The organism is Parasphingorhabdus sp. (assembly GCF_036963805.1).
GTDB lineage: Bacteria > Pseudomonadota > Alphaproteobacteria > Sphingomonadales > Sphingomonadaceae > Parasphingorhabdus.
In genome coordinates this window covers 57,672-115,342 of the sequence record NZ_JBALUN010000002.1, presented here as the reverse complement: position 1 = coordinate 115,342, position 57,671 = coordinate 57,672, and the positions used below count along the sequence as shown (strand labels likewise).

The following is a 57,671-nucleotide window of genomic DNA, read 5'->3' as shown; positions in this document are numbered from 1 at the left end:
TCCCGGTTTCTGATGCCGCCGCCCAGTTGCACATAGCCCGGGAAGCTCGCGACAATCGCCTCTACCGCCTCGGCATTGCGCGGCGATCCGGCAAAAGCACCATCCAGATCGACGACATGGATATGCTCTGCGCCAGCCTTAGCAAACAGGCCTGCTTGTTCCGCAGGATTATCGCCATAGACGGTGGCGCGGTCCATATCGCCTTCGGCCAAACGAACAACTTCGCCTGATTTCAGGTCAATGGCAGGAAATACGATCATGGTTTCCACTCCAAAAAGCGTTTCAGGAAAGCAAGCCCATAGGACTGGCTTTTCTCAGGATGAAATTGCACGCCGACAATATTGTCGCGGCCAATGGCAGAGACGAGCTTCATACCGTGATGGGTTGTTGCGAAAATATCATCCGCATTCACCGCATCGAAATGATAGCCATGAAGATAATAAGCCTCTCCGGCCTCCAGCAGGTCATGGCCCACGGTCGGTGTCACATCATTCCAGCCCATATGCGGAATTTTAATATCCGCTGATGACGGCTCGATTGCATGGACAGTACCGCTAATCCAGCCCAGCCCCTGATGCTCGCCAAATTCTATGCCTTTGTCGGCGAGCAATTGCATGCCGACACAGATACCAAGAAATGGCACGGCGTCCTGCCGCACCCGTTGCTCCATCGCGGCGATCATCCCGTCAATGCCCACCAAGGCATCGCGGCATGCGCCAAAGGCGCCTACGCCCGGCAGCACAATGCGGTCGGCAGTCGCGACAAAATCCGGGTCGGCGGTCACCACGACGCCCGTTGCTCCGGCAGCGATCAGGGCATTATGCACACTGTGCAAATTGCCTGCGCCATAGTCGATCAGCGCGATAGTTTCAGCCACCAAGCTGCCCTTTGGTCGAAGGAATCGCATCACCCTTGCGCGGGTCGCGCTCAACTGCCAGCCGCATCGCACGGGCAAAGCCTTTAAATATGCTCTCCGCAATATGGTGGTTATTCTCGCCATATAGCAGTTCGATATGCAGCGTTATTCCCGCAGCATCGGCAACGCTGTGGAACCAGTGCTTGAACAGCTCCGTGTCCATCTCGCCCAGTCGTTCCTGTGTAAACTCTGCCTTCCACACCAACCACGGGCGACCGGAAATATCCAGCGCCGTGCGGGTCAGCGTCTCGTCCATTGGTGAATACGTGCTGCCATAGCGCACGATCCCCGCCTTTTCGCCCAGCGCCTGACTGATCGCCTGCCCAAGAGCAATGGCGCTGTCTTCGGTCGTGTGATGCTGATCGACGTGGAGATCGCCTTTAATTTTGAGCGTCAGATCAATCAGCGAATGGCGCGAAAACTGCTCGATCATATGGTCCAGGAAACCAATGCCCGTCGATATGTCATATTGTCCGGTTCCGTCGAGGTTCAACTCGACAAAAATCTCGGTTTCATTGGTGTTTCGCTCTATGGTCGCTGTTCTCATAGGCCTGCCTATAATGGCTGGATTTTATCAGGCAAGAATTTCGCAACAAAACCCCCAAATATTGACAAGAATATCACGCTTGAGGAAAATTGTTCAAATCCACTTGACCCTGCCCCATGTTCGCGCCACCAAGTGGGAATGAACGATAGTGCCCCCGATAGTCTGATTCCTTACGATGAAATCGTACAAGAGGCCCTGCGTGCCGTTGTTGGCCGGGTGCTGGGTGAAGTGAAGGCCAATGGCCTTCCCGGAGAACATCATTTCTACATCACGTTTAAAACCCGCGCACCCGGCGTGGATATTCCTGATCACCTGATTGCAAAATTTCCTGACGAGATGACAATTGTGCTGCAAAACCGCTATTGGGACCTCTCGGTCAGCGAAGATCGGTTTGAAGTGGGACTTAGCTTTAACCAGATTAGCTCAATGCTCCATATTCCCTTTGCGGCGATCACCTCTTTCGTTGATCCATCGGTGGATTTCGCTCTGCAATTTCAGGTCGATGAAGTCGAAGGCGACCTCGACGCGCACGAACCGGCGCAAAATGACGGTGATCAGGAAGCGTCTGAAACCGTTGATGATGGCTCCAATGTGGTCACAGTGGACTTCGGCAAAAAGAAGTAGAGATAGACGTCATTCCCGCGAAAGCCGGAGTTTCCTAAAAATCATTCTTCATCATCCTGAACTTGCTTCGGGGTTTATCCCCTCTTGGTCGCACTCAAGATCCGGAATCAAGTTCAGGATGACGAGTTAAGCGGTTGGTGTTAAACCATTCCGATGACCAACACCCGCACAGAAACTGACAGCCTCGGCCCCATAGAAGTTCCCGCCGATGCTTATTGGGGGGCACAGACACAGCGCAGTATAGGAAATTTTCCATTCCCCCGCCATGAACGCATGCCGATCCGCCTGATTCATGCGTTGACAACGGTCAAACAGGCCGCCGCGCGAGTAAATGGTATCCACGGGCTTAACCCCGAAATTGCCGGTGCAATTATCAACGCCGCCGAAGAAGTGCGTTCAGGCGCATTTGATGCGCAATTCCCTCTGACCATCTGGCAGACCGGTTCAGGCACCCAGTCCAACATGAACGTCAACGAAGTGATCGCAGGCATCGCCAATGAAAGCCTGACCGGAACCCGGGGCGGCAAAGTACCTGTCCATCCCAATGACGATGTCAATCGCGGGCAATCATCCAATGATAGCTTCCCCACTGCGATGCACGTAGCATCTGCCTTAGCGTTAGAGGTCGAACTTTTCCCCGCGCTGGAACAATTACACGACGCACTCGCTGAAAAAGCACAGCAATGGAAAGCCATTGTTAAAATTGGCCGCACCCATCTGCAAGATGCTACTCCGTTGACTTTAGGGCAGGAATTTTCCGGCTATGCCGCGCAGTTACTTGCAGCACGTGACCGGATAGAGGCCGTATTGCCGCGCCTGTACCAATTGGCCCAAGGCGGGACGGCAGTGGGCACAGGCCTCAACGCTCCGGAGAATTTCGGAGAGCATATGGCGCGTGAGATAGCCAAGATTACTGGACTAAATTTCACCTCTGCACCCAATAAATTTGCCGAATTGGCCGCGCATGACACAATGGTCGAGCTATCCGGCGCACTCAGCACGCTTGCCGTTTCGCTGACCAAAATCGCAAATGACATTCGTCTACTTGGCTCCGGCCCGCGATCCGGCCTTGGTGAACTTGACCTGCCGGCGAACGAACCAGGCAGTTCCATCATGCCAGGGAAAGTGAACCCAACCCAATGCGAGATGCTAACTATGGTTGCGGCACAAATGATCGGAAATGCGCAGGCCGTGACAGTCGGCGGAATGCAGGGACATCTGGAACTCAATGTTTTCAAGCCGATGATCGCAGCGAATGTGCTTCGATCCATCGAGATCGCATCTATCGGAATGTCGAGCTTTGCCACTCGCTGTGTGGAGGGATTGGAGGCTAATGAAACGCGGATCGCGCAACTGGTAGAGAATTCCCTCATGCTCGTGACCGCGCTTGCCCCGGTGATCGGTTATGACAATGCAGCGAAAATCGCAAAATATGCCCATCAGAAGGGAACCACATTGCGCGCTGCGGCGTTAGAGCTAGGTCTGGTTGATGCAGAAGCCTATGATGCTCATGTTAAACCGGAAAAAATGGTATAAGTCGGCGTAATATTGTAACGTAATTACGGATGGCCCACAGCGGAGAATATATGGACGATCCAATTGATGAATCACTAAACGCTATAGATATTCTAACGCGCCAACTTTTGAACATGTGGGAACAGGCCGTTTCCTTGCTCCCTAGCTTGGTTATCGCCTTGGTTGTTCTGATCATTACATGGATCATGGCCCGTTTTGCGGCCCGGATTGCCGACAAACTGACCGACAAGACCAATATGCGCGCATCGCTTCAGGAATTGGTGGAAACTATCGTCCGACTGGCGATCTGGATTGTCGGCCTCATGGCCACTCTAACGATATTACTGCCGGGACTGACGCCGGCCAGCATGATCGCAGGCCTTGGCTTTGGCGCAGTGGCAATCGGCTTTGCGTTTCAGGATATTTTTGAAAATTTCATGGCCGGCATTCTCATCATGATCCGCGAGAAAATGCGGATTGGCGATTACATTGAATGTGAAGGCGTAGAGGGTGTGGTCGAAAGCATCGCACTGCGAGAAACGCATGTTCGCCGGAATAATATGGAACTGACTATCATTCCCAATTCGATATTGTTCAAAAATCCGGTTAAGATACTGACTGACCAAGAAAAACGTCGTCACGAAATCATTGCGGGCGTTTCCTATGATACAGATTTGGAAATCGCACGGGATGTTATCCTGAAAGCGGTGCAATCCTCTGATCTGGTCGATCCAGAGGAACGGATTGATGTCTTTGCCTGCGAATTTAATTCCAGCTCGGTCGATTTCAAAGTCCGCTGGTGGTCGGGATCAAAACCACGGGACATGCATGAAAGCCGCGATAGCGTTATTCGCGCAATCAAACGTGCGCTAGACGAAGCCGGTATCGAAATCCCATTCCCTTATGTTACGCATACATTTAAAGAGCCCATTCAGCTCGCTGGAAAGGAATAAACCTGTGTCACTCATTCGCAATGTCTTTACCGCTTTTGTTGGTAATTCCGCCCGAAAGCACGGCAAAGGCAACGGCCTGATGGGATTTGGTGTCGGCGTATTGGCAGCCCGTGTAGCCACTAGATCGGTACCCGGCGCGCTGCTTGTTGGCGGAGCGATGGTCGCTAAAGCTCTTTATAACCGGTCAAAGGAGAAGGAAGAACTGCTTCCAACGTCCGACCGTGTGATCGATATTGAAGCCAAGCCGGTTTCGGACGACAAGAAACAGGGTTAGCGCGCTGCGTATCCGACATCCTAAACCCGCCCGTCGCTCGACAAAAGCGCCGCAATCGGTTTCGTGCCCTTGCGGCCGGCCAGAACGATCATCAAAATCGTCGTAAATGGTACGGCCAATATAGCGCCTGGGATGCCCCATAATGTGCTCCAGACCGATAACGACACCAGCACAACCATCGGGCTGAGATTAACCGATTTGCTGAGCATGCGGGGCTCGACAACATTGCCAATAATGACCTGCGCTGCCGTCATGAGCCCGGTCGCGATTAACGGCACGGTCAAAGTGCCAAACTGTGCCACCGCGAACAGGGCAGGAAAAGCCACTCCAACAATCGAACCGATATAGGGTATATAATTTAGCAGACCGATAATAATGGCCCACAACGCTGCATATTCAACGCCTAGAGACACCATGATAATCCAGCAAATTACCCCCAAAATAATGTTGATCAACGTCTTGGTCGCCAGATAACTGCCAATATCGTGGTTGATCCGCGTAATCATGTTCAGCGTATTTTTTGCCTCTGTATCACCGCCGAATGCCCGCCGCACCTTGTCGGGAAAGCCGGTAATCTCGCTCAACATAAACGAAGCATAGAGGATAGTGATGAAAAGGAACCCGCCAAAGCTGGTCAAAGAGGATAATATAGCTTGTGCCAAAGCCGCGATGTCCACTTCTGTCAGCAGCCTATTCGCAAATTGGCTCACTCCATTGGCAATGGCTTCACTACCGCGGTCGAACATCATTGCGGGTGATGACATCATATCGCTCAGATTTGGTTTCAACGCATCTGCATTGGACGACACTGCAAACCATGTGCTAAAAAGATTCTCCAAATTACTCTGATAACGCGGCAAAGAAGGCACCAGAGTCTGTAGGCTGGCAACCAGCATCCGGATCATAGCAAATAGCATGAGGATAACGGCAATTAGCGCCAACGTAGCACGTAACCATAAGGGCGAACGGCCAAGGCCGGGAATCCGCGCGACGGTAGCACTCGCCGCATAGAGTATCTGAAGCAGGATGATCGCTGTCACAATCGGTAGTATAATCGCCTTACCGACATAGAATAGCCAGCCGACCATGATCGTGATGCTTACTGAGAAGAAAATTGTACTGACGCGGCCTTGTAACATTATCTGTAATCATCACCCTGTTTAGTGGCGCGTAGCACCAGAACCGCGTGATAAACGTAAAATATAGCCCTGTCATCTCATCAATGCCGTGCGTTGTGCGGAAAGATGGACGTCCTAACGACTAGCATCTTGACGGCACGCCCTCTTCTCGGCCAATAGCCGCTATGGCCGACAATATCTCCTCGCTTCCTCATGATGAACTCAGCCGCCGCGGGCTCCTGTTTGTCCTTTCCTCACCCTCCGGCGCAGGTAAATCGACCTTGGCGCGTATGCTGCTGGAAGCAGATGGTCAGATCGCGATGTCAGTATCGGTCACGACCCGTCAGCAACGACCGGGCGAAGAGCATGGCAAAGACTATTATTTCGTCAGCGGTGATGAATTTGAAGAAATGGTCGCGGATCATGCGTTTCTTGAATATGCCACCGTCTTCGGCAATCGTTATGCTACCCCTGCTGCTCCGGTGCAAAAAAACCTTGAAAATGGTCAAGATATTTTATTCGACATCGACTGGCAGGGCACGCAGCAACTCTATCAACGTGGCGGCGAAGATGTTGTCCGTATCTTCATCCTGCCACCATCACTCGCTGAATTGCGCGATCGCCTTGAGGCAAGAGCGACCGACAGCAACGAAATTATTGACAGCCGTATGCAACGTGCTGCAAGCGAGATCAGCCATTGGGATGGCTATGACTATGTCCTGATCAATGATGATCTCGACGCTTGTTTTGCCAAGGTAAAAAATATCCTCGCGACGGAACGCATGCGCCGGTCGCGACAAACAGGCCTAATCGGTTTCGTACGCGATTTGGTAGCGCAAGGGCGGCAATAGAATAAAAATATTGAAGCTGATGTAATAAGGGATCGCCAACAAAGTCCAAATGAGAGGGTGTAACGCAACCTATACCATAGCGCATTAAGACCTATGGCCTTAGCGATTTAACCTCCGCTCCGTCCTTTGTTGCGCCCTGCTTTGCACAGGGGTTCAAAAACCTCTTGCAAAAAGAACATAACTAGAACATAGTGCCGCACTATGACCCGCTGGACTCTCCTCTTCATCTTCGGCAAAGCACGCATATGAGCCTTACCCATATTAAAGTGAAAGGCGCCCGGGAGCATAATCTCAAGGGCGTCGATATCGACCTTCCCCGCGACAAGTTGATCGTCATTACCGGCCTTTCCGGCAGCGGGAAGTCGAGCCTTGCGTTTGACACCATCTATGCGGAGGGTCAGCGGCGCTATGTGGAATCGCTGTCCGCTTATGCGCGCCAGTTTCTGGAGATGATGCAAAAGCCGGATGTCGAGCATATTGAAGGCCTGTCCCCTGCTATCTCGATCGAGCAGAAGACGACCTCGCGCAATCCCCGTTCGACTGTTGCGACCGTCACCGAGATTTACGATTATATGCGGCTATTATGGGCGCGCGCCGGTGTGCCTTATTCCCCCGCGACCGGAGAGCCAATTACCGCGCAAACGGTGAGCCAGATGGTTGACCGGGTGATGGCACTGCCAGAGAAAACCCGCTTTTATCTGCTCGCGCCGGTCGTGCGCGGGCGCAAGGGTGAATATCGCAAAGAGTTGCTGGAGTGGCAGAAAGCGGGCTTTACCCGCGTGCGTGTAGATGGCGAATTTTACGATATTGAGGAAACGCCAAAGCTCGACAAAAAGCTGAAACATGACATCGAGGTCGTCGTCGACCGGCTGGTTGTGCGCGGTCAGACCGATAATAAAGAGGGCATGGAAACACGGCTGGCGGATAGTTTTGAAACCGCCTTGCGGCTGTCTGACGGGCTTGCCTTTGTCGATCTGGCGGAGGGTGTTGTGCCGGGCCGTGAGGAAGCGGCAACTGGCACCAAGATGAAGGGCACCGGCCTGCCCGATAACCGGATTGTTTTTTCCGAACGCTTTGCCTGTCCGGTCAGCGGCTTTACGATTGAAGAAATCGCACCGCGGCTCTTTTCGTTTAACGCGCCGCAAGGGGCCTGCCCCGCCTGTGATGGTTTGGGCGAAAAGCTGCATTTCGATACGCAATTGGTCGTACCCAATCCGGCGCTGTCGATAAAAAAAGGTGCGGTCGTGCCTTGGGCCAAATCCAATCCGCCAAGCCCCTATTATATGCAGGTGCTCGGCAGTCTCGCGAAGCATTTTGAATTTTCGTTGGATACCCCGTGGCAGGATTTGAGCGAACATCACCGCGATGTCGTCCTCAACGGCACGCAGGGATTGCCGGTAACCTTGCGCTTTCAGGACGGGCGTAAAAGCTATGAGGTCAAAAAGCCATTTGAAGGCGTGGTCGGCAATCTCAGCCGCCGCATGCTACAAACCGAAAGCGCATGGATGCGCGAGGAACTGGCCAAGTTTCAGGCCGCAGCACCCTGCGAAGTCTGTAACGGCGCGCGGCTCAAGCCCGAGGCGCTGGCGGTGAAAATTGCGGGCGAAGATATCAGCATCTCGACCCGGCGCAGTGTCGGTGACGCGCTGGCCTTTTTCAACGGCCTCGCGGATCATCTCGACAAGACACAAAAGCAGATTGCCGAACCCATCCTGAAAGAAATTATCGAACGGCTTGGGTTTTTGAACAATGTCGGGCTCGATTATCTCAATCTCGACCGGACCAGCGGCACTTTATCTGGCGGAGAGAGCCAGCGCATCCGTCTTGCGAGCCAAATAGGTTCAGGATTAAGCGGCGTTTTATACGTATTGGATGAACCGAGCATCGGCCTCCACCAACGCGATAATGACCGGCTGCTAACCACGCTCAAGCGTCTGCGTGACTTGGGCAACACCGTGATTGTCGTCGAACATGATGAAGATGCTATACGTACGGCGGATTATATCGTTGATATGGGTCCGGGTGCCGGTGTGCATGGCGGGGAAGTTGTCGCCGAGGGCACGCTCAAGCAGATTTTGAAATCCAAGAAATCCCTCACCGCAGCGTACCTAAACGGTTCACGAGAAATTGAAGTTCCGGCCAAGCGCCGCAAGGGTAATGGCAAGAAGCTGACCGTGCACGGCGCGACGGCGAATAACCTGCAAAATGTCACGGCGTCGATCCCGCTGGGCACATTTACTTGCATTACCGGCCTGTCGGGCTCCGGCAAGTCGTCACTGGTCATCGACACGCTTTATGCTGCTGCGGCACGAACATTAAACGGCGCGCGGGTGATTGCGGGTAAGCATGACAAGATTACCGGGCTGCAATATTGCGATAAGGTGATCGACATCGACCAGTCGCCCATTGGCCGCACACCACGGTCCAATCCGGCGACCTATACCGGCGCTTTCACCAATATCCGCGACTGGTTTGCCGGCCTGCCCGAAGCGGCGGCGCGCGGCTATAAGCCGGGGCGGTTCAGTTTCAACGTCAAGGGCGGGCGCTGCGAAGTGTGCCGCGGCGACGGCCTGATCAAGATCGAGATGCACTTCCTGCCCGATGTTTACGTCACCTGCGAGGAATGCGGCGGCAAACGCTATAATCGCGAAACGCTGGAAGTGAAGTTCAAGGGCAAATCCATTGCCGACATACTCGACATGACGGTTGAGGACGCAGTGAGCTTCTTCAAGGCCGTGCCGCCGATCCGCGATAAGATGGCGATGCTCTATGAAGTGGGCCTCGGCTATGTCAAAGTTGGTCAGCAGGCGACGACCTTGTCAGGCGGTGAGGCACAGCGGGTGAAGCTCGCAAAGGAACTCTCCAAACGCTCCACCGGACAGACACTCTATATTCTCGACGAGCCGACGACGGGCCTCCATTTTGAGGATGTCCGCAAGCTCCTGCAAGTGCTCCACCAGCTGGTCGAGCAAGGCAATAGCATCGTGGTGATCGAACATAATCTCGATGTCATCAAGACCGCCGACTATATACTCGACCTCGGCCCCGAAGGCGGGGTACGCGGCGGCGAGATTGTTGCACAGGGTACACCGGAAGAAGTGGCCAAGGTGAAGGGCAGCTTTACCGGTAGCTATCTGAAGGACATGTTCGCGAAATAGGCGCCCTGCCCCCTAGCCCTTCGTCATCCTGAACTTGCTTCAGGATCTCCTCATGGCTCGGCGGCTCCCGAGATCCTGAAGCAAGTTCAGGATGACGAGTATCGCGAGAACCCCACTTGACACATCCCCCTGCCCACCCGCACATTCGGCCCCATGAAACTCAGCGCCCATTTCTACCTCAGCGAATTCACCCAGTCACAGACGGCCACGCGGCTGATGCTTGATAACACACCCGGACGCGCCGAGATCGCGGCGCTGAAATTGCTCTGCGAAAAAGTGCTGGAACCGGTGCGGGAAAATTATGGACGCCCGGTCATCATCTCCTCTGGCTATCGTTCGCCTGCGGTAAACCGCGCGTTGTATGGCTCCCGCGATAGCCAGCACGGCAAAGGCGAAGCGGCGGATTTTGAGATTGCGGGGATTTCCAACCTGCGCATCTGCCAATGGATGGAGCGGAGCTTAAATTATGACCAGCTGATCCTCGAATTTTACGAGCCCGGTGTCGCGGCAAGCGGTTGGGTCCATGTGTCCTACCGCGAACCTTTTCGTAACGAAGAACGCACCGCCCGACGCGTATTACGCAGCGGCCGTCGGAGCACGGAATATGTCGAAGGAATAGTCGGCTAACGCCGATCCTGCGCGCTTTTCAAGAGCAATGCCTCAAGATGCGGTTTTCAGCACCTTCGTCTGCCACAAAATAAAGATCGGCGAGATTAATTCAAGCACCATACCGCCCATTTGCCATGGTTCCGGTTCACCCACGTTAAAGTAGGAAACGACCCGTGCCAGGCCACCAATAAACACCGCAACTATCGCCAGACGAAAGACCAGCGCGCGACCCAATATATCTCCTGCAGAATAGAATAGCATTAACCCGATGCCGATATACACGCCCGAGAGATAGCGAAACTGATTATCCATTGCGGTTGTGATAGGCTCCCCAACCATTAACTGCGCTGCGCCAAAAGCCATGCCGGTGACACCAAAATAAAGCGGAATAACGGCGAACAAAATGGTCGCGATAGGGAATAAAGTCATAATGGTTCTTCCTGCTGCGATGCAATATAAGTTGCAATAGCCGATGGGCTTAACGGCTTGGAGCCGGATGGCAAGGGTCCGGGCCAATACGGCCAATCATATCCAGTGAGCCGATACCATATGACCCGCGACGGAAGCCATCAATGTCAAAAGCGTGAAGGAAGATTATTTATCAATGCATTTTACGGGTAGAATTTCTTTAGCTTATCGGCCTATTCATCGGGAGATAGCTTGATTTCTCTCACGCCCTTCAATGCGCAGAGGATGCAGCATCGGCGGCGTTCATTGATATGCCTTGTGGCTTGCCCATCAGAAATGCCAAGGGAACGCAAAGAGCAGTCAAAATGGTCATTAGCCAAAAATCGTCAATATAGGCAATAAACAACGCTTGCCGGTTCACCTCCTGGTCAATCATTAGCATGGCTTGCTCCCCATAGGTTCCAAAACGTTCCAATGTAGCAGGGTTGATCGGGGACAATTGGGCCGCAGTAATCTGTCCTGCGATATCAGCGTGGCTAGTTTGCCTATTCGTTCCCAAAATCCCGACAAATACCGCAATGCCCACGGAAGCGCCCAATGTCCGGCCCAAGTTCATCAAACTTGCAGCATCTGTCCGTAATTTTTGGTCAATCGTGTTAAATGCAAGCACGTTCATAGAGACAAATACACTGCCTAATCCCAGTCCTTGTAAAAAACCGCTAAGAATGATCGGAGATCTTTCCATCTCGAGGCTCCATCCAGACATCATCCATGTAGAATAGGACGCAATCGCCAGTCCGACGGCAACGATAAAGCGGGAATCTACGATTCCATTCAGTCGGGCGGCAAGTGCCATACTCAAAAATACACCTATGCCTCTAGGCGCAAGCAGGATGCCGGCGTCTGTCGGCGTATAGCCATAGATATTTTGCAACATTGGCGGTTGCAAAGCCATTGTCGAAAACATGACGACACCAGTTGCCGTCATGAGCGACATAGCTGTGATCAAATTTTTATCGATGAACAATGCACGGGAAAGAAACGGATTTTTGGAGGTAGCGATATGAATAATAAACATCCAGAGCGCGCCGATAGCAAAGCCACATTCGATGATAATCTCCCAGCTTTCAAACCAGTCCTCATGATTGCCACGATCCAGCATGAGTTGCAGAGATACAATGAAAATTGCGAACAGGGTAAAGCCGAATATATCGAATTGCCGCCGGTTCACTGGACGTGAAGGTAATAGAAACCAGATCAGCGCTAACGCAATTGCTCCGATCGGTAGATTGATCAGGAATATCCATTCCCAACTATAATTTTCCGTCAGGTAACCACCGATCATCGGCCCCGATATCGGAGCTACCATTATTCCCATGCCCCAAACAGCCATTGCGCGTGCGTGAAATTTGGGTGGATTGATGTCGAGCATTATCGTTTGTGAAAGCGGCATGATAAACGCGCCCGACATACCCTGCAAAACCCGATAAAATACCAGTTGTTCGAGATTGGAAGCGGTTGCGCAAAGCACAGAAGATGCGATAAATCCAAAGACTGAAAACAAAAACAACCTCCGGGAACCGATGCGATCAGACAGCCAACCTGTTATCGGAATAGCGACAGCCGCAGCTAGAATATAACTGGTAAGCACCCAGGTCACCGTATCCAGCGACGCCCCCAAGCCCGATTGAATATGGGGCAATGCAACATTGGCAATAGTTGAATCCAAAACTTGCATAACGTTAGCCAACATCACTGCAATGGTCAGCAATAGCTTGTTATCGACCCGGATTGCTGGTTCGTCGGGGTTGATAGCTAATGTTGCCATGATGCTATTTGGATTTGCTTTGTACGTTGACCGTCACGTCTGCAGAAATTCCAGCAATGAGCTGTTTTGGCGATTGGTCGGTAATCTTGATCCGAACTGGAACACGCTGTGTCACCTTCACCCAATTGCCGTTGGCATTTTGGGCGGGAAGCACCGAGAATTGTGATCCAGTGCCCGCACCTATGCTTTCCACGCGGCCTTTTAGAACGAGCGTCGGATAGGCATCAAAGTGAATTTCCGCTTTCTGGCCCACCACCATTTTCGCGAGATCTGTTTCCTTGAAATTGGCCTCAACCCAACTATTTTTGTTATCCACCAGTGAAACAGCCGGCAAGCCAGATACCATCATCTGGCCAGTTTGCAATCTTGATGATTGGGCGATTCTTCCAGATATAGGTGCGCGAATATTGGTGCGAGAGAGATTAAGCAACGCTTGTTCTTTGGCGACTTTTGCTTTCGCGACATCTGGATTTAGCCCGGGCACGGCTATTCCACTCGCAAGCCTTGATTTCGCGGAGACTACATGTGCCTTCGCCACCTGCAATTTTGCTCTTGCCTGTTCGACTTCGTGCCTTGCCGCGTCAAAATCTGCCTTCGTTGTAAAGCCGCGATCCATCAGTGTTTCTTGTCGTTGATAGCTGGCCAGAGCCAATGCGATGTCTGATTTGGCTGCGGCGATATCGACACCACTGACCTGATAATCGGTTTGCATGTTCTGAAACTCAACCTGGGCGGCAGCTATTTCAGCATCTGCTTGAGAGACGGCGAGAGAAAATGGCTCTGGATCGATCCGAAAGAGCAGATCACCCATTTTTACCTGTTGATTTTCTTGAACGGCGACTTCGATGATGCGTCCGCCTACCTCAGGTGAGATTGAGACAATATCTTGTTTTACATAAGCATTATCGGTCGAAACATAGCGTCCGCTTGATATATAATAATATGCTCCTAGGGCGATGAGTACCACGGGTACAGATAACATCCCGAACCATTTTAATATGTGCTTTGGCCCTGATTTGCGGGTAGGTTTATCGGTTTCCACGGATAGTTCTTCAAACTCCATATTATCATTAAATGGTCCGCTATCAGCCATTGGTCCCGCGCCTTTCATTTTGTTCGGCAGCATCCAGAGCACTTAAATTGGCGTAAATCTGATCCAGCAGGTTTTGAAGCAGCTCCTGATCGGGCTTATCAATCCCCCTTATTGCTTCTTGCAACAATGCCTCACCCATAGGTCGCAATCTGTTTATCAGCGGCGTCGCTTCGTCCGTCAAATAGAGTTGCCACGCCCGGCGATCTTGCGGATCGGGTCGCCGCTCGATTAACCCTCCCGATTGCAGCCGGTCAATCATCCGGCACAATGTCATCGCGTCGAGTTCCAACATTTCTGCGAGTTCGCTTTGTTTCGCTCCCTGATGGCGGTTCAGCATGGTCAAAACACGCCATTGCGGACGTGTGATGCCGATTTCTTTAGCGCGTTGATCGAACGTTCGCCGGATGAGGCGAGTAATATCGCTGATTACAAAACCCAAATTGTCACTCATGACGGCATAACTAATAACATATTTTATTATATGCAATGCTTAGTTGAATGCCGGTAGTATCGTGCCGCACGGCACTCTCCGGTTTTGGGTCATTTTCATATCATTCAGCTTATATGAACGCAAAAAAGAACAATGAAGTTTGGTGCGCTAGCCATCCTGAGCGCTAATCGCTGGCTTATTCTTCTGTGAGCAATGGCTTTGCGCCGTCACCCAGCACAACGAACGCCGCCCAATAATAAGGATGAGAGGTACGTGGATCATTCATCAGTTTTTCTTGAGCTAATCGTAAAGATGATGCCAGCGGCATTCCATTTTCGGCACCGAACATGCCGCCGATCAAGCGCTGAGTTGCATCGAAATCATCCGGCACCGGCCAATGGCTTGCTACAACGGATCTTGCGCCCGCGCCAACAAATGCTCTTACTAGACCATCCAGGGCGTAGTTGCCGCCGGTTGCCACTCCGGCCTCCCGCGAAGCACCGACGCTAGCCATCCCTGCGGTATCGCATGCTGACAAAATCACGACATCGGCATCAAGCTGTAAATCAAAAATCTCCTGAAAGCTCAGCAGGCCGTCAGAAGCTTCGCCGCCGAATGACGTTACCAAAGCAGGCCGTGCCATACATTGCGGCTTAGGTGCCGTCACCAAACCGTGGGTGGCAAAATGGATGATGCGATATTCGTTGAGGTCATCTTGTGCCAACAACGCGCTGTCCGAAAAGTCAGCGCCTGTGATGACGTTTGACTTTGACGAGCCAATAATATTGCGTGCGAGATTCAGCTCGGATGACGAAATGGGATTACCCCACGTTTCTGTGCCCCATTGGCACTGATCGTCTTGCGTTGCCGCATATTGAAGGCTCGCATCAGGAACGGCATTTTCACCTAGACCGAGATATCTGAACTTCCCGGTTGATGGAGCAATCGCACGAACTTCTGCGAAGGATCGCGGCGATACGGCAATCGACATATCCCGACCTTTCCCGAACCATTGGATACCGGTAAAATCAAATAGATCGGAATCAATGTCCTGAGTGCGCTCAACATAGGCATCAACGCTCGCCTGATCCTCGACCAATAAATAGGGTGGAAGTTGCAGCAGTGGTCCGTCTGGTTCGTAGATAAGGTGAGTGACGTAGGATAGCTGCTCCTCAACCGGGCCCAATAGCGAAAGATAGAGCAATCGCGCCAATTCGACGTTGAAGGGATAGGTCGCAGTCGCACCATATTCTATGCGAACGATGGAATCGCGCAGATCATTCACGGTTTGCTGCAGGGCTTGCAAGCTATCCGGCACTTTGAAACTGCGCACATCTTCAGGCGTGACGAGGATACTATAGATGGCATCCCCGACGATATTCACCTTATAATAGGCCTCGCCGGTCCTTAAGAGCGCTTGCATTTCGCCAAGTTGCATAACCTGCGGGACTAACACACGGTAACGCGGAAATTGACTCAATTGAGATTGCAATTGCGTTTGCTCCAGCGCCAAAGAGGTTAACGCATCACGTGCATAGCCCAGATCCCGTAGCTCATTGGCATTCGGGAAAGCTTTTGATGAAAGCTGCGCAATTTGACTTGTCGTTCTCGCAATCTCTCGCATGCGTGAAACGGCCAAACGGAACAGAGCTGACGCCTCATCGTCGCCTTCTGAAAGCTCTCGTGCCAAGGCCGCCTGCGTTTGCGCAACGCCCGGTCTTTGAAGCGCCTGAGAGGCAAGGAACATAGCCGCTGATGGCGCAGCATCATTCTCAGGTAAGGCGATCAAAAGCTCAAAATAAGGGCCGAGAAGGTCCCGCATAACGACAGCCGCACCGGGAACCGAGCTGCTGTCCTCCACCACGGTGGCATACAGCGCCAATGCAGCATCAACCGAGCCACTACGCCCCAAAAATCCGGCTAGTCGTGCCTTTGCTGCAAGCAATGCTGGCGACTGTGGGTATGCAGTTTCAACAATCGCGATGGCTTGGGAAAAATGGCTTTTGGCAGCATCGAGATTACCTGCAAATTCGGCCGTCAATGCGAGTTCTGATCGAATATCGGAACGTAACCAGGCTGTAGAGGTGACCCGGCCGTCCCTTACGCTTTCTATCGTTTGCAATGCCGTATTTTGCGCATCTGCGGCCGCTTCAAAATCTTTATTGATGCGCAGGGCGACACCGCGCAAGTGGCTTGCCTGACCATCCAATATCTGACCGCGTTCGAAATCGCTTAATCCACTGTCAAAACCACCGACCCGTCTCAGGTTTTCATTCTCGCGATTAATTTGGACGGATAGTTCCGATGTAATTTCACCGGATGAAACGACATTGCCATCGACGCCTTCGGATATCCTGACCACCGGTCGTTCCAATAAACCGATAGCATCATCGGCCTTTTGCTGATTGAGCAGGTGAATCGTGCGAAAATTACGGATCAGTCTTTGGGTTACACCGTCGCGCGCTGCAACTGCAGTATCCGCACGGTCAAACAAAGCCTGGGCACTGGCAAAATTACCGAGATTGGATTGCTGCAAACCCTGATTAGCTAGAAATTCAGCGGTACGGCCTGTACTGCCGCTGTCTCGTGCGACCAGAGTTTCAAAAAATTCCGCTGCCTCTGCATAGCTGCCGCTGTGATTGCGCGAATAAGCCTCGGTACGTGCGCCCTCGATATCCAAAGAACCGGCTTGAATCCGGGCAAAAGCTACAGGATCACTAACCGATGTCGTGGCAACTTCAACTGCCCCTTCAACCGGCTGGTCAGAGACAAGTGCTGCCAGCCCCAGTCGCAACGCGGAATCATATCCGGCAAGACCCTGCGCAATATAGGTGGTACTACCGCGTTCGGTTGAATAGATGCGATGATCTATCCGTGTCTCGCTGTTGGTGCAGATTGTAGAAGAGACAGTTCCCAGATGTTCAATAGTGGCTTCGCCCTCTTTCCGGCAAGCCAGATGATCTAATTCTTCAAAGCCAACTAAAGCAACAGGATCAGTGGCGATATCACGAAGAGCCAGAAACGTTCCGACGCTGGTCGCGGCATCGCGGCAAACGATCCGATAGCCTCGGTCGAACATTCCGGCCAATTCCGGGAGATTGGGCGCATTCTGGGCGGTGCATAACACGCCCCTGCTTCCGATCCGGAAGCTATCTTGAACGGATAGCGGCAAATCGCGCGCCATGACAGGTTGAGAGAGAAGCGCAGCCGCTGAAATACTGCAAAGCAATGCGGCCATATATCTATTATTGAGTCTGATCATTGACCGCCCACCATGTTAATATCATCCGATGGCGGAGCCGCAGTGGCACCCATCAAATTTGGATTTCCGCCGCTGGTGACCGGTTCCGAAATGGCCCCTGCGCCACTCATTGGACGCGTGTTGATTATCGATACCGTTCGAGAAATCGGACTTTTGCTAGTTGCCTTTTCTTCGGCTTCCTCCTGCTCTTCCTCGGTCAATTCTTCATCGGAGGCTTCCTCAGTGGCTTGCGGCTGCTCTTGCACGGTATCGCGCACATTAGTTGCGATGGGTACTTCGTCTCTGCTGACGGTCACACAAGCCGATGCGGTCAGTGCACAACCGTTGATGCTTGATCCAGCCGTGAAGCCCGCGCTTGGCGCAGCCGGAAAGATAGAATCGCGAACATTGCCATTCACGATTTTCGTATCATCGGTATTCAAGGTTGCACCATATATAACCATATCCAGATCATTCACGCCTGTTGGAATAATCTCAACCTGATCGGTTTCGGCATAGAAACCATATGCTATGCCGCCACTTCCTACATTTTGGATGAGCAGACTGTCCTCCGCCGCAAATGTTAAGCGTGCAGCCTGAATGGAGCCGTCGGGATTAGCTGTAGGAGTGGCTCTCGCCAATAAAGCGTCGCGGCCAACGAAAAAGCGATCAACTGACAATTGGTCGAGCAAAGCCGAGCTACCCACATGGATGTTCCGCGCCGAGAGATATAGCCTACCGCCGGGTGAATTACCTTCTAAAAGTATACCGCCGGTGTCGCTGGCGACCGCAATAGTGTCACCAGTTAGGGACAACAGATTGTCCACTGCCATATTGGTCATGTTAAGATTGCCCGAAACCCGGATGTTATCCAGAGTAGATATTTGCAATGAACCGTCCGGACCAACGAGATTGGAGCCTGTAGCGCGAGACCCTGTAAGATTCAGGTCACCAATGATAATCCCGCCAGTGCCATTTGAGTTTATACTAATCAGATTGGCGCGCAAGCGGCCTGCTTCAGCATTGCTCAAGGCATAACCGAGTGGGCCGGAAGCGACATCGCCAATCGACGTGCCACTGCTCCCACTGCTGGCCAAGGCCAATTCACGGGTATTTTCATCACCCAATCCGCCACTTACCCCGATGTCGATATCGCTGGATACCACGGAAATTCGTGGTGCGGTTATGATACCACCAAAGTCTGCCAAACCAGCAGCGTCAGCCCTAAATAAAGTGGAAAGACCGATGCTCCCCAAACTCACAAAATCGCCTGCCGTCGCTGCAACAAAATTACCACCTGTAACCGTATTGTTGATGGTAATCGAATCACTGGTTGGGGCCGGATTTAGAGCGAATAAAGGTGTAGGATCCCCTCCAGTGCCAAATAATGACTGCATGCTGGCATTGGCGAGATATATGAAATTATCAGAACCTGCAGTGGTGCTAATATTATTGGCCGTAATCGCTGTTCCCGCCAGCATGACGACGTCGGTCGCACTCGCGACATTTGCCGTCATTATCGCAGATGGTGTCATTAGCCCGATTGCAGCTGTACTAGTGGTCAAATCGCCTGTTGTGATGCCCGTTGCTGCGTCAATGGCGATCGCCAAAACACCATTATTTGATACGCCCTGTACCGTTATATTACCGTAAGTTCCGCTGCCCAAAGCCTGAGACTCAAAAGCACCGCCGGTCACAATCATGCCAGTGCCCAAAATCGATTGATCTGAATCCAGTTTGATGTTGCCTGCACTGGTCAGATTGCCGACCTGTAAATTATCGCCCGCGACAATATTAATCAAACCACCGCTGGCGACATTTCCAAAATCAATGCCGCCCATGGTAGAGGCCATAAAGTCAGCGCCAATATTGATATTGCCGCCCGAGATCGCTCCTGTTTGCGAAACAACCTGTCCTGATGTTGCTGCCGTAACCTGAGCCAGCGTAATAGCGCCCAAAGCATTGACCGCGACATTTCCTCCCGAGTTAATATCACCGGCAGTCAGCGCTCCGTTATTAGCCGCCAAAGTCGCACCAAGGTCTGTGTTAACAGCAAGAACGGTCAGATCCCCGTTCGTCGAACTGGCCTGTACCGTTCCAACTGCGGCCACATTTCCCAATAGAACATCGGAGCTTGCCGAAACAATCAATCCAGCTCCGCTGTCTATATCACCGGTCGCCAAACTTCCTGTGGCATTGAGCACGATAGCGCCCACGCTAGTCAAATTTCCGGTCTCCGCGTTCCCGGTTACCGCGATATCAATCACGCCGCCACTTGCTATGTCACCAAAGCTGATGTCGCCGATGACGGCGGCAGAAAAACCAGCCGCAGCGTTAATATTGGTGCTTAGGATAATATCGCCCGCTGACCCCAATAGGGTTGTACCGGTCACCGTCAGCAGCCCGCGATTGAGCGGCGGGATTCCATCACTGCTAACCACAAAGGTTCCGCTAGTATCAAGATCAAGATTGCCGCCGATGTTAATTGCACCGCTATCGGTCAGGACAGCTATATTGCTATCGGTCAGCAACGTCAGACCATTTGTGACATTTAACGTGCCATCGACAGCCGATATAAAATTGGGCAGCCCGCTTACACTGACCAGATCGCTAGCAATAAACGCGTCATAAGCCGCGATAGTGGCCGAACCTTGACTGATATTAATCGTGCCAAGGCCGGTCGTACTGGAACCAGCAGCCGCACCGCTTCCGGCAATGGCACTGGACGAAATAGAGATATTGCCAGCATTTAGTGAACCCTGTTCCGTGCGGTTCACACGATTAGTCACCGATATTACAGCGTCAGAGCCGGTGGCATTGCCGCCGTCCCCTTGCGCTGCCCCTGATCCGCCAAACCCGCCAGCGGAAGTGGCAACATAGTCCACATCACCGACTATAATCGCTGATCCTTGAGACAAAAGCGTCAGGCTGCTCGCCAAGGCTTCGCCGCCATCGCCGCCATCGCCATTTGTCGGACCCGCCCCGCCAATACCGCCATTACCCGCTACAGCGTCAGCAGCAATAGACACATCGCCGAATGATGCTGAGCCCAATGTGGTCGGTGTATCGGTAGAACTTATTAAACCTAAAGTTACCGAAGCGGCCTGCGCCGCGCCGCCGATACCGCCATTGCCGCCTAAGCCATCGAAACTCCTGCCACCCACGCCGCCATCGCCGCCCATACCCCCAGATGAGGAGACAACGATGATCAGATTACCAAGTGAAACAACACCATTTCCGGCTGACCCGACAATAGTAATACCGCCATTTTGCGAGACATTTCCGCCGCCGCCGCCATTTGTTGCCGAAAGGGCATCGATGCCCTCCATACCAGCGCCACCGTTGCCGCCCTGCGCAAAACTAACAATGGTAGTATCACCGAAACTGATGTTGCTCAAACCGGCTGCAGCCGAATTGCTGGTCTGAATATTTGCGGTTGCTCCCACAACATTCCCACCATTGGAACCTGCACCGCCGTCACCGCCATCCGCGTTGAGTGCAATATTCAATAAATTGCCAGATATGACGCCGTCACCGCCGCCCGCTGCTGTAATATTGACAGCACCGCCGGTCGCGTTTCCGCCAATCCCATTTTCATTGGATGTTCCGCCGACTGCAGTACTAATAAGATTTGTATCGCCAATGATATTGATTAAACCTGCGCGACCAACAGAAACTCCTATAGATCCGCCTATCGCATTGCCCGCTGCTCCGGCGGCCTCTCCTCCCACTCCATCAGCAGCCAAGGTCATAGCCCCACTGATATTTATAAAATTATTGACACCGCCAGCGCTGATTAAATCGATGCGACCACCAGTCCCAACGCCACCAATGGGGCCACTAGCACCGCCGCCGCGACCACTGATGCCACCACCACCATTTCCGCTTGCGACAAGATTCAACGGACCGCTGACTATAATATTAGCATTATCACCATTTGTTATGAGCTGGATTATTCCGCCATTGGCATCGCCGGCGATCTCATTGGCTGTTCCACCGATTGCTGATGCGCTGCCAGATAGGTCATTAAAGTTAATCCCTGTACCTGTACCAGAGATGACACTAATGGTGCCACCGCTTGCGGTCCCCCCAACTTGGTTGGAATTGCCTCCATTCTCGGCAAAGGCGTTGATAGTTGTTGTACCGAGATCAATCAGGTTATTGGCACCCCCACTGCCAGAGATCGTGACCGATCCGCCGACAATATTCCCACCATTTATACTTGGTCCAGAATATGTTGAATCATGACCTTCTGCGCCAATTGACGTCACCGAACCGACTAGAAAGCTTGCATTGCCGCCGTTAGCACTGAGTGAGATAGTTCCACCAACGCCATCTCCTGCATCATCGGCCCCCTCTTGAAATCCGCCATAGCCATTGGCAGCCAGCGACAATTGAGTGGTCACATTTATCGTGCTATTCGCCTCCACCTGGGCCAAAATAGTCCCACCGGTTCCGTTGCCGGTGCCTCCCCCGCCTGAAAAATTATCTCCACCAAAACCGGTTGCAGTAAGGGTGACGTCGCCCATCAAATTCAGTTCACCACCGGCGTCTGCCGATATAGTTGTGGTTCCGCCGAAGCCATTACCAGTTCCAGCCCCGCTTTCGTCCGCCCCCCCAATTCCGTCGGTAGAAACAAAGCTTGTGCCCGCAATCGTCAAGGTACCGCCAGTGGCTGATATGCTTGCATTGCCTCCGGTACCGTCATTTGTTCCGCCTCCGCCAATGCCATTGGCACTGAGATTAGCTTCGGCATTCACCGTCAAATTGCCGCCATCGGTTGCAAGCCAAACAGAACCACCGGTTGCTGCGCCTAATCCAACGCCGTCCGAATTGAGATCGACTGGTCCCGCTATTATTATATCTCCGGGACCGGATATTATCGCGCTAACACCGCCCAGCGTGTTGCCGTGGAAACCCGGAGCCGCAAAACCACCATTGGCAGTTGTTCCCAATTGAACATTGGTTCCTGCCGTAATCAGGCCGGTAGCGTCAGAGGTTGTGATAGTTACTATGGCGCCTATCGTGTCACCAGCTTGGCCAATACCGAAATTATTGCCGCCGAGCACATTTGCCCCAGCAAAAAAGGAACCTGCAAAATTAAATGCTGTTCCCACCCCTGCGGTGATGTCGATAGTACCGCCGGTTGCCGCACCCCCATCTCCCGTAACCACAGTACCGCTATAGGCATCTACGAACATCGTTGTGGTTCCTGCAATATCGATTAAATTATTGCCCCCACCTGCACCGCTAAAAAAGATGTTACCGCCTTGAGCGTCAGCGTTTATTCCATTGTCACCGTTAAAGGCGCCTGTCGCAACGCCCCAAGCGTCAACGCGGAGATTCCCGCCGACCAGAACGGATGAATTACCGCCATTGGCATGCAGTTGCACGGTACCGGCCGTGCCGTCGCCGCCATCGATACCTTCGGAGCCAAAAGCCCCACCATATCCGTCAACAATAATGTCCAAATTTCCTGCGATATCGACCATAGCGCCGCTTTCCGCGCCAATTTCTATCGCTCCGCCAAAGCCATCGCCAATCTTGCCAATTCCACTGAAATTATCGCCCCCGATGCCAACTGCATCGAGTGTGACATTGCCATTTATTACTATGACTCCACCATCTGCGACCAGGCCAATTATTCCGCCGGTTGCATCTTCACCGTCGAGTACGCCTTGGACATTGGCGCGTAATAACATATTACCATCTACGGTGATCGAATTGCCCGCTCCGTTGACCATCACATTAACAAGATCGGGTGCCTGCAAGATCACATCGGACGCGAATGACATCGCCCCCGCATTGGCCGTCGCCGTAATATTATGAGAGGCCTTTCCGGTAACGCTTGATGTAAAATTATTATTCTCAATCTCTATTGACGCATCAGTCCCATTGACCGGCATCCCCGCGATCATATTTTCAACAATATTATGGCCTGCGGATAATATCACAGCATTGCCGACCACATCAGCAGCGCCAGCAATATCAAAGCCGATATCGCCACCATTTTGGATAGCGATACTAATCGCGTTATTCTTGGGCACCGCAACTGCATAGATGCGGTGATTGTCGCCTGTGCCAATACTTGCAGGACCTGTGGTTACCCCATCATGACGCACAGCGACCCCGCTTGGTATATCGCCGTTCGTTCCAATGGTGACGTTAATGTCAAACAAGCCTTGATTGAAAGTAATAGTTGCCTGTTCCGCCGCAATATAGGCTGCGGAGCCGTTGACCTCTACATCACCTGATTGCGTCACAATGGGTGCGAGCAGGCCAATGTAACTATTTTCAGGGGTCAACGTGACGGATGCACCAGCATCTATCTCCGCAAATGTACCGCTCACTGCCTGCGCAAAACCGGTCGTTCCACTGCCATCGATAAAGAAACCTTCTCCGTCGACAATGGGGTCAGCGGTCGTCAGAAATAAGCCACCGACATCGATGATGGCGGTGCTACCCAAAACGATACCGCCGGGGGCATAAAACCAAACACTTCCGCCTGGCACAAATTCACCGCTATCTATTGCTAACCGACTGATGATATTACCATTTAAAATAATCGGCCGCGTATTATCGACGGGAACGATACGGTTCAGTACGGTGAAATCTGAAGTACCCTCGATATCGTTTTGGTAAACTGCGGTTAAACCAGCGGGTAGAAAATCGATATCCGCTCCGTTTACAGCCGTGTCGTCAGGCAACCAGTCAATCACCACTTGGTCCGTGAAAACCGTTATCGTATCAGAAATTTCGTCTGAACTGATATTAGCACTTCCTGACTGGACTGTCCCCAAACCTTGAAAACCCATTTGCGCATGGGCGGCTGGGGATGTACCAAAGAAAAGACCGAGGGCAAGCGCTGCTCCCGACCCCAATGGCCGATGACGCAGAGAATTTAATAGTCTTGTTTTGACAGTCATCTAGCGTTTTCCCCATGGGAGTAACTTGGTTGTGAAAGAGATTAAAAAGCGGACATCGCCCTTGCGGGTTTGCAACCCGGCTGCCCGAGTAGGTACTGCAACGGTCAGGTCCAATCGTGCACGGTCGGAAAAACTGCTGCGTAAACCGCCACCGACCGACAATAAGCGCTGCGGATCGAGATTTCCGGGACGATCCTTGTTCCAAACCCAAGCTGCATCAACAAACCCAAAGGGCTGGATCGAGACGTTCGACATTTTCGGCGGACTAATACGCGGTCCTCTTGCTTCGAATTGGAAGCCCACGCCATCATCACCGATAATCACACCCGGCTCATAGCCGCGCCCGATCGTGTAATTGCCCGCAGAATATTCTTCAAAACTAAACAGCGGATCAAACGCATATTGCGCTTTAGGTTTGATGAAAAAGGACAGCTCGGGCGAAACAACATATTCTGCCGAAACCGAAGCCCGGATTGTCGTCGCGGTGGGATCTCCATCACTGCGGCTCGGCAATGTAACTCCGGCCGGACAAAGGGGATTGCAGCCTTTACTTGCCCCCAATAGGTTCAGACCACGCCGCAATTCCAAGCTACCGGTCATCCGCCAGCGCGGCGCCCCTTTTTTGGGACTATCAACTGCATCAGCAGTAATCCGCGCATAAGCAACACGCAATCGATCTTCGCTTAATGGCGTGATGAAGTCGACTTTCTGGTTCACATAATCAAAACCGCCTGCAGCTGTGATATTGCGGGTCTGACTGCGAATGAGCGGGTAGCTCGCTTCTATTGACGCCAATAAGGTACGGGCCGTTAAATCAGGCGTATTCCCCCCGCCAAAGTCACCTAAATCAGGTTTGGTCCAAGCATAGGTGAAGCGGCCATCGAACCGCAAACCTTCGCTACCAACGCGGAAGCTGTGGCCTGCTTGCAAAATTTGCTGCTCACGAAATTCCGATGTCGAGTAAAATGAAATGCTGGTGCTATCGCCCATACCGGTAAGGCCATGAAATTGTGCGCGGATCTGACCACCCCAAATACCTGTATCTTTAGCTGCCAGATTTTGGATATTGAAATCAACATCAAACGGCGTCCGGGTTACCGTAACATCGCCAATAAGTTCACCAGGCCCCGTTCCCGCAGGTCGCAAAGACAACCGGACGTCGTAACCGGGAAGATCGCGGGCTAGAAGAAGATAGCGTTCTGCATTGTTGCGGTCAAAAATCTCATCATTTTCAAGCTTTGCTAGGTAGCTGCCGATCAGCTTTTCCGCGCGGCCCGCTTGCCCGCGCACACGGATATTGGTAATGCGGGCGTAGAGCACCTCAAATTTCACATGACCGTCTTCTATCCGTTGCGCCGGCACTTCGACAGCTGCCAAATAACCTTTGTTTCTTAATAAGGTAGCGGCCGCATCACGAATTTCACAGACTCGCTTGATCGGCTGTGACTTACCCAAATAGGGTTCATACGATTGCCGAATTTCAGCTTCGGTGATACCCTTCAGGTTATTGAAAAAGACATCATCAATATCGACCCGAATTTCGTCATATTCTGGCTTATCAAGCGGACAGGGAGATCTTTCGACGCTGTCTTCTATGGTCAGACGAGTGCGATCCTTTTCAATCGACGGAACCGCCGGATCTATCTCGTCTCTTGTTGGTGGAGTAATCTGCTGTGCATAAACATTGGTCGCGCTAAGAATTGTCAGCACGTTAACCGCGCCGGCAAGCCGTACTATTTTCATTTTCACTAAATATTATCCCCGGGTCGCGCGCCCCCTGCGCACCATTAGACCTACAGTAATCGAGACATTTTACAAATTTAAAGCAGATTATTTTTCTGATAAAAGTCCCATTGGCCCATAGTTAAATTCGTCATACTGAGAGCGATCTTCCCCTTGGAGACATCATATGGTGAGACTAGCCCGCCTGAATTTTCGCAGCAGTCTCTTCTATCGTTCCCGAAACAAGCAGCGGAGATCCTCCGACCATACCGACATTAGTCTGGCCATTTTCACCGGTGCGTAACCACGCGATATTTTCAACAACCACCAAATAATTGCCGCCGCGCGATTCGAGTAAAACGAATTTCATATTATGTCTCCTGACACGTACTCGTCTACGTGGTGGAACTCTTTTTTTGATTAACGTCCGCTTACGAAATGGAACGGCTATCAACTTCAGAATCCGTGGCGGTGCGGCACCGCCACCCCCGCTACTTTCTGCCAAACAAGCGGTACAGCGCCATTTTGATAGCATACGATTCTGGATCATGATGTGACAACGATCACCGGTCGCGAAAATTTAGTCCGGTGCTTGTAAGAAGGTCAAGGATAAAGCCTGCAGATCAAACAAAAAATGGGAGACGATCCCCAAACGAATTCGGGTTTCGGCTCCCACTGCGCCTGATTGGGATGCTGTCCTCTTGCGATTTCAGCGTCCGCTTTTCCGGCGTCCGGCTTCCAGACTGCTATCGTTAATGGTTTTAGGTTTTCCACATCATTACTTGCGCAATCATGTTTCGGTTTTAAACCCGATATTAATCCAGTCACCCGATGATTTTACTCCATCTGGTCCGCTCGGGCTTAGGCCTTTGTTTCACAGGTTTTTCCAATCATCTGTCAAAAGATCATTTCATTTTTCTTGCGAAGAACAAAAAGCTCGTTTCAACTATCTTTTGGTCATAGATCGCCCCAACGGGTCATTGCTGACTGGTCGCCGGTTGGATCGAATTCCATCCGATAAAGCTTATATGCCACGAGTTTACGAGTCGCTCCAAATATCAAAGGAGGACTTATCCACAGTTCCCAATTGTTCTTGTGGAAAACTAGTTTTCAAACTGTGGACAAATTCGAAAAATGGAAATCGCTATCCTGTGAAGACAGCACAAATATATCTGAACTATGTTCCCCAATATTAAACGGGGTCGGATTCCGGAATAATCCATTGGTCCGGCCTTTCCGATAGGGGGATATATGGAAAGTACCGGACCTTAGGAACAGTCCCGGCGCTTGTTCGGGAGGAGGGCGAAGCAGCCGGGACTGAAGGTGTATAAAAATTAAACCTGAACGGTAGATAGCAAAATAATGCTGCTGGCGGTCAGGGAGGCTATTATATTGAAAAGCGTTTTCATGGATTTTTCCTTATTTAAAACGCCAACCAAACATCTCTTTTCCTGTCTAACTGATAAGGGTCAAATGACGCCAAACAGAGTAAGTTGCAATTGAAAACGGGAGTCAATAGGGTGCATATTTTGCAACTAACGCTTTTAAAAAATGCCCTTTAACAGCTTCTTGCCCTTATCCAGCGGGTTTTTACGGAAGTTGGTTTCCTCGATCCCAATATAGGAGAAAATACCGTCCATAGCCTGCTCGGTTACACTGTCGGTCAATCCATCACGTGACAAATCTAGTCCACCCAATGAACCCAAAGCAGAAAGTGAGCCAAGGCTTTCCACCTGTCTATAAGCTCCGACGTCGCCTAGGGCTTTCTCTACCAAAGGACGAATTTTCAAGGCCAGCTCTTCACCGGAAGTCTTCCGCAAATAGTCGGTTCCGCCCGTGCCGCCGCCGGTGACAATACCCACGCCGTCGGTCAACGTCAGATTGTCAATTGCAGACCGGAATACCGGCTTGGCTTCAAGCGCCGCCTTGCCAGCCGCAGCATTCAGGCTTTTCGTAATATCCTTGGTTAGGCCAGCCTTGCTGGTGAAGCGTAATATCTTGGTCGCTTTCTTCAATGGACCGGGAAGCAAAACCCGGACCGCTTTATCTGCATAAAATGCACCCGGCTGTGACAATTTATCAAGCGCCCCATCCGATGCATTGCTCAGCAGGCTTTTGACACCCGTGCTTTGCGCCTGTACCGGCACAGATAATATAGGAGACATGGATAATGGCATAGCCAGCAAGGCAGCTGCTGCACTTAGCTTCAGTTTCTTTGTGACGTTCCGCATTATCCCACTCCTGCTATGTTATGTCAGATAAGCATAGCACAACAATTTGGCGGCAAGCTGAACAGATTCTCCGAATTGTGTAAACATCTGTAACCAGAGCAGCTGAGGTACCCAGTAATCATAGTAGAGCGTATGCTTCGGAGCACTAACCTATATTCACAGCTCAATCGCTGCCTCGGGCGTGGAGGCATTCACAGCCCCGCCATCCACAATCAATGTTGTACCAACAACATAGTCGCCTGCACTGCTTGCCAAATAAATAGCGGCGGCGGCCATATCTTCTGGCTTGCCGATCCGTTTCGCAGGAATGCTTTTTTCAACCGTATCTTCATAATCCCGTGCTGATGTATTCATGTTGGAAGAAAAATGACCGGGTGCGATGCCAGACATGATAATGTCTTCTGCGACCAGTTTGGACGCCATTTTTCGCGTGAGATGGATGACTGCAGCTTTCGACGCTTGATAGCTATAAGTCTCCCACGGATTGACCTTCATACCATCAACAGAGGCAATATTGATAACTTTTGTTGGCTGCTCAAAACTGGCCGCCGCTTTCAATTGGGGATGAAGCGCCTGTGTCAAGAAGAACAGGCCTTTGACGTTAGTATCCATAACCTTATCCCAGCCGACCTCTGGAAAGCTGAGATATTCTGCCCCCCAAGCCACACCTGCATTGTTAACCAATATGTCGAGCTTACCTTCATGCTTAGCGAGCTCTGCAGCCAAAGCTTTGCAGCCCTCAACCGTACTCACATCTCCGGGCAAAGAAATACAATTATCGCCCATTTCAGCCGCTGCGTCTGCACAGGCATCAGCTTTCCGGCCCGAGATATAGACCTTCGCTCCTTGGGCCAGAAAACCCTCTGCAATCATCCGTCCGATGCCGCTGTGACCGCCGGTAACCAGAGCTACGCGGCCCTCGAGTGAAAATAGCTTGTTAAAATCCATTATAATATCCTTTTAGTATCCGTGCATTTCGGCAACGAGATTGGTGTGGTAATTTGCATCACCCATAAATTCAGCCAGCGCTCGGTCGCGTTTCATATAAAGGCCGATATCATATTCATCCGTCATCCCGACACCACCGTGCATTTGCACGCCCTCCCTGACGGAAAGGGTAGTCGCTTTGCCCGTCTTCGCTTTGGCCACAGACACCATCAATTCCGCCGCTGACGAGCCTTCATCCAACATTTGCTGTACCTTCAGGACCGTTGCACGCGCAATCTCCATTTCACTGTAAAGATGCGCCGCACGGTGCTGCAACGCCTGAAACGATCCAATAATCGCATCAAATTGTTTGCGGCTTTTAATATAATCGAGAGTGATATCCATAGCACCAGTACCGACACCAAGCGTTTCTGCAGCAGCGCCAGTCCGACCGGCGTTGAGCATCCGCTGAAGGACTGTGCCGCCTTCATCGACTTCGCCAATCACCGCATCTGCATCGACGACGACCCCGTCAAATTCGATATGAGCCGCCATAGAGCTATCGACCAAACGAACGCTATCTCTCGACATGCCATTCGCCTTCGTGTCCACGGCAAAGAGGGTCAAGCCTTTGTCGTCACCCGCGCTACCACTTGTTCGTGCCGCCACGATCAATGTATCCGCCGAACCGCCCTGCACGACAAATTTCTTTTTTCCATCCAGTTTAAAGCCATTACCTTCACGTGTAGCCGCCATAGAAATTTGATCCGGACGATGTTTCACACTTTCATCAATGGCGAGAGCCAGCACGCTATCGCCTGACAATATACCTGGAAAATATTTATCACGCAGCGCTTTTCCGCCTGCGTTAAGGGCTTCCACCCCAGCAACAGCCGTGGTCAAAAATGGCGACGGTGTCAGATTGCGACCGATTTCTTCCAGCACTACTCCTGCTTCAACATGGCCAAGCCCCAGACCACCTTCTTCTTCAGACACCAATATGCCCGTAAAACCCATTTCCGAAAATTGCTTCCACAGTGCGTGTGAGAAACCATCTTTGCAGTTCTTATCACGAAATTCGCGAAAATGGGCAATATTGCCCTCGCCTTTCATGAAATCTGCTGCACTGTCCTGCAACATTTTCTGATCATCATTCAAATAAAGCGGCATCGCTTTTATCCTTTTTTCGTATAATTATGTGAGCACAGCCCACTAACTCGGGCATTCCCATTATGAGTTTGGCCCATTATGCGTTTGGCAGTTGCAATATCTGCTTGGACACTACGTTCAGCATCACCTCACTAGTGCCGCCTTCAATGCTATTAGCTTTCGTCCGCAACCAGCCGCGAGCAGTTAGACCCCCATTGGATGCATCGCTTTCCCATTCCAGCACTTCGCTACCACCAGCGGACATGATCAATTCATGACGCCGCTTATTAATTTCGGTACCGGCATATTTCATCATATTCGGTTGTGCCGGGTGGCAAAGATTAGCTTTAAACGTATCGCCAAAACGTTCCGCCATTGCACGGAATGCAAGCACATCAATGTCCATATCTGCCATTTGTGCACGCAGCATCGGATCATCCAATCGTCCCATTTCGTCACGGCCATATTGATCTGCGAATTTCGCGCCCAGTGATGTCGCCCCTGAGGAACCGTCGCCAGAAATCATGCTCCGCTCATGCCCCAGCAGATATTTGGCAACATCCCAACCGCGATTCACTTCACCCACAACAGATGACACGCCATCACCATAGGATTTAGGGACTTCCACATCCGCAAAAAAAGTCTCGCAAAAAGCGGATTGCCCGGAAATCAGGACAATCGGCTTTGTGTCTACCCCCTTGCTCATCATGTCGAAAAGCATGAAGCTAATGCCTTTATGCTTGGATGATTTATCCGTGCGGGTCAGGCAGAAAATCCAGTCGGCCTTGTCAGCATAGCTGGTCCATATCTTCTGACCGTTGATTAGATAATGGTCCCCCTTGTCCTCCGCCGAGGTTTGCAATGAAGCGAGATCCGAACCGGAACCGGGTTCTGAATAACCCTGACACCAGCGTACTTCGCCGCGTGCGATGGGCGGAAGAAAATGCAATTTCTGTTCTTCTGTACCAAAGTGCAACAACGCAGGGCCAAGCATCCAGATGCCAAAGCTCGCCAAAGGTGGACGAATTTTCAGACGTCCCATTTCCTGAAGCAATATCTTGTTTTCTGCGGCAGATAGCCCACCCCCGCCATATTCTTTGGGCCAGTCAGGGACGGTCCAGCCTTTCGCCGCCATTTTGTCCATCCACTCTTTTTGACCAGGCTTGAAGGTGGGGTTCTTCCCCCCCCAGCAAATGTCGCTTTCATCCACAACTGGTTGACGCATTTCTGATGGGCAATTGACTTCCAGCCAAGCGATCGTTTCGCTGCGGAAACTTTCGAGATCGGACATAAGATATTGTTCCTTTAATTGCGTGATTAACTCCTGACTATCATAAGTGAGGCATTAGGTTCAATGATCCGCATGCTCGAAGGACATAAAAAATTAAGGGAATGGAGACACCGCTAGGATTCCGTAAGGGCAAGCTAATCAATTCGCAGAGGCGGTTGACGGCCAATTCGCGCTAGGCCTATGTTCCAAAGAAAATCAGGCCGCAAACTAGGAATCCAAAGGATGCAATTTAGAGACAAGACCGTTTTAATGACGGGCGGCTCATCAGATATTTATCGAGGCACAGTTGATCTATTTTTGCGCGAAGACGTACAGGTTGTCATGGGCACCCAAGCAGGCTCACACCCTAAAATACCGGGGCTATTAGATGCGCTTTTACCGGCCCTTATGAAGTGAGCGCGCTTGCAGACCCATTACCGACCAAAACCAAGCTGCTTTATGGTTTCGGCTCGATAGCATATGGCATCAAGGATAGCGGCTTCGCCACCTTCTTGCTATTTTACTATAATCAGGTTGTTGGCATGCGGGCTGATCTGGTCAGCCTTGCTATCGCGCTCGCTCTGTTTGTAGACGCATTTATCGATCCATTAATCGGGCAATGGACTGATAGAACGCGAACGCAGATCGGTCGCAGGCACCCTTGGCTTTATGCTTCCGCCATACCGATTTGTGTTTCTTGGTTGCTGCTCTGGCATCCACCACAAGCAAGTGAGATGATGCAATTTTTCTATCTCTTGAGTCTCGCCATAATGGTCCGAATTTCACTGTCTCTCAACGAAGTCCCGGGATTGGCCCTGCTCCCCGAATTAACCAAAGACTATGATGATCGCACCAGTATATTGCGATATCGTTTCCTATTCGGTTGGGGCGGCGGTTTGACAATGATGGCCCTTGCCTACGCTGTCTTCCTGGCCCCTACTGATGCTTATCCGAATGGATTACTGAACCCGGAAGGATATTCGACTTACGCCATTATCGGCGCGTTTATAATGGCTTTTGCGGTATTAATTGCGGCACGCAGCACACATACTCGTATTGTCAAAGCCTATCGGGAAACGAAGCATTTGCCCGCTGCCTCTGAATCGCTGATGCATATTTTTGCTACATTTCGTTTTCGTCCTTTCATGCTGCTGATGCTGGCCGGAACATTCGCATTTGCTAATCAGGGTTTGGTTTTCGCGCTAACGCCTTATCTACTGACCCATATATGGCTATTTGAACAGACCCAGCTTTTCATTTACGCGATCTCGATATTTGCCGGGGTCATCCTAACCTTTTTGTTGATCAATGGTATTTCCCGACGTTTCGGAAAATCAAAAACGGCTGCGGTTCTCACCTTGGTAAGCATGGTTCTTTCTACGCTGCCCTATTGGTTGCGCATGATCGGGATGTTCCCATCACCGGGGTCGCCCGTTCTGCTTCCGCTCATTCTGGTGTTCATTATATTCGCGACAGCTGCTGCAGTTGGCGTGATGATTTGCACCATGTCAATGATGGCCGACGTCACTGATGCCTATGAATATGAAACCAAGAAAAAATCAGAAGGCGTCTTCTCTTCCGGCATGTGGTTCATGCAAAAGGCTGTGGGTGGGCTAGGTATATTATTCGCCGGCATTATCATTTCTATCATCCAGCTACCCGACAAAGCGCCTCCAGGCAGCGTCGACATTGTCGTAGTCGATAATTTGGCCCTGATTTTTGCATCGATGACCGTGATCATCGGATTGATTGGCGCATGGGCCTACACCTTGTTTCCGCTCAGTCAGCAAGACCATATCGAACGCATCGCTAAACTTGCCAGTGCTCAAGGAGTGGTAAAGACGCGTTAGCTCTGATAAGTTAATTGCATAGTTAAATCGAGAATCTTCCAACAAAGGATATTATCATGGATTTTGATCTTACCGAAAAACAGGAATATTGGCGCAATCAGGTGCGCGAGCATATCGAGAATCATGTCCGTCCTCGCGTGGCAGATTACAAAGCCGAAGACGAATCCGGGGATCGCTGGAAAGTCCTGCAAGTTGTTGAAGAAGAAAAAGCCAAGGCGAAAGAAAAAGGTATCTGGAACCTTTTCATGCCACCTGCAAACCCCAATCTGACTCATATTGACGATGTCTTTCAGTTTGAAGGTCCCGGCCTGACCAACCTTGAATATGCCCTATGTGCCGAAGAAATGGGCCGGGTTGGCTTTGCGTCTGAAGTATTTAACTGCTCCGCACCTGACACTGGCAATATGGAAGTCTTCCACCGCTATGGTACGCTGGAACAGAAAGAGCAGTATCTCCGTCCATTGATGAACGGTGAAATTCGCTCCGCATTCTTGATGACCGAACCAGCGGTTGCGTCTTCCGATGCTACAAATATCGAAACGGCTATCGTTCGCGACGGGGACGAATATGTCATTAATGGCCGCAAATGGTGGTCTTCTGGCCTCGGTGATCCCCGCTGCAAAATTGCTATTGTAATGGGCAAAACAACATTTGAGGGTAGCCGTTACACGCAGCAATCTCAGATCCTGATGCCAACCGATGCGCCTGGCGTGAACATAATCCGCCATCTTCCTGTCTTCGGTTATGACGATGCCCCGCATGGTCATATGGAAGTTGAGATGAAAGATGTGCGCGTTCCTGCGTCTAATATCCTGTTGGGTGAAGGGCGCGGCTTCGAAATCGCTCAGGGTCGCCTTGGACCTGGCCGGATTCATCACTGCATGCGGACCATCGGAGTTGCGGAAGAAGCGCTCGAAAAAATGGTTAAACGCCTGCAATCGCGAATTGCTTTCGGCAAACGCATTTCCGAACATAGCGTTTGGGACGAACGTGTAGCCCGCGCCCGTATCGATATCGATATGAGCAGGTTGCTCTGCCTGAAAGCCGCAGACATGATGGACAAAGTCGGCAATAAATATGCCAAGGCTGAAATTGCCATGATCAAGGTTCAGGCACCAACCATGGCGCTAAAGATTATCGACGACGCCATCCAAGCCCATGGCGGAGCTGGGGTGACCACCGATTTCGGTCTTGCTCAATCCTATGCACAGCAACGCACCTTGCGTTTGGCTGATGGCCCCGACGAGGTGCACAATCGCACCATCGCCAAAATGGAATATGGCAAATATGCTGAAACCGCGGACGGTAGCAAAATGAAGGAAGAATTTTCTTCAGGTGACCTTGCTGTTACGCGATAAGAGGGGATCGGATTCATGAAAGCAGCCGTCCTGGTTGAAGCGGGTAAACCGCTTGAAATCGAAGATGTAGCCATCTCGAAGCCGGGACCGCATGAAGTGTTAATCCGGACGGCGGCCTGCGGGCTATGCCATTCGGATTTACATTTTATTGAGGGCAGCTACCCGCAACCCTTACCCGCGATTCCGGGACACGAAGCGGCAGGCATAGTTGAGGCAATTGGCAGCGAAGTTCGCACTGTTGCCGTCGGCGATGCAATCGTTTCTTGCCTGTCGGCCTTTTGTGGCCACTGCGAATATTGCGTATCGGGCCGAATGTCCTTGTGCCTTGGCGCCGATACACAGCGTGTGGAAGGCGACGCCCCTCGCCTTTCCCGCCCGGACGGGACGCCCATCGGGCAAATGCTCAACTTGTCTGCCTTTGCCGAACAAATGCTGATTCATGAACATGCTTGCGTGCGCATTGACCCTGAAATGCCCCTCGATCGCGCGGCCGTTATTGGCTGTGCAGTTACCACCGGGGCAGGAACAATCTTTAACGCTTGCAAAGTGACTCCGGGCGAAACAGTCGCAGTGATCGGTTGCGGCGGTGTCGGATTGGCAACAATAAATGCCGCTAAAATTGCTGGAGCAGGCCGCATAATTGCCGCTGATCCGGTTCCCGAAAAGCGGGCGCTAGCCTTAAAGCTTGGTGCAACCGATGTCATTGATGCGATGGCTGATGATGCGGCTGCACAAATCATAGAAATGACGAAAGGCGGCGTTGACCATGCGATCGAAGCTGTCGGTCGTCCGGCGTCTGGCGCTCTAGCCGTCGGGTCGCTTAAGCGCGGCGGTACTGCGACAATATTAGGTATGATGCCTCTCGATCATCAGGTCGGCCTCAGCGCAATGGACTTGCTGTCGGGCAAGAAATTGCAAGGGGCGATCATGGGGAACAACCGCTTCCCGGTCGATATTCCGCGCCTTGTAGATTTCTACATGCGTGGACTGCTCGATTTGGATAGTATTGTTGCCGAAACAATTCCGCTCGAACAGATTAACGACGGTTTTGAGAAAATGAAGAGAGGTGATGCAGCACGTTCCGTCATCACATTTACATAAATTAAATAAAGGATTTCCATGAACCCGCAAGAAGACATGACTGGTACGATCGCAATTCCAGAAAAAGACAAGCTGGATGACGCAAGCCTTACCAAATGGATGGAAGCCAATGTTGAAGGCTTCACCGGACCGATGAGTATTACAAAGTTCAAAGGCGGGCAATCAAATCCGACCTATAAGATTGAGACTCCCGGCACGGACTATGTTTTGCGCAAAAAACCGTTCGGGAAACTATTGCCCTCGGCGCACGCAGTCGATCGCGAATTTCGGGTGATAGCGGGCCTTGATCCAACCGATTTCCCTGTCGCAAAGCCTTATGGCTTATGTGAAGATGATAATGTCATCGGTACGATGTTTTATATCATGGGCATGGCTGACGGCCGGACGTTTTGGGACGGCTCTTTACCGGGCATGAAACCAGATGAACGCCGTGCAATTTATTACGAGATGATTGATACACTCGCGCTGCTTCACAGCTATGATCCTGCAAAATTAGGTTTGGAAAAGCACGGAAAACCAGGGAATTATTGCGAACGGCAAATTTCACGCTGGACGCAGCAATATAGATTATCAGAGCTGGAAACAATTCCAGAAATGGACCAGTTGATCGAATGGCTGACCGAGACAATCCCCGAACAGAAAAATTTCGGAATTGTCCACGGGGATTACCGGCTCGACAATATGATTTTTGCGCATGACGAACCGAAAGTCATTGCAGTGCTGGATTGGGAACTCTCGACGCTGGGTGATCCCATAGCGGATTTTGCTTATTGGCTTATGGCCTATGAGATGGAGCCAGAAGGCCGCAGCGGCCTGAAAGGCGTTGATCTCGAAGCTCTTGGCATTCCAACAAGGGAAGAAGCCATAGCGCGCTATTGTGAAAAATCTGGTATAGAAGAGCTTCCGCCAATGGATTGGTATCTTGCCTATAATCTGTTCCGGATTGCCGCAATTTTGCAAGGCATCCAAAAGCGTGTAGTTGATGGTACAGCAAATAGCGCGGCGGCGGCAGAAATGTCGGACCGAGTGACCCCGCTAGCCCAGGCAGGGTGGGAAGCGGCAAAGCGCGCCGGTGCGTAAATAAGGGCGCATAAATCAGACTGATAGGAGCATGAGCATGGCGGACCTCAAGGATAAAGTAGCCATTATTACCGGGGCGGGCAGCGGCATTGGCCGGGCATCGGCGCTGCTATTTGCAGAACATGGCGCAAAGGTTATTGCCAGCGACCTTACCGATGAAGTGGAAGAAACAGCCAAAGGGTCTGACGGCAATATCATCGCAATCAAAGCAGATGCCGGATCTGAAGGCGATGTGGAGATGCTTGTCGAAGCAGCCGAACAAAGATTTGGTGATCTGCACGTCTTTTTCGCCAATGCCGGCATTGGCGGCGGGTTTGAAGGTATTTTCGATAGCAGTGTTGCCGAGTGGCAAGAGGTTCTGCGCGTCAATCTGATCGGACCATTTCTGGCCGCAAAATATGCAGGCAAAGTGATTGCGGAAAGCGGGCATGGCGGATCGATTATCTGCACGGCTAGCGTGGCGGGCATAAGATCGGGTGCTGGCGGACCAGCTTATTCTGCATCAAAAGCGGGCGTCATTAATCTTGTTAAAGTCGCCGCCCAGCAATTTGCGACATCCAACGTCCGTTGCAATGCCATTTGCCCCGGTATTACCGAAACCGGCATGACCCAGTTCATCTATGATAAAGCGCGCGAGAAAGGCAAAGAGGACCGGCTTGGTTATCTTAACCCGCTACGCCGCGGTGCCAGTCCGCTTGAAATGGCAGAAGTCGCTCTGTTCCTTGCCTCTGACCGGTCGTCCTATGTCAATGGACAAGCCATCGCCGTTGACGGAGGACTAAGCGCTTCGCACCCTGTCACTCGTCAAGAATTTGGACGGACTGCCGTTTAGCGTCTAGTTCGCGAAAGCGAGATCGCCGCGCCCCAATTGTACAAAATCAACACGCCCGTCGGTCGAGCCGCATAGGAATGACTGTTCTTCGCTGCCGGACAATTCGCCCTCTACACGCCAACCTGCCCCATCACGGGCAACAGATTCTATACCGGACACGCGGGCATCATTGCCTGCCTGCCGTTCAGCGGCATTGGAACAAATGTTAATGGCTGTATCCATCGAACCCGTGCTGCTGTGACTGTCACTGCGGCTGTCAGAACGCCGGTCGTCATAACGCCGATTATCATTAGGCCGGTCATTGCGATAGTCGCGATCATCAGAGCGGTTATTTTTAGAAGCAGCATTGGCAATAGCGGCAATACCGCCGATAATCAGGATCCCGGCAAGCACGTCAACGCCATCAATCCCGCTGTGGTGCCGTCGATGGCCCCGTCCGTATCCATATCCGCTATACCCACGATAGCCGCGCGAACTGCGCCAACCTTCAGCTTTGTCGCTATTGGCGCTCCAATTGAGACTAGTCGTGTCTAACAGGCTTGCAGAGGTGGCGGCGGGGATCGCCGCAGGAGCAACCGGTGCCGCCATTGCGGGCGTCAAACCGGAAAAAGCCAATGCTGTCGACGCAGCGATGGCTGAAAATTGCTTTTGAAAACGCATAAATAATACCCCTGCTTTCACCAGATCATGTACCCCAGAATCCGATCATATACCACATATTAGCTGGTCCAGCCTGTCACCAGGCTGAACCATTATCTTATATTATGTAAACTTAACGCCGGTAGTTCAGGTTCTTCAGTTGCACATCGGCGACCTGGCGCCCCTCGACATAACAAGTAAACTTGCCTTGGTCATATCCACGCCGTGAGCCACGGTACCCGTCCCGAACCACAACCTTACCCTTGATTTTATACCCGCTGCGGGTGCGTTTAATATCGCCAACCTGGGTCACATCAGCCCGGCCATAACGGCTGGCCTTGCGTTCCGTCGCCCGAACACATTGGTTCACAGCCTGTTGCGAGTTGATCCTATATCCATAACGATTATCATTGGTACGGTAATTACGGTCATTATGGCTTCGGTAATTACGATCATTACGATAGCTGTCATTATAGGCATATTTGTCTTTTTTGCCCGAGCTAGCAATTGCTGCGATCGCGCCGATAATGGCGACCCCTGCGATAACTTCGCCTGTGCTGATACCGCCACGGTCATTATCTCTCGCCATTGCCGGTGTTGCAGAAACGGCCATCGCAGTTGCGGCAGCGGTTCCGATCATTGCTGTTTTAAGAGTGTTCATCTCCACTTTCCTTTCAAACTACCCGAGAACCATTTTCCGAGCTTGTGAACCTCTTCTAGACGAGACTCGTTGAGTGGAGACTGAACCCCTTTGTCAGGAGTTATTCATATTAGTCGATAGTTTTATGAATATTCTTAATGGCGGTTTTGCAACGATCCGTGGCGAAATTCACACCGAACCCCTCATTTCATTTCCCGGCACACCTCAGAAATCCGGCAATAGCTTCTATCGACTGTGACCTTCCGCAGTGCCCCCGCAAATGATCAAATATTATAAAGTCATAATATCATTTTCCGGTCATGTAGGACAGCCCGCTAAACCCCGCCGTCCACAAAAAAAGGCCGGGGTGTTTCCACCGCCGGCCATAAAGTTGTTGTTCTCAGGAGGAACAAATTGAGGTGCCGACCGGATTCTTGGGAGAGGATGGCCGGCACCAAACTGATGAATTGCTATTCTATATGTCGTATGCCCGTTCGCCATGTTCACCGAGGTCGAGGCCTTCGCGCTCAACTTCTTCGGTGACCCGCAAACCGGTGACCAATTTAGCAATTGTAATCGCAATGGCTGTACCGATGACGGCCCATATAATGGTGACCGCAACACCCTGGATCTGGATCCAGACCTGTGCACCCATGGCGGTAGAACCATCGCCAGGTCCGCCAAATAGTGGCTGATAGACAATGCCGGTGCCGATCGCGCCGACCATGCCGCCGATGCCGTGGATACCGAACGCATCCAAGGAGTCATCATAGCCAAGCTTTGGTTTCAGGAAGGACACTGCATAGTAGCAAACGATCGCGGCAACTGCGCCAAGGATGATCGCACCAAATGGTCCGCTGTTACCAGCTGCGGGGGTTACCGCAACCAGACCGGCAATCACACCGGAGCAGAAGCCAAGAGCTGAACCTTTATGACCGCTCATTTTCTCAGCCAGCATCCAGAATAGGCCGCCCGCTGCAGTCGCTACGAAAGTGTTGATCATTGCTAGGCCTGCTGAACCATCTGCTTCCAAAGCGGAACCAGCGTTAAAGCCGAACCAACCAACCCAGAGCAGGCCGGTACCAACCATGGTCAAGGTCATGCTGTGTGGAGCCATTTTTTCCTTAGGAAATCCGATACGTTTGCCCAGGATAAGCGCCGCAACCAAAGCTGATACACCAGCGTTAATGTGAACAACTGTACCACCAGCAAAATCAAGCGCGCCCATTTCAAAGAGCAATCCGCCGCCTGCCCACACCATATGGGCGATCGGGAAGTAAACAATTGTCAGCCAAATTGCGCCAAACACCATGACAGCGGAGAATTTCATCCGCTCGACTACGCTGCCTAAAACAAGGGCCAAGGTAATCGCTGCAAAAGTCATCTGGAAAGAAATAAACACATATTCAGAGATGACTTCATCGGTGAATGTTGCCGCCGTGCTGGACGGGTCAACACCAGCCAGGAAGAATTTACCCCAACTGATAAAGGAGTTTCCTTCAGGACCGAAAGCCAGTCCGTAGCCATACATGACCCAGATGAGCATCGCCAGACAAGCAGCAGCGCCGATTTGTGTCATTGTCGAAAGCATATTTTTTGAACGCGTCAGGCCACCATAAAATAGCGCCAGACCCGGAAGGATCATGAGTAAAACGAGGATTGTCGCGGTCATCATCCAAGCATTATTGCCGGGATTAGGAACAGCCACGGCCGCTTCGGCCGCCTCCTGAGCGAATGCAGGAACAGCGCTGCCTACAGCAGCTAGCGTCCCCATTATTTTTGTCGTTATTTTCATATGAAATAAACTTCCCTGTCTGTTGATCAGATTAAATCGCGGTATCGCCGGATTCACCGGTGCGAATACGAACGGCATTTTCCAGGCCCATGACAAATATCTTGCCATCACCAATGGATTCCGTGCCTGCCGCAGTCTGTATTGCTTCAACCACTTGAGCAGCCAAGTCGCTGCTACATGCGATTTCCAATTTTACTTTTGGAACCATGTTGGTTGTATATTCGGCGCCGCGATATACTTCTGTCTGGCCTTTTTGACGCCCAAAGCCTTTTACCTCCGACACTGTCATGCCGGCGACGCCAACTTCCGTCAGCGCGTCACGCACATCGTCAAGTTTAAATGGTTTTATTATGGCAATGATAAATTTCATTATGCCCCCTATTTGTTTGTTGCGAAGATCAACGTCGCAAAGGGCATGCCAGAATCACAAGCAACTGTATTTAAAGGATAACTTGAATCTCAAATTCTAAAGAAAGTGTAAACTTTGGGCAGAGCGGCCTAGTTGCCTAAATTTTGGGCAGCACTTTTTTGCATTCGTGCAATAATATCGGGAATGATTGCCGCGGTTTCCCGGCGGCCTATTTCGATCAATTCATCGGCTTTAGTGAAATTCTGCATATCAATATGCCCGACCGGCGGGGACAGCGCGAAATCAGGCGGATCAAGTGCCAGAGAATAGCGCCCCAGGTTACGCAGCGAAAGGCCTATCGAGGCTTTCACAATGGCGATGCTATTGGGATATTTACCGCCTACATGGCCGATTCCGGCCATTTCAGAACGGTGCACAAAATCATCCTGCAAATTAACCGACAGACATAGAGCATCGGGTGCCATTTGCCGTGCAGGGGAAACCGGCACCGGCAGCGCCGCGCCGCCGTCGACCAACAAACGGCCCTCATATTCCACCGGCATGAATATTCCCGGCAAGGACATGGATGCCCGAATAGCGGGCACCAACTTCCCGCTGGTCATGACAATCGTATCGCCAGTCCTGAGATCAGCCGCTACGGCGGCCACAGGGATAGCAAGATCCGAAAAATTCAGATCACCCAGTTGTTTGTCCAGCTCTTTTTCAATCGTCCGGCCGCCCATAACCGCGCCGCGCTTGAAATGCGGGTCCATGAAACGCAGCAATGTCCGCAAACTAGCGGTGCGGGCAGTTTCTTCGAGATAGTCGAGTTTCCCCGCCGCAAAGCTTGCGCCGGCAATTGCGCCAATAGACGTCCCTGAAATTGCGACAATTTCTATGGGAGAATCCTCCAAGGCACGCAAAACACCTATATGGGTCCAGCCTAAACCGGCTCCTCCACCCAGAGCCAAGGATAGTTTCACAACAATATGCTCATAAGGAAACATCCTCCGCCAAAATAGCTTTCGCGTCGTCTACGTCTTCGGCCAGCACCATAACCCGCGCAGGCATAGCGATTCCGGCCCCCTCCACGATATTGACACCGCTATCGAAACAGACCGCGCCAATACCGGCCGCTTCCAACCGGCCGCGAATAATTTCCGCTTCATAGCCATGCATGTGGCGGGACAGTTCAACCAGACTCATATCGTTTAACCTTTGCCATCAAAATAGCGATCAGTCGCGCGGGTTGGCAGACCATCTATACTCTTTACGCGACTAACGGTTTTTTCCACCCAGTTTTCTGGATCGGCCTGCCGATGATATTTGACCAGCGTTTCCCGTTCGGCCTTTAGCTCCATTTGCGGAACGCCCCAGCCGCAACTGGTTTGAACACTATCCACGGCAATGTCGAATATCTGACGGGTTCCGGGCAGTATCTCGAAATGCGCGGCCAGCTCGTCCCAAGCATCATCCTGAGGCAATACGGGCTTCCCCGTGCCATAAAGCCGCATGATTAGCGCGGGATTAGCAAAATTATTGAACATGATCGTCACCCTACCATCAGCGATCAGGTGCGCATGGGTTTCATTGCCGGAACCACCAAGGTCCAGATAAGCCACACGGTTGGGGCCCAGCACGCGAAACGCATCATAGCCTTTAGGCGACAAATTAATCCGGGCATCCGGTGCAGCCGTTGCGACAAAAAACATCGGCTGTTTTTCGATAAACGCCGTGTGGTTATCATTTAATGCATCGAAAAAGTCAGCCATGATCCAGTTTCCTGCTCAATAGAATGGCCCTCCTAACAGAGATTTCCAGATCAGAACAGCAAACCAATGTATCAAAACCACCGGCCAAAGCGACTGCGACTTTATCCTGATATGCGATAATATTATCCCCAGCATCAGGGTGACAAACCAGAAACTCGGGTACAGAAAAATATCTGCCCACGGCGGTCCCAAGATTAGCGCTTGTAACGGATAGTAGATGACGAACAAAATCGTCGACAACCATGCCCCCCAGCGCGGCGAAAGCTGAATCAGCCACGACAACAGGACGCCGCGAAAGACAAGCTCTGCGAGCAACGCCGGTACAAAAAACAAGAATATGGCGACCATCAACAACGCCGGAACATCCGCCACCGGACTCCACACGAGCCACTGCGCCAATATACCAACCAGCACGGACACGGCCAATACGGGAACAGCAAGACGCAAAGCGGCGATCCATTGCTGCGGATCAGGCCATGTTTTTAACGCCGCATATGTCTGCCGAAATGCTATATGCACCGGATCTGCTCTACCAATGCGCGCCTTCCTCTATCGCGGCCTGTTCCTCGGGACGGGTTTCACGACCCAGCACTGCATTGCGATGCGGGAAACGTCCATATTCAGCGATAATATCGCGATGCGCCTTGGCAAATTTAATGTTATTTTCGAAGCCCAAAGCCGTGAAGAGGCCCAAAGACCGTGTCTGGTCTTCCATATCTTCGCTGTGCATGAAGGGCATATACATAAACACCCGCTGTTGCTCCGTAAGCTTGTCGTCAAATTCACGGTCGATAGCTTTTTTGGCGATCTGTAGTGCCAGATGGTCTGTCGCGAAGGCTTCTGCTGTGTCCCGAAACATATTGCGCGGGAATTGATCAAACAGGATTATCGCGGCCAGCACCATTTCGGGATTATCCAGAAAATCATCTGCGACTTTTGATTTCTGTTCTTCCCAAAGCTCCTGAAAACGCTCGATAACCGTCTCGTCAACAGTGTTTTTAGACCCGAACCAGTCATCTGGCCCTAACTCATCGAACCAAAAATGGACGACCTCTGCTGTCCAATTTTCAGTCATTAGGCAGCTGTCCCACCAACCGTAATCCCGTCAACGAGCAACGTTGGCTGTCCCACACCGGCTGGCACTGACTGCCCGCCTTTGCCGCACACGCCGATGCCTTCATCCAGCGCCATGTCGTTTCCGATACCGGTCACTTTCGTCAGCACGGTCGGGCCGTCACCGATCAAAGTCGCTCCCTTAATGGGCGCGCCAAGCTTTCCGTTCTCGATCTTATAAGCTTCAGTGCAGGAAAAAACGAACTTGCCGGACACAATGTCCACCTGACCGCCGCCAAAGCTTTTCGCATAAATGCCGTTTTTCACGCGGCTCATCAGTTCCGCGGGATCATCATTACCGCCCCGCATAAAGGTGTTGGTCATCCGCGGCATCGGGGCATGGGCATAGCTTTCGCGTCGTCCGTTGCCAGTTGCAGGCACACCCATCAGACGCGCGTTTAGGCGGTCCTGCATATAGCATTTCAAAATGCCATCCTCGATCAGAACATTTTCCTGCGTCGGTGTGCCTTCATCATCGATGCTCAGCGATCCGCGCCGTTCACTAATGGAACCGTCATCGACAACCGTGACACCGGGGGCAGCGACGCGTTCGCCGATCCGGCCGGAAAAGGCGCTGGTGCCTTTACGGTTGAAATCGCCTTCCAGCCCGTGGCCGATGGCTTCGTGCAAAATTATGCCGGGCCAGCCGGGGCCAAGCAATATCGTCTGCTCTCCGGCAGGTGCAGCGACGCTTTCCAAGTTTACCAGCGCCTGATGAAGCGCTTCGTCGATCGCACGGTTCCAGCGGGCTTTTTCAAATAGCTGATCGTATAAATAGCGGCCACCCATGCCAAAGCTACCGGTTTCGCGGCGGCCATTTTGTTCGGCAACGATGGACACATTAAGCCGGACCAAAGGCCGCACATCGGTTGCGACAAAACCGTCGGGACGGACAATCTCGACCACACTCCAACTGCCGGACAAGCCCACGGACACCTGCGCAACGCGCGGATCACGGGCACGGGCGGCGGCGTCAATTTCTTGACACAAGGCGACTTTTTTCGCGAAAGGAATGGTTTCCAGCGGATTGGCTTCGCCATAAAGATGCTGGTTTGAGCCGCGCGGTGGCGGCGCTGCTTCCCCCTTGGCAGGGTCGAGCAATTGCAGCGTTTGTGCGGCGCGCTTTATCGCCGCTTCGCTAATTTCGTTACTATGGGAAAAACCGGTCATTTCACCGGAAACACCGCGCAGGCCAAAACCACTATCCGTACTATAATCGGCTGTTTTCAAACGACCGTCATCGAATCCGAAGCTCTCTACCGCGCTATATTGCAGATAAAGCTCTCCATCATCACATGCAGAAAGACTGTTGGATACTAGCGCCTTGGCCCGTTCAGGGTCCAATCCATCTTGGCGATATAGAAACGAGCGGGGGTCAATATTTTTCATCATGTCGTTTATATAGAAACGAAAACGGGGCTGCGCACCCCCTTAAGTCAGATTATTCGCTTTCAGCGACTTGTGCCGAAACATCGGCAGGTCCGCCCATCAGGACAAAACGCCGGTCGCAATAGCCGCAATCAACATAGCCTTTTTCGTCAATTTCCAGCCATACCCGCGGATGGCCAAGCGCGGCGCCACCCGGAATGTCGGATGCGCCATCACAGGCATTGCGTTTTTTTGATGTTCTTACGATTTCAGCTGTGTCGTTCATGCCGCGGAATTAGCAACAGTCGCGGGTCAGTGCAATATATTACGCGCGAATATTACAATGCACCAATTCAACCAAAACGATCATAGATAATCAACCGTCATAGTGAATGTTCCCGAATACTGCCCAGCCTGTTGATTACCGTTAACATTTAAGCGGCCTCCAACGGTCAGCTGATATATACCAAGCGTGCCCAGAAAGCCGCGAACAAAAGTGTTAAAATTACGATTACCGTTGCCGATTGCCATCCGGTCAATATTCATAGTATGTGTGCCGTTAGTGTGCCTGACCGTCATGGTTCCCGGAATGGATATTTCAACAATCTGGTTCGGCCCGCCATAGATAATGAAGGTACCACGACCTGCTCCACCAGAAGCTAGCGTCACACCACCTGTCCTCGTCCGGTTACCGTTACGTGTGTCGATGGTGACTGACCCCGGTGTCGCCGACGGGATGATATTACCAAATTCCAAAAGCGCAGTATTCACCACTGAGAGCGGTCCAATAGTCACAGCTCTACCGTTAGCAGTGGCGGTTTGCGCGAAAACGGCTGGCGCGCTTGTCATCCCTATAAGCAACGCCAACAGGCAGCCGATCAGCCGCGGAATCATCTGGTCTCTGGTCATCATATTTTACTCTTTACCCACATAAAGTATAAATAATGCCGCTGCACGGTGGCTAATCCCCATTAAACCGCCGGCTTAAACATTCGGTCACTGATATTCTGTCGTCTCGTCTTTTGGTCCACGCTGCCCTCACTAGCGGCAACACCACAAAAAAATGTTTAACATCACGGCTAAAATTCCGTTAACAGCCGCTTCATTCTAAATTATCAGCTGCGCAAAGCCTTTGATTGTAAGAGATAAGATGGTTATGCGGTTGTAATGACTGAAGCAGCTATTTCCATCGACCATCTTTCAAAAACCTACGCTGGCGGCAAAAAAGCGCTGGATGACGTTACTTTCGACGTGAAGCGTGGCGAGATATTCGGCCTGCTTGGCCCTAATGGTGCAGGCAAATCCACCCTAATCAATATATTGTCCGGCATGGTCAGTAAAACAGGCGGTTCGGCGACTATCTGGGGCTTTGACATTGATGTAGATCACCGCAATGCAAAAGCATCCATCGGCATTGTCCCGCAGGAAATCATGTTTGACCCATTCTTCACACCTGCAGAATCACTGGAAGTGGTGGCAGGCCTCTATGGTATTAAAAAATCAGAACGGCGGACGATGGAATTGCTCCGCGCGGTGCACTTGGAAGACAAGGCCGATGCCTATTCGCGGACATTGTCGGGCGGAATGAAGCGGCGTTTGCTGGTTGCCAAGGCGATGGTCCATTCCCCGCCGATATTGGTACTGGATGAACCTACAGCAGGCGTCGATATTGAATTGCGACAACAGCTTTGGGAATATGTCGAACAGCTCAACAAATCAGGGATCACAATAGTCCTGACCACCCACTATCTGGAAGAGGCAGAAAATCTCTGTGACCGGATTGCGATTATCAATCATGGCAAGCTCATCGCGCTGAAAACTACACCGGAACTGGTCGGCATGGCACGTGAAAAGCTGGTAGAACTGACACTGGACCGGGATATTTCGGAAGACTCGGATGCTGTCACCTTTGCGGACGATCTATTTCTGAAGGCCGACATTATCGGCCCGCGCACGATTGCCGTGACCTATAATAAAGATCGCACCAATGCAGGGGGGGTGATGGAAGCTATACAAAAACGCGGATATCAAATTGTGGACGTGACGACGCGGGAAGCCGATCTGGAAGACGTGTTCCTCAATCTCACCCGCAAAGCAGCGTGAGCCATTTCGACGTCATCATCGTCGGCTCCGGCGCGGCGGGGCTAAGCGCAGCAATCACACTGGCGCGGACGCACAAGGTGCTGGTACTCGCCAAAGGCGATTTGGCCGGAGGCTCCACGACCTGGGCGCAGGGCGGCATTGCCGCTGTGCTCGACGCGGGCGATACGTTTGAAAACCATATTGAAGACACAATGGTTGCAGGCGCAGGCCTGAACCGCCGGGAGACTGTCGAATTTGTTGTCGAAAATGCCCCCGCCGCGATCCAGCGACTGGAAGAAATGGGCGTGCCGTTTAACAAGGAAGCCGAAGTACTCCATCTCACCCGCGAAGGCGGCCATAGCCATAGACGGATCGTCCATGTCGATGATGCCACCGGTTGGGCAGTGCAAGAAGCACTGCAGAACACGGCAGCTGCCCATCCCAATATCACGCTTCAGCCGCATATGGTGGCGATTGATCTGATTGCAGACCGGCATGCCGTAACACCGACTGGCGCGAAAAATGTCTGGGGTGTTTATGCGCTCAACAATAGCACGGGACATGTCGAAACCCTGACATCACGGGCCACAATCATGGCCAGCGGCGGGGCTGGCCGGACCTATTTATTTTCCACCGCGCCGCGCGGAGCAACCGGGGACGGTATAGCCATGGCCTGGCGTGCTGGCGCGCGGGTTTCCAATATGGAAATGATGCAGTTTCACCCGACCTGCCTCTATAATCTCGAAGTCAAAAATTTCCTGATCACCGAAGCGGTGCGCGGCGAAGGCGGTCATTTGAAATTGCCGCCCCCGGAAAAAGGCGGTGGGCCAGATGGCGGCGAGCGGTTCATGCGGCGCTTTGACCCGGAACGCATGGAACTGGCCCCGCGCGATATTGTAGCCCGCGCCAATGATCATGAGATCAAGCGCCTCGGCCTTGACTATGTTCATCTCGATATCTCTCACCGTGACCCGGAATTTGTGAAGGGCCATTTCCCGAACATCTATGAAAAGCTGCTCGGCCTTGGCATCGACATGACCAAGGAACCGATACCGGTGGTCCCGGCGCAGCATTATACCTGCGGCGGCATATTGATTGATCTTCATGGCCGCACTGACCTGCCCGGCCTCTATGCCGCTGGTGAGGCCAGCGAAAGCGGCCTGCATGGCGCAAACCGCCTTGCCTCTAACAGCCTACTCGAATGCTTTGTATTTGGCGATGCCGCTGCGCGCGATATCGCGGCGCATTGGGATGAGATGCCCGAACCGCCAGCAATCCGCCCATGGGATGAAAGCCGCGTCACCGATAGTGACGAAGAAGTAGTGATCAAACAAACCTGGACAGAGATCCGGCGCTTTATGTGGAATTATGTCGGCATCGTCCGCACCACCAAACGCCTGGAACGTGCCCAACATCGCATCGATCTGCTGCGCGGAGAGGTTCAGGAATATTACGGTAACTTCCGGGTAACGCAGGATTTGATCGAATTACGCAACCTGATCGAGGTGGCTGATCTGATTGTGAAATCCGCACTCGCCCGCAAAGAAAGCCGGGGGCTTCATTATATTACCGACTATCCCGACCGATTACCGGCGGCGGTTGACACGGTGTTGGTACCTTAACTCCGCCTTTTAATGCTCGTCGATCTACAACTGGGTTTAATATTAGCATATGGATTACGCGCAACGCGGATAAATACGGATTTGCATGCTGGTTACAAATTCCCATACTGGCTTTTGTGTTAATGTTGGGGCCTTTTGGTCTGACCCTCTATTTGCTGCTACGGTTTACACGGCACAATAGAGTTGCGGATGATGTAGTCCCTCAATAAGGCACGGATGTTGAATTAGCAGCACATGGTTCCAATCTTAAGAGAGATAAGGAATTGAAAAAGGGTAAGTAATGGCAGATCCGTATCAAGCATTAGGCGTGACCAAAGGCGCCAGCGAAAAGGAAATTAAAAGCGCCTATCGCACGCTTGCCAAAGAGCTGCATCCTGATCGCAACAAGGATAATCCCAAAGCGACCGAGCGGTTCTCTGACGTAACAAAGGCTTATGACCTGTTGCTCGATAAAGATAAGCGCGCGCAATATGATCGTGGTGAAATTGATTCCGAGGGGAATCCTGCGGGATATGGCTTTGGCGGCGGTCAGAGCGGCGGCTATTCGCGCGGCGGCGGCGGTCAACAATTTGGCAATAGCAGTTCCGATTTTGGTGATATATTTGACGGACTATTTGGCGGTGGCGGCGGGGCCAGTTCCAGTCCCTTTGGCTCTCGCCAACGTAGCGCCCCTCCTCCCAAGGGAGCCAATGTGTCCTATCGGTTGAAAGTTGAGTTTACCGCTGCGGCAACGCTTGAGAAACAGCGGATAACTTTGGAAGATGGCAAGACCATTGACCTCAGCTTGCCGAAAGGCGTCGAAGAAGGCACACAAATGCGGCTTGGCGGCAAAGGCCGTCAGGGGCCCGGCGGCAATGGCGATGCGATTGTAACCATTCACATAGGCAGCCATCCCTTTTACGAGCGCGATGGCGACAATGTGACACTGGAACTACCGATCAGCCTGAAAGAAGCGGTTGAAGGAGCCAAAGTCAAGGTACCGACCGTTGACGGGCCGGTGATGCTGTCCATTCCCGCTGGTTCTGATTCTGGCAAAACTTTACGGCTCAAAAACAAAGGTTTCCACAAGAAATCTGGCGAACGCGGCGATCAGCTGGTAACGTTAATGATTAGCTTGCCAAAGGATGACGAGAAGCTGACGGAATTTGTCAAAAGCTGGGACAATGAAGAAAATCCACGCGCTGCGATGGGCGTGTAATTTTGGTAATTCAGTCTCATGTCTGATATTTCCCCCCTTTCTCCCGAAGCGCGGCGCGAGAAAAGGGCTAAGCCGGGGAGGCAGGCCGAGCAAGCCGACGAAACACTGGCGACAAAACATTTCCCGCGACAAATTATGTCAGTGGTCGAGCGCACGGCGGTTGGTGTCTACACCGATGGCTTCACGTTTGCGGGAAATTTCGCCTACCTCGCTTTACTGGCTGTATTCTCATTCTTCATCGTCGCTGCGGCCATTGCGGGCAGCTTTGGCCAGACCGCCATCGGGACGGATTTCATCGAGGCGTTTCTCAGGACCGTTCCGCCATCGGTTGCCAATGCACTACACGACCCGATTAGCGATGCGATGAGCGCCAGAACGGGGCCTCTCCTATGGTTCAGCGCCGCCGTCGGCCTTTGGACCACCGCCAGCCTGATCGAAACAATCCGGGGGATTTTGCACCGAGCCTATGGTGTAGAAGCGCAGCGCGCCTTTTGGGAATATCGCCTGAGTTCCATCGGCCTCATCATTCTGTCGGTATTTTTCGCGATGTTCGCCCTCAGTACCCAGTTTCTTTTGGTAGGAGCTGGCGAATTTCTGGGCATTTTCTTTCCGAATCTCGTTGGAAGTGCAGCCTGGCTCTCACTCTCGAGTGCATTGCCTTTCTTAATGTTGTTCATGACACTTTACCTGTTATTCCGTTTGCTCACACCGCGCCAATATCGCCCCCGTATCTATCCCAAATGGCCGGGCGCGGTATTCATTAGCGGATGGTGGCTGCTCATCACAGGCTTGCTCCCGCTCTTTTTAAAATATGCAGCCAATTATCAGCTTACCTACGGCAGCCTTGCCGGAGTGATGATCACGCTTATCTTTTTCTATCTAATCGGCCTCGGCATGGTTATCGGGTCCGAACTTAACGCCGCCCTTGCCGACCGTCCGCAGCGCAAAGAGCCTTATTGATGCATAATTGATAATGATTTTCTGGAGTATCCGCGACATGGGCGCTATTGACGACAAAATTTACAACATAAAAGGGACCGGCAATGAATGAACTGATGAAAGGCAAACGCGGCCTGATCATGGGCCTTGCCAATAATAAATCACTGGCTTGGGGCATTGCAAAGCAACTTTCCGAAGCGGGTGCGGAGCTGGCTTTCTCTTATCAGGGCGATGCTTTGGCAAAACGAGTCAAGCCACTTGCTGCCGAATTAGGCTCCGATTTCCTGATTGATTGCGATGTCTCTGACATGGGCGCACTGGACGCTGCATTTGAACAATTGCAGTCCCGCTGGGAAACACTGGATTTTGTCATCCATGCCATCGGCTATTCTGACAAGACCGAATTGCGCGGAAAATATGTCGATACCAGCCTCGACAATTTTCTGATGACGATGAATATTTCAGCTTATAGCCTGGTTGCAGTAACGCAGCGTGCCGCCAAGATGATGCCCAATGGCGGTAGTATCGTTACCCTCACCTATTATGGCGCAGAGAAAGTCATTCCCCATTATAATGTTATGGGTGTGGCCAAAGCTGCTCTCGAAGCATCGGTTAAATATCTCGCCAACGATCTTGGCCCCGACAAAATCCGGGTCAATGCAATTTCTGCAGGACCTATCAAGACCTTGGCAGCTAGCGGCATTGGCGATTTCCGCTACATCCTGAAATGGAATGAATATAATTCGCCTATGCGCCGCAATGTGACGATTGAAGATGTCGGTGGGGCGGGCCTGTATTTCTGTTCCGACCTATCCTCCGGCGTCACCGGCGAAACCCATCATGTTGACGGCGGTTATCATGTCGTCGGTATGAAGCAGGAAGATGCGCCCGATATTGCGCTGGATTGATGATATTAGGTTTGCATATTGCTGGCAGTCTATTTCAAGATCCAAACAAAATCAGCGGCCATGCAAGGTTTTTTGTAGATGACCCGTTCGGAAATAGAGTAGAGATCATCGGCGGGGAGAATTCAGCTTGAGCTTCAACACATTTGGCCGCGTTTTTCGCTTTTCCACTTGGGGAGAAAGCCACGGACCTGCGCTTGGCGCAGTAGTGGACGGCTGTCCTCCGGGCTTAGAGATTAGTGAAACGGACATTCAGCCATTTCTGGACTCCCGCCGCCCCGGCCAGTCGAAATATACGACGCAGCGTCAAGAGCCTGATCAGGTCAAAATATTATCCGGTGTGTTTGACGGGAAAACAACCGGCACGCCGATTTCGCTGATGATCGAAAATGTCGATCAACGGTCCAAAGATTATAGCGAAGTCGCCAAAGCCTATCGCCCCGGCCATGCCGACTATGCCTATGACGCCAAATACGGCTTTCGCGATTATCGCGGCGGCGGCCGGTCCAGCGCCCGCGAAACCGCAGCACGGGTTGCGGCTGGTGCGGTTGCCCGGTTGGTTATACCGGAAGTTTCGATCTGGGCGTGGGTCGCTGAAATTGGCGGCGATGCGATTGACGCTGCGAATTTTGATGCCAATGAAATTGGCAATAATCCGTTTTTTTGCCCTGATGCAGTCGCGGCCAAACGCTGGGAAGCCTTGGTCGACGATGCCCGCAAGTCTGGTAGCAGCCTAGGCGCTATCATAGCCTGTGAGGCAACCGGCGTTCCGGCCGGATGGGGTGCACCTGTCTATGCCAAGCTCGATAGCGAGATTGCATCCGCGATGATGACTATCAATGCGACCAAGGGCGTCGAAATTGGCGATGGTTTTGCCGCAGCACGTCTGCGCGGTGAAGATAATGCCGACGCCATGCGGCCGGGCAACGGGGGACCGCGCTTTGAGTCCAATCATGCAGGCGGCACGGCGGGCGGAATTTCCACCGGCCAACCGGTTTTCTGCCGCGTCGCGTTCAAGCCGACGAGTTCAATTTTGACACCCGTGGATACCGTAACGCGCGATGGCGAGGCGACCGAAATAATTACAAAAGGCCGCCACGACCCCTGTGTCGGCATTCGCGGCGTACCCGTAGTAGAAGCCATGATGGCCTTGGTTCTCGCAGATCAAAAACTGCTGCACCGGGCGCAATGCGGGTGAGTATAGCGTAAATGATCGACCTCATTCTTCATGTCCTGGATGGCTATATTCAAGAGTATAAAGCCATCATCGGGCTTGTTATTTTAGGGTTTTTATTTGCTGGTTTCATCATGGAACGCTTCCCTGCGGCGGTGGTAGCGGTTCTTGGAGCCTGCACATTCCTCTTTCTGGGCATTATTGATTCTGACGGATTATTTTCCGTCTTTTCCAACACGGCCCCCATTACTATCGCTGCCATGTTTATCTTGTCCGGCGCGCTTTTGAGAACCGGTACTATTGATGCGATTGCCGGATTCATCATAGAACGTGCCAAAAAGCGGCCCAAACTGGCTGTAGCAGAAATGTTTCTGGGTGCCTTTTTCGCCTCCGCGTTTATGAACAACACACCTGTTGTGATCGTGCTGATCCCGATCATCATTCGCCTGTCTCGTGCTACCGGCATATCTTCCAAAAAACTGCTCATTCCACTGAGCTTCATTTGTATATTGGGCGGAACAACCACTTTGATCGGTACATCTACGAACCTGATCGTTGATGCTGTCGCCCAAGACGCTGGCATGGCCGGTTTCGGAATTTTTGAAATCACACCCTTTGGCTTGGTCGCGGCTGTTTCCGGTACAATCATGATGGTATTGTTCAGCAGCTGGCTGTTGCCCGACGGCCAGGCCGGCGGAGAATTTTCCAGCAGCGATGAAAGTGACTTTCTAACCGAACTTACCGTACGCAATAAATCGTCGGCTATCGGCAAAAAGCTCGCGGAAGTACCGGTGATCCGCCGGACCAGCGTAAATGTATCGGCTGTAAAACGGCTCAGCAGCTATATTCGTCACGATTTGGAATATCATGAACTGCGCGCCGGAGATCGCATCGTTGTCCGCTTAGATCTGGCAGAACTCATATCCTTACGATCTTCGGAGGATTTCAAAATTGGTATTGTCCGGTCTGGCGATGTGGGACCATTGGGCGAAGAACTTGTCGAAGCAACAGTTGCCCCGGGGCACCCCAGCATCGGTAGCCGATTATTTGATATTCCGTTTCTCGGCCAGCTTAACGTCCGCATATTAGGCATGACACGCTATCGCAATTTGCCGCGATCTGACCTGACCAATGCCCGCATTCACGTTGCCGATCGCTTACTCGTCACAGGGTCAAGCAAAGACATTCAAAGGATGTACGAGAACCCGAATCTGTTTGGCGTAGGCCAAACGAAGATACGGGCTTTTCGGCGGGACCGCGCGCCCATAGCCATTGGTGCTCTGGTAGCCGTGGTTGTCCTCGCGGCGCTTAACATAATCCCTTTAGCGGTTGCAGCAATATTGGCTGTCGGCGCGATCCTGCTTGCACGTTGCATTGATGCGGAGGAAGCTTGGGGCTCCCTTGACGGCAATGTGCTTGTACTGATTTTCGGAATGTTGGCAGTCGGTCTGGGCCTTCAGCAAGCTGGCAGCGTTGATCTGATAGTTGCAGAGCTGACGCCCTGGTTGCGCGCTATGCCTCCTTGGACGCTTGTTTTCGCGGTATATGTGTTTTCCGTGATTATGACCGAGATTGTCACGAACAACGCGGTAGCCATCATCGTCACGCCTATCGTCATCGCGCTGGGCAACGACCTCGGTGTAGACCCGCGGCCATTAGTCATCGCCGTCATGTTTGCAGCCTCTGCCAGCTTTGCAACGCCCATCGGCTATCAAACCAATACGCTTGTCTATGCGGCGGGCAATTACCGGTTCACTGATTTCTTCAAGGCAGGCATCCCGCTAACCTTCGGTGTAGGACTTTCGACCTGTATGGCGATAAGTTTCTGGATGTAACGCAATATATGTTGCTTTATTGGCGCTTGCCGAACCACAGTGAGGACGATAGGTTTCAGGACTGATAAAAGGGTTCGTTAAACAGCCCCAATAGCGGGGAATATGTGATGTTGTCGTTTTGGTTCAAAATACCGCTTTGGCAGCGAGTCATTGCTGCACTGATACTCGGTATAATCACCGGCCTTGCTTGGGGACCGGAATCAGAATCGATCAAATGGATCGGTGATTTTTTTATCAAGTCGATCAAGATGCTCGTCGTTCCCTTGATCTTCTTCTCGCTTGTGGCTGGCGTCGCGGCCCTTGGCGACCTTAAAAAACTGGGGAGTGTCGGCGGCCGCGCGATGATCTTGTTCATTATAACGGGCCAAATCGCCGCATGGCTGGGCCTTGCCTTGGGCACTTTGGTACAACCCGGCAAAGGTGTAAACACCGACGCCATTCAAAAAGGTACGACGCCAGTACCCAATGACACAAGCGCTGTGGATATGATCCTGTCGATTGTCCCCGACAGTCCGGTGCAAGTCATGGCGGATGTCCGCGTATTGCCATTGATAGTATTTGCCTTGCTCATCGGTATCGGCATTTTAATGGCCAAGGAAGAGGGCAAACCGCTGGCCAAGATATTCGATAGCGGCGCGATTGTGATGCAGAAAGTCACCATGATCGTTATGGAATTGACCCCGTTCGGAGTCTTTGCCCTGATGGCATGGGTCGCCGGCGTTCTGGGCGTAGAGGCGCTGCAATCTCTGGCATGGCTTGTCGCCCTCAACTATATTGGCTGCTTGCTGATCATCTTCGTGATGTATAGCGCGATGATCAAATTTCTCGCAAAACTGCCTGTTATCGATTTTTTCCGCGGCATTATTGATGCGATGGCCGTCAGTTATTCAACTGCTTCCTCCAATGCCACCCTGCCCGTCACCCTGCGCTGTGTGCAGCGCAATCTGGGCGTTTCGCAAAGTGTGTCGAGTTTCGTTGTGTCACTTGGCGCGACCATCAACATGAATGGTACAGCGATGTATCTCGGCTTAGCGACCTTGTTCGGCGCACAGATATTCGGCGTGGACCTGAGCTGGGGCGACTATGTTCTGATTGCGATCACTTCAACACTAGGGGCCATCGGTGCAGCGGGCATACCCGGTGCTGGCCTCATCATGATGGCGCTGGTGTTTGGTAGCGTCGGTGTTCCGCTTGAAACCATCGCTTTCGTTGCCGGTGTTGACCGGATCATGGACATGATGCGCACCACTACCAATGTATCCGGTGATGCTGCTGTTGCTGTTACCGTTGCTGTAATGACCGGCGAAATTGACATCGAGGAAATGATTTCAGCGGATGATGTGTAGGGTTTTATTGGCGCATGCAGCTTAGACGCTGCAATCCAGTATCAATGGGCCTCATCCCAGGATTTGCCCGTTCCTATATCTACATCCAGCGGCACTGACAGTTTAATCGCTGGCTCGGCTGCGCCAGCCATCACTTTACGGATAACCTCGGATGCCGCATCCACATTGGTTTCGGGCAATTCGAACACCAGTTCATCGTGGACCTGCATAATCATTTTAACATCGCCCAGCCCAGCTTCCATCAAAGCCGGGACCATCCGGGCCATAGCGCGTTTGATAATGTCCGCACTAGTGCCCTGAATCGGAGCATTAATGGCCGCGCGTTCACTGCCCTGACGTTCCGACTGGTTGGAAGATTTGAGCCGCTCAAAATGGGTTTTCCGACCAAATAAAGTCTCTGTATAACCGCATTCACGCGCGCTTTGCAGCGTCTCGGAAATATAGCGATTGATGCCGGGGAAACGTTCAAAATATTTGTCGATCATCTGCTGGGCCTCATCAGCATCGACCTCCAGCCGTTTAGCGAGACCCCAGCGGGAAATACCATAGAGAATCGCGAAATTAATCGTCTTTGCCCGTCCACGCGTGTCGCGGTCGACAGTGCCGAATAATTCCTGCGCGGTGCGGTTATGAATATCTTCCCCCGCCGCAAAAGCCGCCTTCAACGTATCGACATCGGCGATATGCGCTGCAAGCCGCAATTCGATCTGGCTGTAATCGGCAGCAAGAATGACATTGCCCGGCGCGGCAACAAAGGCCTGACGGATTTGCCGCCCGATTTCGGTACGGATCGGGATATTTTGCAAATTGGGCTCGGTCGAGGACAACCGCCCGGTCTGCGCACCGCTTAAGCTATAAGAGGTATGCACCCTACCCGTCTTGG

50 protein-coding genes (2 of these 50 cut by a window edge) are annotated in these 57,671 nt (G+C 51.9%); 21 read left to right on the top strand and 29 right to left on the bottom strand.

Features of this window, described 5'->3' with window-relative positions; all coding sequences use genetic code 11:
• The 3 genes in view from hisA to hisB are tightly spaced (each overlapping or abutting the next) and all read right to left on the bottom strand, a layout consistent with a single transcriptional unit that may run on beyond the window.
• A protein-coding gene (hisA, locus tag V7676_RS07270) for a 1-(5-phosphoribosyl)-5-[(5-phosphoribosylamino)methylideneamino]imidazole-4-carboxamide isomerase (RefSeq protein ID WP_335659027.1) crosses the window boundary here: on the bottom strand, positions 1-260 show its 5' portion. 466 nt of this gene lie to the left of the window's left edge; only the first 260 of its 726 coding nucleotides appear in the window; its start codon is at positions 258-260; the stop codon falls past the left edge of the window.
• Positions 257-907 (bottom strand): imidazole glycerol phosphate synthase subunit HisH, encoded by a 651-nt coding sequence (hisH, locus tag V7676_RS07265; RefSeq protein WP_335659026.1) that lies wholly within the window; start codon positions 905-907, stop codon positions 257-259. Before hisH ends, hisA begins: the two co-directional genes overlap by 4 nt.
• Positions 870-1,463, bottom strand: a complete 594-nt coding sequence (gene hisB / locus V7676_RS07260; protein WP_335659025.1) for an imidazoleglycerol-phosphate dehydratase HisB — start codon at positions 1,461-1,463, stop codon at positions 870-872. The genes hisH and hisB overlap by 38 nt, the downstream gene beginning before the upstream one ends.
• A gap of 138 nt (positions 1,464-1,601) precedes the next feature.
• Between hisB and V7676_RS07255 the strand changes: the two genes are divergently transcribed.
• From V7676_RS07255 to V7676_RS07240, 4 genes are all read left to right on the top strand, one after another.
• Positions 1,602-2,087 carry an SspB family protein gene (locus tag V7676_RS07255; RefSeq protein ID WP_335659024.1) on the top strand — a complete coding sequence of 162 codons (486 nt, stop codon included), beginning with the start codon at positions 1,602-1,604 and terminating at the stop codon, positions 2,085-2,087.
• A 153-nt stretch (positions 2,088-2,240) separates the two neighbouring features.
• A complete protein-coding gene (gene fumC / locus V7676_RS07250; protein ID WP_335659023.1) occupies positions 2,241-3,623 on the top strand; it encodes a class II fumarate hydratase in 1,383 nt (460 codons plus the stop codon).
• 50 nt (positions 3,624-3,673) lie between these two features.
• On the top strand, positions 3,674-4,555 hold the full coding sequence (locus tag V7676_RS07245) for a mechanosensitive ion channel family protein (protein WP_335659022.1): 882 nt from the start codon (positions 3,674-3,676) through the stop codon (positions 4,553-4,555).
• A 4-nt stretch (positions 4,556-4,559) separates the two neighbouring features.
• Positions 4,560-4,829: a hypothetical protein gene (locus V7676_RS07240; RefSeq protein ID WP_335659021.1), complete on the top strand. Its 270-nt coding sequence runs from the start codon at positions 4,560-4,562 to the stop codon at positions 4,827-4,829.
• A 20-nt stretch (positions 4,830-4,849) separates the two neighbouring features.
• Here the strand turns inward: V7676_RS07240 and V7676_RS07235 are convergent, their stop codons facing one another.
• A complete protein-coding gene (locus V7676_RS07235; protein WP_335659020.1) occupies positions 4,850-5,968 on the bottom strand; it encodes an AI-2E family transporter in 1,119 nt (372 codons plus the stop codon).
• Positions 5,969-6,132: 164 nt separating this feature from the next.
• On the opposite strand from V7676_RS07235, the gene gmk reads away from it, so the two are divergent.
• From gmk to V7676_RS07220, 3 genes are all read left to right on the top strand, one after another.
• A complete protein-coding gene (gmk, locus tag V7676_RS07230) occupies positions 6,133-6,798 on the top strand; it encodes a guanylate kinase (protein WP_335659019.1) in 666 nt (221 codons plus the stop codon).
• A gap of 245 nt (positions 6,799-7,043) precedes the next feature.
• Positions 7,044-9,956 carry an excinuclease ABC subunit UvrA gene (gene uvrA, locus V7676_RS07225; protein ID WP_335659018.1) on the top strand — a complete coding sequence of 971 codons (2,913 nt, stop codon included), beginning with the start codon at positions 7,044-7,046 and terminating at the stop codon, positions 9,954-9,956.
• 153 nt (positions 9,957-10,109) lie between these two features.
• Entirely contained in the window at positions 10,110-10,583 is a 474-nt protein-coding gene (locus tag V7676_RS07220) for a D-Ala-D-Ala carboxypeptidase family metallohydrolase (protein WP_335659017.1), read from the top strand.
• Positions 10,584-10,616: 33 nt separating this feature from the next.
• On the opposite strand, the gene V7676_RS07215 is transcribed toward V7676_RS07220, so the two are convergent.
• The 12 genes from V7676_RS07215 to V7676_RS07160 all read right to left on the bottom strand — a co-directional run bounded on the left by V7676_RS07215 (position 10,617) and on the right by V7676_RS07160 (position 31,811).
• A complete protein-coding gene (locus V7676_RS07215) occupies positions 10,617-10,994 on the bottom strand; it encodes a DUF4345 domain-containing protein (protein ID WP_335659016.1) in 378 nt (125 codons plus the stop codon).
• A 250-nt stretch (positions 10,995-11,244) separates the two neighbouring features.
• Complete coding sequence (locus V7676_RS07210; protein WP_335659015.1) at positions 11,245-12,801, bottom strand: DHA2 family efflux MFS transporter permease subunit; 1,557 nt, start codon at positions 12,799-12,801, stop codon at positions 11,245-11,247.
• Between the two features lie 4 nt (positions 12,802-12,805).
• Positions 12,806-13,894 carry an HlyD family secretion protein gene (locus tag V7676_RS07205; RefSeq protein ID WP_335659014.1) on the bottom strand — a complete coding sequence of 363 codons (1,089 nt, stop codon included), beginning with the start codon at positions 13,892-13,894 and terminating at the stop codon, positions 12,806-12,808.
• Positions 13,887-14,345, bottom strand: a complete 459-nt coding sequence (locus V7676_RS07200) for a MarR family winged helix-turn-helix transcriptional regulator (protein ID WP_335659013.1) — start codon at positions 14,343-14,345, stop codon at positions 13,887-13,889. The genes V7676_RS07205 and V7676_RS07200 overlap by 8 nt, the downstream gene beginning before the upstream one ends.
• 175 nt (positions 14,346-14,520) lie before the next feature.
• Complete coding sequence (locus V7676_RS07195; RefSeq protein WP_335659012.1) at positions 14,521-17,586, bottom strand: CHAT domain-containing protein; 3,066 nt, start codon at positions 17,584-17,586, stop codon at positions 14,521-14,523.
• Positions 17,583-24,491 carry a hypothetical protein gene (locus tag V7676_RS07190; RefSeq protein ID WP_335659011.1) on the bottom strand — a complete coding sequence of 2,303 codons (6,909 nt, stop codon included), beginning with the start codon at positions 24,489-24,491 and terminating at the stop codon, positions 17,583-17,585. The genes V7676_RS07195 and V7676_RS07190 overlap by 4 nt, the downstream gene beginning before the upstream one ends.
• A complete protein-coding gene (locus V7676_RS07185; RefSeq protein ID WP_335659537.1) occupies positions 24,492-26,234 on the bottom strand; it encodes a ShlB/FhaC/HecB family hemolysin secretion/activation protein in 1,743 nt (580 codons plus the stop codon).
• 175 nt (positions 26,235-26,409) lie between these two features.
• Entirely contained in the window at positions 26,410-26,583 is a 174-nt protein-coding gene (locus V7676_RS07180; RefSeq protein ID WP_335659010.1) for a hypothetical protein, read from the bottom strand.
• 1,174 nt (positions 26,584-27,757) lie between these two features.
• Entirely contained in the window at positions 27,758-28,444 is a 687-nt protein-coding gene (locus V7676_RS07175) for a DUF4197 domain-containing protein (RefSeq protein WP_335659009.1), read from the bottom strand.
• 156 nt (positions 28,445-28,600) lie between these two features.
• Positions 28,601-29,392: an SDR family oxidoreductase gene (locus tag V7676_RS07170; RefSeq protein WP_335659008.1), complete on the bottom strand. Its 792-nt coding sequence runs from the start codon at positions 29,390-29,392 to the stop codon at positions 28,601-28,603.
• A 12-nt stretch (positions 29,393-29,404) separates the two neighbouring features.
• Entirely contained in the window at positions 29,405-30,541 is a 1,137-nt protein-coding gene (locus V7676_RS07165; protein WP_335659007.1) for an acyl-CoA dehydrogenase family protein, read from the bottom strand.
• A 76-nt stretch (positions 30,542-30,617) separates the two neighbouring features.
• Positions 30,618-31,811, bottom strand: a complete 1,194-nt coding sequence (locus V7676_RS07160) for an acyl-CoA dehydrogenase family protein (protein ID WP_335659006.1) — start codon at positions 31,809-31,811, stop codon at positions 30,618-30,620.
• A 222-nt stretch (positions 31,812-32,033) separates the two neighbouring features.
• On the opposite strand from V7676_RS07160, the gene V7676_RS07155 reads away from it, so the two are divergent.
• Genes V7676_RS07155 through V7676_RS07130 form a run of 6 tightly spaced genes read left to right on the top strand, consistent with a single transcriptional unit; the run spans position 32,034 to position 38,011 of the window.
• On the top strand, positions 32,034-32,207 hold the full coding sequence (locus V7676_RS07155; protein WP_335659005.1) for a hypothetical protein: 174 nt from the start codon (positions 32,034-32,036) through the stop codon (positions 32,205-32,207).
• Positions 32,204-33,640, top strand: coding sequence for an MFS transporter (locus V7676_RS07150; RefSeq protein WP_335659004.1), 1,437 nt, complete (start codon positions 32,204-32,206; stop codon positions 33,638-33,640). Before V7676_RS07155 ends, V7676_RS07150 begins: the two co-directional genes overlap by 4 nt.
• A gap of 56 nt (positions 33,641-33,696) precedes the next feature.
• The gene (locus V7676_RS07145) at positions 33,697-34,998 is read left to right on the top strand and encodes an acyl-CoA dehydrogenase family protein (protein WP_335659003.1); all 1,302 of its coding nucleotides are present in this window, start codon (positions 33,697-33,699) and stop codon (positions 34,996-34,998) included.
• A gap of 15 nt (positions 34,999-35,013) precedes the next feature.
• A complete protein-coding gene (locus V7676_RS07140) occupies positions 35,014-36,099 on the top strand; it encodes a Zn-dependent alcohol dehydrogenase (protein ID WP_335659002.1) in 1,086 nt (361 codons plus the stop codon).
• Between the two features lie 18 nt (positions 36,100-36,117).
• Positions 36,118-37,179: a phosphotransferase family protein gene (locus V7676_RS07135; RefSeq protein ID WP_335659001.1), complete on the top strand. Its 1,062-nt coding sequence runs from the start codon at positions 36,118-36,120 to the stop codon at positions 37,177-37,179.
• Positions 37,180-37,216: 37 nt separating this feature from the next.
• Positions 37,217-38,011, top strand: coding sequence for an SDR family NAD(P)-dependent oxidoreductase (locus V7676_RS07130; protein WP_335659000.1), 795 nt, complete (start codon positions 37,217-37,219; stop codon positions 38,009-38,011).
• A gap of 3 nt (positions 38,012-38,014) precedes the next feature.
• On the opposite strand, the gene V7676_RS07125 is transcribed toward V7676_RS07130, so the two are convergent.
• The 12 genes from V7676_RS07125 to V7676_RS07070 form a co-directional block, all read right to left on the bottom strand.
• Positions 38,015-38,671, bottom strand: coding sequence for a hypothetical protein (locus V7676_RS07125; protein ID WP_335658999.1), 657 nt, complete (start codon positions 38,669-38,671; stop codon positions 38,015-38,017).
• Between the two features lie 112 nt (positions 38,672-38,783).
• Entirely contained in the window at positions 38,784-39,311 is a 528-nt protein-coding gene (locus V7676_RS07120) for a hypothetical protein (protein WP_335658998.1), read from the bottom strand.
• Between the two features lie 454 nt (positions 39,312-39,765).
• Positions 39,766-41,085 (bottom strand): ammonium transporter, encoded by a 1,320-nt coding sequence (locus V7676_RS07115; protein WP_335658997.1) that lies wholly within the window; start codon positions 41,083-41,085, stop codon positions 39,766-39,768.
• 31 nt (positions 41,086-41,116) lie between these two features.
• Positions 41,117-41,455, bottom strand: a complete 339-nt coding sequence (locus tag V7676_RS07110) for a P-II family nitrogen regulator (protein ID WP_335658996.1) — start codon at positions 41,453-41,455, stop codon at positions 41,117-41,119.
• A 128-nt stretch (positions 41,456-41,583) separates the two neighbouring features.
• The gene (locus tag V7676_RS07105; protein WP_335658995.1) at positions 41,584-42,417 is read right to left on the bottom strand and encodes a patatin-like phospholipase family protein; all 834 of its coding nucleotides are present in this window, start codon (positions 42,415-42,417) and stop codon (positions 41,584-41,586) included.
• A gap of 10 nt (positions 42,418-42,427) precedes the next feature.
• Positions 42,428-42,640, bottom strand: a complete 213-nt coding sequence (locus V7676_RS07100) for a putative signal transducing protein (RefSeq protein ID WP_335658994.1) — start codon at positions 42,638-42,640, stop codon at positions 42,428-42,430.
• 5 nt (positions 42,641-42,645) lie between these two features.
• The gene (locus V7676_RS07095; RefSeq protein WP_335658993.1) at positions 42,646-43,206 is read right to left on the bottom strand and encodes a pyridoxamine 5'-phosphate oxidase family protein; all 561 of its coding nucleotides are present in this window, start codon (positions 43,204-43,206) and stop codon (positions 42,646-42,648) included.
• Between the two features lie 15 nt (positions 43,207-43,221).
• Positions 43,222-43,725: a CPBP family glutamic-type intramembrane protease gene (locus tag V7676_RS07090; RefSeq protein WP_335658992.1), complete on the bottom strand. Its 504-nt coding sequence runs from the start codon at positions 43,723-43,725 to the stop codon at positions 43,222-43,224.
• 10 nt (positions 43,726-43,735) lie between these two features.
• A complete protein-coding gene (locus V7676_RS07085) occupies positions 43,736-44,281 on the bottom strand; it encodes a DUF924 family protein (protein WP_335658991.1) in 546 nt (181 codons plus the stop codon).
• A complete protein-coding gene (gene tldD, locus V7676_RS07080) occupies positions 44,281-45,711 on the bottom strand; it encodes a metalloprotease TldD (protein ID WP_335658990.1) in 1,431 nt (476 codons plus the stop codon). Before tldD ends, V7676_RS07085 begins: the two co-directional genes overlap by 1 nt.
• A 49-nt stretch (positions 45,712-45,760) precedes the next feature.
• A complete protein-coding gene (locus V7676_RS07075; RefSeq protein WP_335658989.1) occupies positions 45,761-45,973 on the bottom strand; it encodes a zinc-finger domain-containing protein in 213 nt (70 codons plus the stop codon).
• A gap of 80 nt (positions 45,974-46,053) precedes the next feature.
• Complete coding sequence (locus V7676_RS07070; protein ID WP_335658988.1) at positions 46,054-46,599, bottom strand: DUF4402 domain-containing protein; 546 nt, start codon at positions 46,597-46,599, stop codon at positions 46,054-46,056.
• 255 nt (positions 46,600-46,854) lie between these two features.
• Here V7676_RS07070 and V7676_RS07065 point away from each other — a divergent pair, with 255 nt between their 5' ends.
• From V7676_RS07065 to V7676_RS07030, 8 genes are all read left to right on the top strand, one after another.
• Positions 46,855-47,790, top strand: a complete 936-nt coding sequence (locus V7676_RS07065; protein ID WP_335658987.1) for an ABC transporter ATP-binding protein — start codon at positions 46,855-46,857, stop codon at positions 47,788-47,790.
• Positions 47,787-49,391, top strand: coding sequence for an L-aspartate oxidase (gene nadB / locus V7676_RS07060; RefSeq protein ID WP_335658986.1), 1,605 nt, complete (start codon positions 47,787-47,789; stop codon positions 49,389-49,391). The genes V7676_RS07065 and nadB overlap by 4 nt, the downstream gene beginning before the upstream one ends.
• Positions 49,392-49,671: 280 nt before the next feature.
• Positions 49,672-50,589 carry a DnaJ C-terminal domain-containing protein gene (locus tag V7676_RS07055; protein WP_335658985.1) on the top strand — a complete coding sequence of 306 codons (918 nt, stop codon included), beginning with the start codon at positions 49,672-49,674 and terminating at the stop codon, positions 50,587-50,589.
• Positions 50,590-50,607: 18 nt separating this feature from the next.
• Positions 50,608-51,549, top strand: a complete 942-nt coding sequence (locus V7676_RS07050; RefSeq protein ID WP_335658984.1) for a YihY/virulence factor BrkB family protein — start codon at positions 50,608-50,610, stop codon at positions 51,547-51,549.
• 83 nt (positions 51,550-51,632) lie between these two features.
• Positions 51,633-52,436, top strand: coding sequence for an enoyl-ACP reductase FabI (fabI, locus tag V7676_RS07045; protein WP_335658983.1), 804 nt, complete (start codon positions 51,633-51,635; stop codon positions 52,434-52,436).
• A 127-nt stretch (positions 52,437-52,563) separates the two neighbouring features.
• The gene (gene aroC / locus V7676_RS07040; RefSeq protein ID WP_335658982.1) at positions 52,564-53,631 is read left to right on the top strand and encodes a chorismate synthase; all 1,068 of its coding nucleotides are present in this window, start codon (positions 52,564-52,566) and stop codon (positions 53,629-53,631) included.
• A gap of 11 nt (positions 53,632-53,642) precedes the next feature.
• Complete coding sequence (locus tag V7676_RS07035; RefSeq protein ID WP_335658981.1) at positions 53,643-55,442, top strand: SLC13 family permease; 1,800 nt, start codon at positions 53,643-53,645, stop codon at positions 55,440-55,442.
• Positions 55,443-55,549: 107 nt separating this feature from the next.
• Positions 55,550-56,788 carry a dicarboxylate/amino acid:cation symporter gene (locus V7676_RS07030; protein WP_335658980.1) on the top strand — a complete coding sequence of 413 codons (1,239 nt, stop codon included), beginning with the start codon at positions 55,550-55,552 and terminating at the stop codon, positions 56,786-56,788.
• Positions 56,789-56,829: 41 nt separating this feature from the next.
• On the opposite strand, the gene polA is transcribed toward V7676_RS07030, so the two are convergent.
• Positions 56,830-57,671, bottom strand: partial view of a DNA polymerase I gene (gene polA / locus V7676_RS07025; protein WP_335658979.1) — the 3' end only. 1,999 nt of this gene lie beyond the right edge of the window; the window shows 842 of its 2,841 coding nt (coding positions 2,000-2,841); its start codon lies off the right edge, out of view; its stop codon occupies positions 56,830-56,832.

Excerpts from the sequence above, each read along its gene's own strand:
- V7676_RS07035 (WP_335658981.1), top strand. The coding sequence starts at position 53,643 with ATGATCGACCTCATTCTTCATGTCCTGGATGGCTATATTCAAGAGTAT.
- fumC (WP_335659023.1), top strand. The coding sequence starts at position 2,241 with ATGACCAACACCCGCACAGAAACTGACAGCCTCGGCCCCATAGAAGTT.
- hisH (WP_335659026.1), bottom strand. The coding sequence starts at position 907 with ATGCGATTCCTTCGACCAAAGGGCAGCTTGGTGGCTGAAACTATCGCG.
- hisB (WP_335659025.1), bottom strand. The coding sequence starts at position 1,463 with ATGAGAACAGCGACCATAGAGCGAAACACCAATGAAACCGAGATTTTT.
- V7676_RS07180 (WP_335659010.1), bottom strand. The coding sequence starts at position 26,583 with ATGAAATTCGTTTTACTCGAATCGCGCGGCGGCAATTATTTGGTGGTT.
- tldD (WP_335658990.1), bottom strand. The coding sequence starts at position 45,711 with ATGATGAAAAATATTGACCCCCGCTCGTTTCTATATCGCCAAGATGGA.
- V7676_RS07030 (WP_335658980.1), top strand. The coding sequence starts at position 55,550 with ATGTTGTCGTTTTGGTTCAAAATACCGCTTTGGCAGCGAGTCATTGCT.
- uvrA (WP_335659018.1), top strand. The coding sequence starts at position 7,044 with ATGAGCCTTACCCATATTAAAGTGAAAGGCGCCCGGGAGCATAATCTC.
- V7676_RS07200 (WP_335659013.1), bottom strand. The coding sequence starts at position 14,345 with ATGAGTGACAATTTGGGTTTTGTAATCAGCGATATTACTCGCCTCATC.
- V7676_RS07145 (WP_335659003.1), top strand. The coding sequence starts at position 33,697 with ATGGATTTTGATCTTACCGAAAAACAGGAATATTGGCGCAATCAGGTG.
- V7676_RS07110 (WP_335658996.1), bottom strand. The coding sequence starts at position 41,455 with ATGAAATTTATCATTGCCATAATAAAACCATTTAAACTTGACGATGTG.
- V7676_RS07100 (WP_335658994.1), bottom strand. The coding sequence starts at position 42,640 with ATGAGTCTGGTTGAACTGTCCCGCCACATGCATGGCTATGAAGCGGAA.
- V7676_RS07215 (WP_335659016.1), bottom strand. The coding sequence starts at position 10,994 with ATGACTTTATTCCCTATCGCGACCATTTTGTTCGCCGTTATTCCGCTT.
- V7676_RS07050 (WP_335658984.1), top strand. The coding sequence starts at position 50,608 with ATGTCTGATATTTCCCCCCTTTCTCCCGAAGCGCGGCGCGAGAAAAGG.
- V7676_RS07190 (WP_335659011.1), bottom strand. The coding sequence starts at position 24,491 with ATGACTGTCAAAACAAGACTATTAAATTCTCTGCGTCATCGGCCATTG.
- gmk (WP_335659019.1), top strand. The coding sequence starts at position 6,133 with ATGGCCGACAATATCTCCTCGCTTCCTCATGATGAACTCAGCCGCCGC.
- V7676_RS07235 (WP_335659020.1), bottom strand. The coding sequence starts at position 5,968 with ATGTTACAAGGCCGCGTCAGTACAATTTTCTTCTCAGTAAGCATCACG.
- V7676_RS07205 (WP_335659014.1), bottom strand. The coding sequence starts at position 13,894 with ATGGCTGATAGCGGACCATTTAATGATAATATGGAGTTTGAAGAACTA.
- V7676_RS07155 (WP_335659005.1), top strand. The coding sequence starts at position 32,034 with ATGCAATTTAGAGACAAGACCGTTTTAATGACGGGCGGCTCATCAGAT.
- V7676_RS07070 (WP_335658988.1), bottom strand. The coding sequence starts at position 46,599 with ATGATGACCAGAGACCAGATGATTCCGCGGCTGATCGGCTGCCTGTTG.
- fabI (WP_335658983.1), top strand. The coding sequence starts at position 51,633 with ATGAATGAACTGATGAAAGGCAAACGCGGCCTGATCATGGGCCTTGCC.
- V7676_RS07160 (WP_335659006.1), bottom strand. The coding sequence starts at position 31,811 with ATGTCCGATCTCGAAAGTTTCCGCAGCGAAACGATCGCTTGGCTGGAA.
- V7676_RS07120 (WP_335658998.1), bottom strand. The coding sequence starts at position 39,311 with ATGAACACTCTTAAAACAGCAATGATCGGAACCGCTGCCGCAACTGCG.
- V7676_RS07175 (WP_335659009.1), bottom strand. The coding sequence starts at position 28,444 with ATGCGGAACGTCACAAAGAAACTGAAGCTAAGTGCAGCAGCTGCCTTG.
- V7676_RS07210 (WP_335659015.1), bottom strand. The coding sequence starts at position 12,801 with ATGGCAACATTAGCTATCAACCCCGACGAACCAGCAATCCGGGTCGAT.
- V7676_RS07055 (WP_335658985.1), top strand. The coding sequence starts at position 49,672 with ATGGCAGATCCGTATCAAGCATTAGGCGTGACCAAAGGCGCCAGCGAA.
- V7676_RS07130 (WP_335659000.1), top strand. The coding sequence starts at position 37,217 with ATGGCGGACCTCAAGGATAAAGTAGCCATTATTACCGGGGCGGGCAGC.
- V7676_RS07085 (WP_335658991.1), bottom strand. The coding sequence starts at position 44,281 with ATGACTGAAAATTGGACAGCAGAGGTCGTCCATTTTTGGTTCGATGAG.
- V7676_RS07195 (WP_335659012.1), bottom strand. The coding sequence starts at position 17,586 with ATGATCAGACTCAATAATAGATATATGGCCGCATTGCTTTGCAGTATT.
- V7676_RS07115 (WP_335658997.1), bottom strand. The coding sequence starts at position 41,085 with ATGAAAATAACGACAAAAATAATGGGGACGCTAGCTGCTGTAGGCAGC.
- V7676_RS07095 (WP_335658993.1), bottom strand. The coding sequence starts at position 43,206 with ATGGCTGACTTTTTCGATGCATTAAATGATAACCACACGGCGTTTATC.
- V7676_RS07065 (WP_335658987.1), top strand. The coding sequence starts at position 46,855 with ATGACTGAAGCAGCTATTTCCATCGACCATCTTTCAAAAACCTACGCT.
- V7676_RS07075 (WP_335658989.1), bottom strand. The coding sequence starts at position 45,973 with ATGAACGACACAGCTGAAATCGTAAGAACATCAAAAAAACGCAATGCC.
- V7676_RS07245 (WP_335659022.1), top strand. The coding sequence starts at position 3,674 with ATGGACGATCCAATTGATGAATCACTAAACGCTATAGATATTCTAACG.
- V7676_RS07185 (WP_335659537.1), bottom strand. The coding sequence starts at position 26,234 with ATGAAAATAGTACGGCTTGCCGGCGCGGTTAACGTGCTGACAATTCTT.
- V7676_RS07220 (WP_335659017.1), top strand. The coding sequence starts at position 10,110 with ATGAAACTCAGCGCCCATTTCTACCTCAGCGAATTCACCCAGTCACAG.
- V7676_RS07170 (WP_335659008.1), bottom strand. The coding sequence starts at position 29,392 with ATGGATTTTAACAAGCTATTTTCACTCGAGGGCCGCGTAGCTCTGGTT.
- V7676_RS07125 (WP_335658999.1), bottom strand. The coding sequence starts at position 38,671 with ATGCGTTTTCAAAAGCAATTTTCAGCCATCGCTGCGTCGACAGCATTG.
- V7676_RS07165 (WP_335659007.1), bottom strand. The coding sequence starts at position 30,541 with ATGCCGCTTTATTTGAATGATGATCAGAAAATGTTGCAGGACAGTGCA.
- V7676_RS07255 (WP_335659024.1), top strand. The coding sequence starts at position 1,602 with ATGAACGATAGTGCCCCCGATAGTCTGATTCCTTACGATGAAATCGTA.
- V7676_RS07140 (WP_335659002.1), top strand. The coding sequence starts at position 35,014 with ATGAAAGCAGCCGTCCTGGTTGAAGCGGGTAAACCGCTTGAAATCGAA.
- V7676_RS07135 (WP_335659001.1), top strand. The coding sequence starts at position 36,118 with ATGAACCCGCAAGAAGACATGACTGGTACGATCGCAATTCCAGAAAAA.